Genomic DNA, 56,763 nt, shown 5'->3' with positions numbered 1-56,763 from the left:
TGCCGTCGTCGGCGATGACAGCCCGGGCCGTCGCGGCCTCGTCGAACGGGTACTCCGGGCTCATGGTCGCCACTCCATCGCGACTCCATCGCGCACACTGACGGTGAACAAGCGCGTCACTTCCGTCCCAGCCTAGTGCGTCCGGCGCCGCTGTGAACGGGAACGCGCGGCCCGGGGGCGTCACGGTCGCCGCGCGGCGGCGCACGGCCCGCCCGGCGCCGCCCCGTCGTACGACCCCCGTGCGCCCCCTGGCCCGATCGGCCGGGCAACCGGTCGCGTCCGGACCGTTGACGGCATGTCGTCCCGCCCACAACCATGGCCTCCGTCCGCAACTTGGGAGCGCTCCCATTCTTCCGGGGAGCGCCACCCGCACCTCCCGAGGAGCCCCCGACGTGAAACGACGCAGAACCGCGCTGCTGTCCCTGACAGCACTCCTGGGCGCGGCGCTCACCACCGTTCCCGCCCAGGCCGACGAGGTCGAACAGGTCAGGAACGGCACTTTCGACACCACCACCGATCCCTGGTGGACCACGAGCAACGTCACCGCGGGCCTGTCCGAGGGACGGCTGTGCGCGGACGTGCCGGGCGGCACCGCCAACCGCTGGGACGCCGCCGTCGGCCAGAACGACATCACCCTGGTGAAGGGCGAGTCGTACCGCGTCTCCTTCTACGCCGACGGCACCCCCGGCGACCACGTGGTCCGCGCCGTCGTCGGCCTCTCGGTGGCCCCGTACGACACCTGGTTCGAGGTGAGCCCGCAGCTCAGCGTCTCCGGCAACAGCTACTCGTACACCTTCACCTCGCCCGTCGACACCACCCAGGCCCAGGTCGGCTTCCAGGTCGGCGGCAGCGCCGACGCCTGGCGGTTCTGCATGGACGACGTCTCGCTGCTCGGCGGGGTGGCGCCCGAGCCGTACGAGCCGGACACCGGTCCGCGGGTGCGCGTCAACCAGGTCGCCTACCTGCCCGCCGGACCGAAGAACGCCACCCTCGTCACCGACGCCGTCGAGCGGCTGCCCTGGCAGCTGAAGAACGCCGGCGGCACGGTCGTCGCCCGCGGCTTCACCGTGCCGCGTGGGACCGACGCCTCCTCGGGGCAGAACGTGCACTCCGTCGACTTCGGCGCGTACAGGACCCGCGGCAAGGGCTTCACCCTGGTCGCCGACGGCGAGAGCAGCCGCCCCTTCGACATCGGCACCGGCGCCTACGACCGGCTGAGCACCGACGCCGCGAAGTTCTACTACACCCAGCGCAGCGGCCTCGCGATCAGCGGTGAACTGCGCCCGGGCTACGCCCGCCCGGCCGGCCACGTCGGCGTGGCGCCCAACCAGGGCGACACCGACGTGCCCTGCCAGCCCGGCGTGTGCGACCACCGGCTCGACGTCTCCGGCGGCTGGTACGACGCCGGCGACCACGGCAAGTACGTCGTCAACGGCGGTATCTCCGTGTGGGAGCTGCTGAGCACCTACGAGCGCGCGCTGCACGCCCGCACCGGCGAGGTCGAGCGGTTCCGCGACGGCACGCTGGCCATACCGGAGAGCGGCAACAAGGTGCCCGACCTGCTCGACGAGGTCCGCTGGGAACTGGACTTCCTGCTGAAGATGCAGGTCCCGGACGGGCAGCCGCTGGCCGGCATGGCCCATCACAAGATCCACGACGAGAACTGGACCGGCCTGCCGCTGCTGCCGAGCGACGACCCGCAGAAGCGCGAGCTGCACCCGCCGACCACCGCGGCCACCCTCAACCTGGCGGCCGCAGCCGCGCAGGCGGCCCGCCTGTACAAGGCGTACGACCCGCAGTTCGCCGCCGAGGCCCTGGCCGCCGCGCGCAAGGCGTGGGCCGCAGCCCAGGCGCACCCGGACATCTACGCCTCGGAGAGCGACGGCATCGGCGGCGGTGCCTACCCGGACCGCAGCGTCGACGACGAGTTCTACTGGGCGGCCGCCGAGCTGTACCTCACCACGGGGGAGCAGCGGTTCGCCGACCACATACTGAACTCGCCGGTCCACACCGCCGACATCTTCGGCCCGCTCGGCTTCGACTGGGCGCGCACCGGGGCGGCGGCCCGCCTGGATCTCGCCACCGTGCCGAACCGGCTGCCCGGCCGGGACAAGGTCCGCCAGTCCGTGGTCAAGGGCGCCGACCGCTACCTGGCGACCCTGAAGGCCCACCCGTACGGCATGCCGTACGCCCCCGAGGACAACACCTACGACTGGGGCTCCAGCCACCAGGTCCTCAACAACGCCGTCGTCCTGGCCACCGCCTACGACATCACCGGTTCCGCCAAGTACCGGGACGGCGCGGTCCAGAGCATGGACTACGTCCTGGGCCGCAACGCGCTGAACATCTCGTACGTCACCGGCTACGGGGACGTCAGCGCGCAGAACCAGCACAGCCGCTGGTACGCCCACCAGCTCGATGCGAAGCTGCCGAACCCGCCTGCCGGGTCGCTGTCCGGCGGTCCGAACAGCAGCATCCAGGACCCGCTGGCGCAGAGCAAACTCCAGGGCTGCGTGGGTCAGTTCTGCTACATCGACGACATCCAGTCCTGGTCGACCAACGAGATCACCATCAACTGGAACGCGGCGCTCGCGCGCATCGCGGCCTTCGTGGCGGACCAGGGGTGAGACCGGCGGGACGGGGAGCGCGGCCCGGCCTCCCCGTCCCGCCGCGGCGTGTCCGTCCGGTACCGTGCCGCCTCAGCTCTGAGCTGGGGTTATTTACGGTCGAGTACCCGCGCGGTACCGTGAGGGCATGCCTGCCCTCAACGTGGAGTTCAGTGAACGCGAGCTGGAGGACCTGCGGCAGATCGCCAAGGAACGGGGCACGTCGATGAAGGCCCTCGTCCGCGAGGCGGCCGCGGCCGACATCGCCCGGCACCGGGCGCTCCAGGAAGGCGCCGAGGCCTTCCGCCGGTTCTTCTCGGCCCACGCCGACGAGTTCGCGGCCGCCTTCCCCGACGACGAGCCGCCCGCCGGCGGCGAGGGACGGGCCGCCTGACCCATGGCACCCGTCCTCCATATCGACGTCCCGTGGCTGCTCCAGCGGCACGAAGAGGTCCTGCCGGACCAGCCGACGATCAACGACTTCTCCGCGCTGGTCGCCGCCGTCGCCCGGCACCGCGTCGACCCGCCCCGGCTCGGGGTCGACTCCGACCCGGCCTGGCGGGCCGCCGCGCTGCTGCACACCCTCGCCCTGCTGCGGCCGCTGCCCTCCGCCAACGCCCGGTTCGCCTGCGCGACCGCCGTGGCCTACATGTTCGTCAGCGGCGTCGGCATCGACCCGCCCTACGGCGCCCTCGTGGACCTCGCCCGCGACCTGATGGACGGCAGGACCGACGTCTACGGCGCGGCCGACCGGCTGCGCTCCTGGCAGATCTGACGGCGCCGCCCGCCTCCCGCGCCGCCTCTCGCGCAGGCGCGCGCGGTACGGCCGTCGCGTGCGCGCCATTCACCGAGGCGCGGAGAAAAGCGAATGGTAGTGGGCGCGGCGGAAGTTGGCATCGTATCTGACTTTATTTCAGTGGTGCGGATGTTCCCGACCGCCTTGTTGTGCACGACTCGGTTGTGCAAGGGTGATCCACCGGGAAATTCCGCTCCCGTTACCGCGCCACAAAGGTCCGCACCAAACCTGGCTTCCTTTCGGCGATCAGAACTCCCGGCTGTCCCATAAACGTGGGAAGGAAACCGCTCCGTGCTCACCCCCCACCCCCCGCACCCCGCTCGTCCACCGTCGCCCGGCGGTGTCGCGGGTCCCTCCGACGAGGCGCTGGCCGCCCGGCTCAGCGGCGTCCCGGACGCCGAGGCCTCCCGTGCCACGGCCCTGTTGCTGACCCGGCACTGGTCCTCCGCGCACGCCTACGCGGCCATCTGCCTAGCCTCGAACGCGCAAGTCGCCGCCATGGTGACCACGGCCGCGAGCCACCAGGTCCTCGACCGGCTGACCCTCGGCGACACCGGTGTCGCGCTGCGCCCGCGACTGCTCGTCGCGGTACGGGACACCGTGCGGCTCTGGTCCGCCGACGAAGGAATATCCGAGCGGCTTCCGCAGTTGCGGAAACCCGCCGGAGGACGCGGTATGCGGGCCGCGAAGTCCATGACACCGGAAAACCGCAAGCTCGCTGAACGCGCTTTCCACGAGCTGCCAGGACCGGCCCGCTGTCTGCTCTGGCACACCGAGGTCGAAGCCGAACCCCTGGACTTCCCCGCCCAGTTGCTCGGCATGGACATCGACACCGCCGCGGTCACCCTGGAACAGGCCCGGGAGAAATTCCGCGAAGGCTGCGTCCGCGCCCATCAGCAGCTCGCCCCCGGACCCGACTGCCGCTTCTACAACCGCCTCCTCGACGTCCCGATCCGGCGCGGCGGAGCCCTGCTGCCGGACGTCCAGGACCATCTGTCGCAGTGCCGGCACTGCCGGGACGCCGCCGACCAGCTGAGCCACTTCGAGACCGGACTGGGCGCGCTGCTCGCCGAGGCGGTGCTCGGCTGGGGCGCCCGCCGCTACTTCGACTCGCGCCCCGGCCGCAACCAGCACCGCACCCGCGCCCGGGGCGCCCGCCGCGCCGGACGCGCCCGCGTGCTGCCGAGGCTCCCCGCCGCCGTGGCCCGCTCCTCGCGGGTGCTGCGCACCGGTGTCGGCATCGCCTCCGCAGGCCTGCTCGCCACCGTCCTCGCCACCAGCCTGTCCTACGACGGCGACGCCGACCCCGCGGCCTCCGCCGGCGCGGCCGACCGCACCGGCTCGCCGGCCCCCGGCACCGCCACGGTCCCCCCGGACACCGCGCAACTGCCGGGCTCGCCGCGGCAGACCAGGATCCGCAACACGGCCACCGACCTGTGCCTGGACATCCAGGGCGAGCCGAGGGCCGGTGCCGGGATCGAGCCGGCGGCCTGCTCCACGGAGTGGACCCAGCAGTGGCAGTACGAGGACGACGGGCTGCTGCGCAGTGTGGCCGACCCCGGGCTGTGCCTCGACTCGCACGCGGACGCCGGGGTGGTCATCCTCGGCCCGTGCGCCGCCGCGGACGACGAACGCGGCGACGACGTGCGGTACGACCTCACGCTCCAGGGCGAGTTCCTGCCCCGCTGGGACGAGCAGCTCGCTCTCGCGCCCACCACCGGCGCCCCGGGCGCCGACATCGTCGTCGGGCTCCGCGACGGCTCCGCCGTCCAGCGCTGGGCCGCCGACCCGGCCACCGCCGGGACGGGTTCCCAGTCGGTCGCCGAGACACTGTCGGCCACGGCCCGCGCGGCCGGGCTGACCGGCGGCGGCAGCCCTTCACGCTGACGCGTCAGGACTCACGACGTCGCGTGGCGCCTCCCCGTCCAGGAACGCCGTCGCGTTGCCGACGGCGGCCGCGGAGATCCGGATCAGGGTTTCGCGGGTGACACCGGCGGCGTGCGGGGAGAGGACCACGTTCGGGGCCTTGAGCAGCCGCAGGGCCGGGGTGGGCGGCTCGGGGTCGAAGACGTCGAGGCCCGCCCCGGCCAGGGCGCCGCGCGCCAGCGCGTCCGCGAGGGCGTCCTGGTCGATCAGGGCGCCCCGCGCGGTGTTCACCACGAACGCCGTCGGCTTGAGCAGCGCCAGCCGTTCGGCGTTCAGGAGACGGCGGGTCGCGTCGGTCAGCGGGACGTGCAGGGTCACGTAGTCGCTGACGCGCAGCAGCTCGTCCAGCGGCAGCCGGCGGGCGCCGCCCAGCCTCGCCTCGGTCTCCGGCGCGGCCCGGCGCCGGCCGGTGTAGACGACGGTCATGTCGAACGCCGCCGCGCGCCGGGCGACCTGCTGCCCGATCTGTCCGAGCCCTACGACGCCGAGGGTCTTGCCGGACAGCTCGGTGAGGCTGCCGCGCAGGCGCGGCAGGGCCCAGTCGGCCTCCACGAGCGCGTTGTGCGCCGGCACCAGTTGCTTGGCGAGGGCGAGCATCAGGGCGAAGGTCTGCTCGGCCACGTTCTGCGCCTCGGCGCCGCTGGAGCCGATCGTGCACACCGTCACCCCGCGCTCCCGCGCGGCGGCCACGTCGACGTAGTCGTAACCATGGCTGGCGCACTGCACCAGCTCCAACCGCGGGGCCGAGGCCAGGTGTTCGGCGGTCACCGGGGCGAGCGCCGTCACGACGGCCCGCGCCTCGCGCAGCGCGGCCGGGTCCTCGTCGGCCGCCTCGACGGCGGTGACGTCCACCCCCTCGGCGAACAGCCGGGCGAGCCCCGCCGCGGCCCTGCGGCCGCCCACGTGCGGCGGGACGACCGCCAGCACGGTCCGCCGGGCGCTCACGCGCCCTCCTCGACGAGGTCGGCGGAGGTCACGGTGGCGGGCGTGGCGTGCCCCGACAGGGCGAGGGTGAGGTCGAGTTCGGCGAGCAGGCAGCGGATCACGTGCTCGACGCCCGGCTGCCCGTCGAGGGCGAGTCCATAGGCGTACGGCCGTCCGACGAGCACCGCCCGCGCGCCGAGCGCGAGCGCCTTGAACACGTCGTCGCCGGTGCGCACCCCGCTGTCGAAGAGCACCGTCAGCCGGTCGCCGACCGCCTCGACGACACCGGGCAGCGCGTCCGCGGCGCCGATGGAGCCCGCCACCTGGCGGCCGCCGTGGTTGGAGACGACCACGCCGTCCATCCCGGCGTCCGCCGCGAGCCGCGCGTCGTCCGGGTGCAGCACGCCCTTGAGGACGATCGGGCCGTCCCAGTTCTCTCTGAGGAACGCGAGGTCCGGCCAGGTCTTGCCGGGGTCGGCGAACATGCCGACGAAGTGCATGACGGCCGCGTTCGGATCCTCGTGCACCGGCTTGGCCAGTCCCGCCCGGAAGGCCGGGTCGGAGAAGTAGTTGGCGGTGCCGACGCCGTGCAGGAACGGCAGATAGGCCTGGTCGAGGTCGCGGGGCCGCCAGGCGAGCAGCGGGGTGTCGAGCGTGACCACCAGCACCCGGAAGCCGGCCGCCTTCGCCCGGGTCAGGAAACTCCGGGTCACCTCGCGGTCCTTGGCCCAGTACAGCTGGAACCAGCGCTCCGCGTCGCCCATGGCCTCGGCCACCTGCTCCAGCGGGGTGCTGGAGGCGGAGGACAGGATGTACGGCACACCGTGCGCGGCGGCGGCCCGGGCGGCGGCCGGCTCGGCCTCCGGATGCATGATCGACAGCACGCCGACCGGAGCGAGCGCCAGCGGGGCGGGCAGTGTGCCGCCCAGCACCTCGACCGTGAGGTCGCGCTCGTGGACGTCCCGCAGCATCCGCGGCACGATCCGGCGCCGCCGCAGGGCCTCCCGGTTGGCGCGGGCCGTGCTGCCGTCGCCCGCGCCGCCCGCGACGTAGCCGACCGGCCCGGGGCCGAGCCGCTGCTCGGTCAGCTCCTCCAGCCGGGTCAGATCGGTGGGCAGCCGGGGCACGGCGCCCGTCATCCCGTTCAGGTAGATCTCGTACTGGAAGTCCGCCCAGTGCTTGGCCATCCGTCCGCCCCTCGCCGTCGAGCCTGCGCCGACGCAGACCATACCGGCCGGTAGGCATGGACGGGATCGGTCGGTCGGCCGGGATCCCCGCAGGACGCGGGCATCCCGTCGGCTCGGTCGGCTGTGGCGGGTGGGAATCGGAATGTTTCAGGCCGATTAACCAGACCGTCGTTTCCAGCCATCAGGCCACTCGGAACGATCAAGATCCGCGTAGATTCGGCATTGGAACGTTCGAATTATGTGACTTCACGCCACTGTTTGAATACGCAATGTTACTGAAACCAGTGGGGTCGAGGTGTGTTTCCGCGACGGACTCGGCAGACTCGCGCTCGCCGGTCCGGCACCCACCGCGTGCGGTCCGGCACTCAACGCAATCAAGCGGAAGGATGCACACAATGCGGAACTTCGCGCGCCGGGCAGCGACCCTCGCCCTCGCAGCCACCGCGCTCACCGCGCCCCTGACCGGGACCGCCCAGGCGGCTCCCGACACGCTCTACGCCCCCTCCGCCCTGGTGCTCACCACCGGCCACGGCGAGAGTGCCGCCGCGGCCGCCCCGGAGCGCGCGGTCACGCTGAACTGCGCCCCGAGGCCGTCCGGCACCCATCCGGACCCGGCCGCGGCCTGCTCCGAACTGCGCCTGGTCGACGGCGACTTCACCGCGCTGGAGAGCGGCACCGACATCCTGTGCACCCGCGAGTACGACCCCGTGGTCGTCACCGTGGCGGGCGTCTGGCAGGGGCAGCGCGTCTCCTACGAGCGCACCTTCGCCAACGAGTGCATGAAGGACGCGGCAGGCACCAGCGTCTACGCGTTCTAGAGACCGGGGTCGCACGGCTCCCGTGAAGGCAGCAGGAGGCCCGCCGGTGGGGAGTGCGGGTTCCTGTCACGGAGACCGGAGCGGTCTCGCAGCAGGGCCGGCGGGCGGAGTGGGGCCGCCCGCCGGCCCTTGCACCTCACTTCTCGCGGGTACGGCCGCGATGGCTGGTGTCGCACCAGGGGAACCGGCGGCTGCGCCGGCAGGTGCACAGCGCCACCTCGAAGCGGTCGGAGGACACCGTCGTACCGTCCTCCAGTTCCACCTCCACCGGACCCTCGACGAGCATCGGGCCCTGACGCCGGACCCTGATCCGGCGGGGCGGGTCAGACGGGGAGTTCGGCACGGATCACCACCAGTTCCTCCCGCTCCTCGGCCGGGGCCAGCAGCCCCCGCTCGCGCAGCCAGCCGGCCCGGGAGCGCAGCACCGGGCCGAAGGGGATGTGCCGGCGCTGGGTCACGGCCGCCTTCAGGCCCGCCCCGCGCAGGTCGCCCACCGTCCGGTCGGGATCGCTGAGCGCCGAGTGGACCATCAGCAGCACCCCGCCGGGCCGCAGCAGGCCGGGCGCCTCACGGCAGATCCGGTCCACCACCAGCCGCCCGTCGTGGCCGCCGTCCCAGCTCCGGGCCGGGCCGCGCGGATCGGCGGCACCGTCCGGAGCGGGCACGTACGGCGGATTGGCCAGGATGAGGTCGAACGTCTGCCCGCGCACGGGGCCGAAGAGGTTGCCCTTGTGGATGCGCACCGGCAGCCCGGACAGCCGGGCGTTGAAGCGGGCGGTCCACACCGCCCGCCAGGACACGTCCACGGCCGTCACCCGGGCGCCGCGCCGGGCGGCCTCCAGGGCCAGGGCGCCGCTGCCGGTTCCGACGTCCAGGACGGACGCCTCGGCGGGCAACGGCTCGTCGGAGAGGGCCGCCGCCAGAAGTGCGGTGTCCTCCTGCGGCGGGTAGACGCCAGGTGGGATCAAGGGATTCACGATCTCCCCAGTACCCCGGCATTCAGGAAATATGGGGAATTTCGGAAGTGGCGCCGGGGCGCAGCGACGACCGGCCGGCCCGCCAGTCGGCGAGCAGCCGCTCCGCGAGCAGGTCCTCCACATGGCTCGTGGCGTCGATCCCGAAGGCCACGTCCGCCGCGAGATACGGCTCCTCGTCCAGCAGACCGCCGATCACATCGCGGCGCACCACCTGCTCGTGCACCGCGTCGGCCTCCACGTGCTCGTCGTAGAAGTGCTCGGCCGCCGGCCCGGCGCCGGTGCGGCGCATCGCCTCGGCCAGCCGCCGGGAACCGGGCGACGACGTGATCTCCACGGCGGCGAAATGCCCCACGAGCGCACCCCTGAGCGCCCGGTGCAGACCGAACAGGGACATCATGTTCACCGTGGTCAGCGCCTCCGCCGAGGCCACCTCCAGATAGTGGCCGTAGGTGGTGTCCAGACCCAGGTCCGCCATCAGGTCGGCGAACAGCTTGGCGTGCACCCGGTCGGGCCGCCCGCCGCCGAACTCGTCGAACTCCACCGCCGCCATCCCCGCCTTCGCCCGGCCCCACAGCCGCGGCAGCACCCAGGCGTGCGGGTCCGCCTCCTTCAGGTGGTACAGGGACCGCTGCGCCGCGTACTCGCGCAGCTGCCACAGTTCCCCCTCGTCCCGCAGATAGTGCGAGACCCCGGTGCCGTCCACCGGCTCCACCAGCAGATCGGCGATCGCGTCCTCGACGCTGTCGTGCGCCGTGGCGTCCTCCCGCAGCGCCGACAGGAACCGGTGCTCGAGCGCCGCGCGGGTGCGCAGCAGCTCCGGATCCCACTCACGCTCGGGCGGCACCCCGGCGAAGCCGCGGTAGTGCAGCTCGTAGCAGAGATAGAGGGCGAGCTGGAGGTCGTCCCCGTAGGGCGCCGCGGCCGCGATCGACTCCGCGTCCGGCGTCGGACCGCCGGCCCGCAGATAGTCGGCGACGGCCGCCGAGACCGGGCCGCGGGCCGTGGGCAAGGGCTGTCCTGCACGATCGTGTTCCATGCGGGTCGGGTACCCCGTACCGGCCCCGATGCCGCCTCACCTGCGCCGGACGGCTCACTTGTCCGGCTCGCCCCGCGACTCCTCCTGCGCCTCGGCGTTCGGAGTGATGGCCTCACCGGCCTCACCCCGGTGGCGCCCCTGCTCCTCGGTCTCCTCGGTGCGGCGCTCGGCGTCCAGTATCTCCTTCAGGACCTCCTCGAACGCGGTGCTGTTCGGCTCTTCCTCGGGGTGCTTCTCGTCGGCGGACACGGGACCTCTCCTTTCGGTTGCCGGGCTCAGCGGGTGGTGCTCGCGATGCGCAGCGGCACCGGTTCCCGGACGGGTTCGTCGTCGAGCCGGGAGACCTCCGCCCACCAGGACGGACCGTCCTCGACATGGCGCAGCAGGATGCCCTCGCGGATCGCCCACGGGCAGACGGTGACCGTCTTCAGGCCGGTCACCTTCATCGCCGTGTGCGCGACCAGCGCGCCGGCCAGGCTCTGGGCGGCGCGCGGCGCGGAGATGCCCGGCAGCGCGGCCCGCCGGCCGGACGGCAGCACGGCCAGCCGCTCCACCGCCGTCCGCAGCTCCCGCCGGCTCAGCTGCCGGTCCGCGAACGGTCCGAGCCGCCCCGGCGCCGCCCCGCACAACCGCCCCAGCTGCTGGAAGGTGCGGGAGGTGGCCACCGCCGTGCGCGGCCCCTCCCAGCGGATCCGGGCCCCGACGTCCCGCAGCTGGTGACGGACCTTGCGGCGCAGCGCCCGTACCTCGTCCGGGCGCGGCGGGTCCGCCGCGCCCGCGAAGAACTCGTGGGTGAGCCGGGCCGCGCCGAGCGGCAGCGAGGCCACGAAGTCCGGCAGCCGGCCGCGGCCGAAAGCCGCCTCCAGCGAGCCGCCGCCGATGTCCAGCAGCGCCAGTGGACCCGATCGCCAGCCCATCCAGCGCCGGGCGGCGAGGAACGTCAGCTCCGCCTCCACCTCACCGGGCAGCGTGCACAGCTGCACGCCGGTGCGCTCGCGCACCGCGCGCAGCACCTCCAGCCGGTTCGGCGCGGCCCGCACCACGGCGGTCGCGAAGGCCAGCGGCCCCGCCGCGTTCCACCGGGACGCGGTACGGGCGGCGTCGGCGACCGCCTCCACCAGCCGTTCCACCGCCTCCTCCGGGACCGGCCCGCCCGGCGTCACGTCCTCGCCGAGCCGCAGGCGCCACTTGGCGGTGTGGACCGGCAGCGGCACCTCACCCTCGGCGTCCACCACGACCAGCCGCACCGTCTTGGAGCCCACGTCGACCACACTGATCCGCATGCGCTCGTGGGTACCCGCAAACGGCCCTTCCTCACCGGCGGCATCCAGCCGTTCTCGCCCGGTCAGGCCAGCTGCCGCCGCACCAGCTCGTGCAGCCGCCCGCCGGTGTCCGCGAGAAGCCGCGCGGGCGGCCCCTGCTGGGCCACCTTGCCGTCCTCCATCACCACGACCCGGTCGGCGTCCAGCACGGTCGACAGGCGGTGCGCGATCACCACACGGGTGGCGTCCAGCGCTTTGGTGCTCTCGATGACCCGTCGCTGGGTCTCGTTGTCCAGCGCGCTGGTCGCCTCGTCGAAGAAGAGCACCCGCGGCCGGCGGATCAACGCCTGGGCGATCATCAGCCGCTGCCGCTGACCGCCCGAGATCGCGCCGTTGCCCGCGATGATGGTGTGCAGCCCCATCGGCATCCGCCTGATGTCCTCGGCCAGCCCGGCCATCTCGGCCGCCGCCATCACCTCCTCCGGGGTGTACGGCTCGGTGCCGCAGATGACGTCCATGATCGACCCGGTGAACGGCTGGGCGTGCTGGAGCACCACCCCGCACTGCCGCCGCACGGCCGACTGGTCGAGCGCCGCCAGGTCCTGGCCGTCGTAGAGCACACTGCCGGAGTCCGGGCGGTCGAAGCCGATGAGCAGGCGCAGCAGGGTCGACTTGCCGCAGCCGCTCGGGCCGACGATCGCCACGAACTCGCCCGGCCGGACGTCGAAGGACACGTCGTCGAGGACGAGCGGCCCGTCGTCGGAGTAGCGGAACGACAGCCGCCGCGCCTCGATCGCGCCGGACAGCCGGCCCGGCCGGGTGCTCGCCGTGCGCACCTCCGGCAGCTCCCGCAGCACCGGCTTGATCTGCTCGTACAGCGGCAGCGCCGCCACCAGCGACACGAACGCGCCGGTCAGCTGGGTGACCGAGGTGAGCAGCATGGTCACCGAGGTGTTGAACGCCAGGAAGTCGGCCGCCGACATCGCGCCCCGCGCCGGACCCGCCAGCAGCATGAACATCAGCAGCGAGCACAGCGGCAGATACACCGCCCCGAGCACCGCGCTCAAGTTCTTGATCCGGCCGAGCCGCTGCTGGAGCTCCCGGCTGCGCGCGAACTCGCCCGCCCAGGCGGCGTACGCGTAGTTCTCGGCGGCCGCCACCCGCAGCTTCGGCAGGCCCCGCAGGGTCTGGAACGCCTGGTTGTTCAGCTTGTTGGAGAGCACGGTCAGCCGCCGCTGCCACCGCACCTGCCAGAGCCCGAGGCCCAGGAACACCGCGCTGATCACCACCAGCATGCCCAGCGCCGCCAGCGCCATCGGCACGCTGAACCACAGCAGCAGCCCCAGGTTCATCGCACCGATCGTCACCGACTGGGCGACCGTGGGCCCGACCCCCGCCAGGAGGCGGCGGATCGCGCTGATGCCCATCGCCGCCCCGGCCAGCTCACCGGTCGAACGCCCGGTGAAGAACGTGGTCGGCAGCCGCAGCAGCCGGTCCCACACGGCCGGTTGCAGCGTCGCCTCGATCCGGCCCTCCAGCCGCAGGATGGTCAGGTTCTGCAACAGCATGAACGCCGCCGCGACCACGCTCGCGACCAGCACCGCCAGGCACACCTGTGTGATCGGCCCGGCCTGCGCCCTCGGCACGTACTCGCCGAGCACCTTGCCGGTGGCGATCGGCACCAGCGCCCCGATCGCCACCGTCACCAGCCCGCTGAGCAGCAGCCCGGTCAGATCACGGCGAGTGCCGCGCATACAGAACCGCAACAGGCCCAGCGGGCCCAGCGGACGGTCCGGCAGCGGCCGGTAGAACATCACCGCGCGCGGCTCGAACTCGGCCGCGTTGGCCTTCTCGACCGGCGTCTCCCGCCCGGTCGCCGGATGCACCGCCACGTAGCCGCCGCGCCGCCACAGCAGCGCGACCGGCGCCCCGGACAGCGCCCGCCGCCCGACCAGCGGACCCACGTCGTCGCGCCACCAGCCACCGTCCAGCCGCACCGCCCGGGTGCGCACCCGCGAGGCGAGCGCGATCCGCTCGACCGGGTCGAGCCGGTCGCTCTCGGTGCCGCCGTGCCCGGGGTCGGCGAGCGTGATCCCCGCCGCGCGCGCCACCAGCCGGCAGGCGGCGTACGTCGCGTCCGCGTCGGCGGCCGTGGTGCGCCGCTGCGAGGACCGGCCGATGGCCGCCAGCAGCGTCCGGTCGGCCTGGGCGCGCACCTGCTCGCCGGCCTTGATACCGGCCGCGGTGCGCGTCTCGTGGCTGCGCTCCAGCTGCTCGATCCAGCGGTCCAGAGTGGTCAGCAGGCGGTACTGCTGGTCCACCATGCCCTGCCACACCGCCGGGTCCATCAGCAGATCGGCGGCGGCCTCCGCGCCGTACAGCGAGCCGTACTGCACACTGCCCGGCGGCACCTGCATCCAGAACACGTCGTCGTCCGCGACCTCCGCGACCTCACCGGCCCCCGCGGACGCCATCGGCGCCTGGAAGAGCACGGACAGGCCACGGCCGACGCCCAGCGCCAGGGCGTACTCCAGCGGGCTCGTCGTCGGCGGCACGTACCGCGGGTTGCCGTGGTCGTCGTACGACCAGGTCTGGGTGGCCGCCGGCTGATACAGCTCGCGCAGGCCGATCCGGCGCACCACACAGTCCCTGACCGGCCGGGCCACCAGCGTGTGCTGGGGCCCCGCGACCGGTCCGAGCAGCAGCGTGCCCGCCTCCAGCCGGCCCAGGTGGTGCCAGTGCCCCTGCTGGGCGGCGTCCACCGCGAACAGGTCCAGCGCGCCGGCCGCGACCAGCCACAGCACCTGCGGCCCCTCCAGCTCCAGCCGGGTCAGGGCCGAGCCGTCGACCGGCGTGCCCAGCGCGCCCAGCGCGCCCAGGACCAGGTCGCCCTCGTGCGGGGTCGTCATCTCACCGCTCCCTGACCAGCGCCGCGTACGCGCCGCCGCGCGCCACCAGCTCCTCGTGCCGTCCGCGTTCGACGACCGTGCCGTGCTGGAGGACCACGATCTCGTCGCTGTCCCGCACGGTGCTGAGCCGGTGGGCGATCACCACGCACGCGCAGCCGCGCCGCCGCAGGTTGTCCATGACGACCAGCTCCGTCTCGGCGTCCAGCGCGCTGGTCACCTCGTCGAGCACCAGGACGCTCGGCCGGCGCACCAGCGCCCGGGCGATCTCCAGACGCTGGCGCTGGCCGCCGGAGAAGTTCCGCCCGTCCTGCTCCACCCGGCTGCGGATCCCGCCCGGCCGGCGCATCACCATGTCGTACAGGGCCGCGTCCCGCAGTGCCTCCACGACGGCGTCGTCCGGGACCGAGGGGTCCCACAGCGCCACGTTGTCGCGCACCGTGCCCTCGAACAGGAACACGTCCTGGTCGACGAAGGAGACGGAGGCCGCGAGCGCGCCGCGCGGAATGTCCTCCAGGCGCTGCCCGTCGATCCGGATGACGCCCTCCCAGGGCGTGTACAGACCGGCGATCAGCCGCGACACGGTCGACTTGCCGCTGCCGGAACCACCGACCAGCGCCACCTGCCGGCCCGGCCCCACCGTCAGGTCGAAGCCGGTCAGCAGCGGCTTGTCGAGCGGGCTGTAGCCGAAGGTGACGTTCTCCAGCTCGACATGGCCGCGCAGCCGCCGGGTCGACTCGCCGCCCGCCCGGCTGTACAGCGGGTCCGCGCGGAAGTTCTCCACGTCCTTCAGCCGGGCCACGTCCGCCGCGAAGTCCTGGATGCGGCCCGCGACCCCGTTGAGCCGGGTCAGCGGCGCGGTGAACCGGGTCACCAGCGCCTGGAACGCCACCAGCAGGCCCACCGACAGATGGCCCTCGATCGCGCGCATACCGCCGATCCACAGGATCAGCGCGCTGTTCAGCGTCGCCAGCGTCGGCGCCACCACACCCAGCCAGGCGCTCGGCACCCCGAGCCGCTGCTGCTCCTCCAGTGTGGTCGCGTGCTGTCCCGCCCACTTGCGGAAGTAGCCGTCCTCGCCACCGGTCGCCTTCATCGTCTCGATCAGCTGCAGACCGCTGTACGCGGTGGTGGTCAGCCGCGCGTTGTCCGCGCGCAGCTTCGCCGTGCGGGTCGCCCGCAGCCGGATCACCACCCGCATGGCGACGAGGTTCAGCAGCGCCACACCGACGCCGACGAACGTCAGCTGCGGGTCGTAGGTGTACAGCAGCACCGCGTAGAGGACGACGACCACCGCGTCGACGCCCGCCGCCGCGAGGTCACGGGCCAGTGTCTCGGCGACCGCGTCGTTCGACTGGAGGCGCTGCACCAGGTCGGCCGGGCTGCGCTGGGCGAAGAAGGTGACCGGCAGCCGCAGCAGATGGCGCAGGAAGCGGGCGCTGGACAGGGTCGAGGAGATGATCCGGCCGTGGTGCAGATTCGCCTGTTGCAGCCAGGTGAGCACCAGCGTGAGCAGCACGCACGCGCCCATGGCGGTGAACAGCACGTCCAGCAGCGAGGTCTGCCCGCCGATCAGGAACAGGTCGATGTAGGTCCGGCTGAGCGCCGGCAGCGCCGCGCCGACCAGCACCAGCAGCAGGCTCGCCAGCACCGCCGCCGGCAGCGTCCCGGCGGTGCCGCGCAGCCGGGCGGGCATGGCGCCCCACACGCCGGGCCTGCGCCCGCCCTTGGTGAAGTCCTCGCCGGGCTCCATCACCAGCACCACACCGGTGAAGCTGCCGTCGAAGTCCTCCATCGGCACGAAACGGCGGCCCTTGCCGGGGTCGTTGACGTATACCCCGCGGCGGCCGAGGCGGCGGCCCATGCCGTCGTAGACGACGTAGTGGTTGAACTCCCAGAACAGCACGGCCGGCGCCGGCACCTCGGCGAGCGCGGCCAGGTCCATCTGCATGCCCTTGGCCGTCAGCCCGTAACTCCGCGCGGCCTTCAGCAGGTTGCCGGCGCGCGAGCCGTCGCGCGAGACGCCGCAGGCGATGCGCAGCTCCTCCAGCGGCACGTGCTTGCCGTAGTGGCCGAGCACCATCGCCAGGGAGGCGGCGCCGCACTCGACGGCCTCCATCTGGAGCACGGTGGGGGTGCGGACCGGTCTGCGGCGGCTCTTGGGAACCGTGCGCCGGGGCGGGGCCGCCCGGCGCCGGCCCCGGGTCTGCGGAGCGGTGGTGGTCACGGCAGCAGCCAATCGAGGGGACGCTGATCGGCCAGCCGGATCGAGCCGGAGGCCATGGTCATCGAGGTCAGGGTGTGCGGGGGGCCGTCCGTGGTGGACCAGGCGTAGCCACTGTCGGTGGCCGCGGACTCGTCCAGGCGGACCAGTACGGCGACCGGCCGGCCGTCCTCGGTGAACTGCTCGCCGAGCTGGCTGTCGCCGAGGAAGGCGGCGATCTGCTGGGCGGACTGCGGGGAGCGGTCGACGGACTTCACATGGCCGCGCAGCACGCCGTACTCCTGGGAGGGGACCGTCTGGACGGTGAGGTCGACGGCGGCGTTCGCGGGGATGGCCGAGGCGTTGTCGGCGGGGACGTACACCGTGGCGTAGAGCGGCGCGTCGGGATCGGCGACCTTCTCCACGGCGGCCACGTTCGCGCCGGTGGAGACGATCTGGCCGATGGTCGCGGCGAGCGCGGTCAGCCGGCCCGCGGCGAGAGTGCGGACCACGGTCTCGCCCTCGGCGGTACGGACCTTCAGCAAGGGCGTGCCGGCGGGCAGCCGTTCGCCCTGCTTCGCCAGGACCGCGGTGACCTGGCCCGCGACGGGGCTCTGCAGGACATAGCTGCCCTGGCCGTGGGTGAGGATCGCGGGCGCGCTCACCGTGGACGACACCTGACCGGTGACCGCCCACACCGAGGCGGCGGCCATCGCGACCACCGTCACGGACAGCACGAGCCAGCCCTGCGGGCGGGCGAGCCGCACCGGAAGGTCCAGGTCCTCCGGCGACTGGAGCCTGGCGAGGGCCTGTTGGCGGAACTGCACGGAATTTCCCTCACCGGGTGGACTGCGTGACGACATCCGAAGAGTCCCGGAGCCGGGTGACGGCTCCGGGACTCGGCGGGGCACCCTGAGGTGCGATCAGAGACCGGCGACCAGGTTGGTGACCGGGGCGGTGTTCAGGCCGGTGACACCCTCGACGGTGCCGACGACCGTGTCGACCAGGCCGGAGACCGGGGCGATGCCGTCCACCAGGCCGGTGACGGTGCCCAGGGCGTTCACCGCGAGGCCGCCGGAGACGTTGTCGAGCTCGGCGTCGGAGATCTCGACGGTCTCAACCTGGGGGGTGGAGTTCATGATGGAACTTCCCTTCATATGGATATCTCACAAGGGGGGAGCGGCCCCCTCTGGGGACAGACGGACGGCCGCGACCGCAGGCGCCGGACGCCCTGTGCAGGGCGCCCTCGGCGGCTCCCGCGGTGCGATGGATCAAAGCACGCGGCGACCTTCGTCCTCCACTCAACCACCGCCCCCACCTGGGCGTTTGCGCCGCACCCGTGCCCAAGCGTGCAGGCGCGGGCACGCCTTGTCGGCGACTTCTTCACATGCCGCACGGCATCGGCGCACCCCGCCCCTTGCCCCCGTCATGGCGAATCCGGCACTCCGGTCCCAAAGGCGTGAGCGGCGGCGCGCGGGTGTGCAGATCCGCCGCTCACGGTGAGCCCGCTGGGCAGTCGGTGTGCAGATTCCCTGAAGCCCTCGTTCCGCCACCCGGCCGGAACACAAGGTCACCGGCCGGTCGCTTTCCGTGTCAGCCCAGCAGCGCGTAGACCGTGCTCGCGTGGGCCGCGAGGTCGCCCGTCGCCTCCGCCGTCATCGTGATGTCGGCGAACGCCATCCGGCGGCCCAGCTTGGTGAGCACCGCCGTGATCAGGACGTCCGAACCGGTCACCGCCCGCTGGAAGGACGTGGACTGCTGAACCGTCGTCATCGGCACGAAGGCCCTGCGGGCCGCCGAGACGGCCAGCACGGTCGCGGTGTCGGCGGCGGCCATCAGCGCCTGCCCGGACAGCGCGCCGCCCTCCCGGGCCAGCCGGTTGGACCAGGGCAGCCGCAGGACGGCGCGGTCGTCGCCCAACGCCTCCACGGTCAGGCCCAGTTCCTGGACCCAGGGAGCGAAGTTCGCGGAGAGGATCTTGTCGCCTTCGGCGGTGGTCATCGTCATGGGATGACCCTTCCCCCCGGGCCGGACTCCCCACCGCCGCCCCGCCGGTCCGCACACCCGATTGAACGCCCCGCGCACCCCGCCCGTACCACTGGCCATCCAGGCGCCCCCCAACAGCCGCCGCTCGGCGGCCCGGACCCCGGTCCCCCCAGGAGGTCGAGAAGTCTTGAGTCACAAGCGAATTCCGAAGCGCAAGGCCGTGCTGGCCGCAGGCGGTGTGGCGGCGCTCGGAGCGGCGGCCCTCCTGCTTCCGCACGCCAACGCGTCCCAGGACGGCGCCCCGGAAGCCAGGTCCGCCCCCAGCACCCTGAAGTCCGCGGACGCCTCGGATCTCGCCGCCCAGCTCGCCGGGCTGCTCGGCGACGCCTTCGCCGGGTCGTACTACGACGCCGGCCGGCAGCAGCTCGTCGTCAACGTGGTCGGTGACGACAACCAGCTCATCGTCCAGGCGAAGAAGGCGGGCGCGGCGGTACGCCGGGTCGACAACAGCACGTCCGAACTGGAGGCCGCCGCCCGCACCCTGCGGACCGAGGCGACCATCCCCGGCACCGCCTGGGCCGTCGACCCCAGAACCAACAAGATCCTCGTCACCGCCGACAGCACCGTCACCGGCGCCGAGTGGGACACGCTGGAGTCCACCGTGCGGGACCTCGGCTCCGGCATGGCGACCGTCCGCAAGTCCGCCGGCACCTTCAAGACCTTCGCCTCCGGCGGCGACGCCATCTTCGGCGGCGGTGCCCGCTGTTCGCTCGGCTTCAACGTCACCGCGGGCGACGGCACCCCGGCCTTCCTGACCGCCGGTCACTGCGGGGTCGCGGCGGCCGAGTGGTCCGACGCCCAGGGCGGAGCCCCCATCGGCACCGTCGACCAGGCCGTCTTCCCCGGCGAGGGCGACTTCGCGCTGGTGAAGTACGACGACCCGGCCACCGAGGCGCCCAGCGAGGTGAACGCCGAGGGCCAGACCGTCCCGATCCTCCAGGCGGCGGAGGCGACCGTCGGCCAGCAGGTCTTCCGGATGGGCAGCACCACCGGTCTCGCCGACGGCACGGTCACCGGGCTCGACGCCACCGTCAACTACCCCGAGGGCACGGTCACCGGCCTCATCCAGACGAACGTGTGCGCCGAACCCGGTGACAGCGGCGGCTCGATGTTCACCCAGGACGGTCTCGCCCTCGGTCTGACCTCCGGCGGCAGCGGTGACTGCACGGCCGGCGGTGAGACGTTCTTCCAGCCGGTGACCACCGCCCTGGAGGCGGTCGGCGCGACGCTCGGAGCGGGCGGCGCGGCCGGCGCCGGCGGCGCGGAGGACGGCGCCGGCGCGGGGGCCGGTGAGGAGGCCGGCGGCGAGGAACAAGGCGTCGGTGAGGAGCAGGGCGTCGGTGAGGAGCAGGGCGTCGGTGAGGAGCAAGGTGTGGGCGACGAGCAGGGCGTCGGTCAGGAAGCCGGCGCCGGTGAGGAGGCCGGCGCCGGTGAGGAAGCCGTTGGCGGTGGGGAAGCCGGTGACGGCCTCGGCGAGTCCGAGCTGACGCCGGGCCACTGACCCGCCTCCACCACAGCGGGCCCGTGCGGGTGGTCCGGCCCTTCGGCGGAAGGGCCGGACCACCTCGTCACCCGCCTCACCCCTCGGTGCGCGCCCGCAGCAGCAGCAACGCCACGTCGTCGGCCCGCTCCTGCGCCGCCGCCTCCTGCCCGACGAGCAGATCGGCCAGCTCGTCCAGCGGCAGCTCCCCGGCCTCGCCCAGCCGCTGCCCGAGACCGGCCAGCGCCTCCTCGATGTCGACGCCGGGGGATTCGATCAGGCCGTCGGTGTACAGCACCAGCACGGCACCGGGCGCCAGTTCGACCTCCGTCGACGGATAGCTCGCCGACGCGTCGATGCCCAGCAGCGGGCCGCCCGCCAGATCGAGCACCCGGACCCGCCCGTCCGGCCGTCTCAGCAGCGGCGGCGGATGCCCGGCCCGCGCCATCACCGCCCGCCCGTGCGCCGGATCGAGCCGCAGATACAGACAGCTGGCGAACAGATCGGAGCCGAGGTCGATCAGCAGCCGGTTGGTGCTGCGCATGACCTCGTGCGGCGCCTGGCCGACGGTGGTGTACGCCCGGACGGCCGTGCGGATCTGCCCCATCAGCCCGGCCGCGGTCACGTTGTGGCCCTGCACGTCCCCGATCACCGCCGCCGCCATGCCCTGGGTCGGCACCGCGTCGTAGAAGTCGCCGCCGATGTCCATGCCCCGGGTGCTCGGCAGATAGCGCGCCGCCGTGTCGATGCCCGGCAGCCGCGGCAGTGACGGCGGCAGCAGCGCCGCCTGGAGGCCGTGCGCCAGCTGGTGCTTGGCGTCGTACAGCAGCGCCCGCTCCAGGGCGAGCGCGATCAGTCCGGCGACGCTGGTCAGCACCGCCCGCTCGTCCGCGGGGAAGGGATGCGGCTCGGGGTAGGCGAGCACGCAGGTGCCCACCGGGCGTCCGGAGGCGATCAGCGGCAGATACGCCCAGGCCTCGCACCCGTCGCGCAGCGCGGCCCGCGCCGGATACAGCCGCTCCAGCTCCTCACGGGTCTCGAAGAAGGCGGGCACCCCGGTCATCAGCGCGCGCGCACCCGGCGTCGCCGCGCCCAGCGGCGTGCCGTCGAACCGCTCCACGACGTGCGGGTCGGCGTAGCCGCGATGCCCCAGCACCCGCAGCCGGCCGGCCCGGGTGCCGAGCACCACCAGGGCCGTGCTGCCCACCACCGGCGCGAGCTCGTCGGCGACCAGCTGCACCACGTCCTGCACGCCCACCGCCTCGGTCAGCGCGCCGGCGAGCGACAGCACCTGGGAGATGTTGACCAGCCGGGAGGGCGCGTCGGCGGACCTTGCCTCGACCCGGCCCATCCGCGACACGGCCCGCGCCCGGGTGATCCGCACGCTCAGTCCGGTCGTGCTCGGGTACAGCCGGAAGGACAGCCACTCGCCCGGCGGCCGCAGCGCCACGAACGAGGTGGCCTGCTGGCTGAACAGAGCGGCGCGGTAACGGTCCTCGTACACCGGGTCGTTGAGCCACGGCACCGTCGCCCACAGCTGATGGCCCACCAGCCGCGTGACGCGCTCGCCGATCAGCTCGGCCGCGGCCGGGTTGGCGTAGGTGACCCGGCCGTGCAGGTCCAGCGAGCACAGCCCGTACGGCAGCCGGGACACCATCCGGGCCGCCTCGACCGCCCCGATGGAGCCGGACATGCCGCCGACCAGCGGCGCGGCGAGCAGATCCGGCTCGGGCAGCACCGGGCGGCTCTCCCGGGCCGCCCGCTCCAGCCGCAGCGCCAGCCGGTCGCACGCCGACGTCAGGTGCTCCCGCTCCCGGTCCGACAGCTCGGGGGAGTGGGCGCCGGGCCAGGTGACGAAGACCGCGCCGTACACATGGCCCCGGGCGATCACCGGGAGGGCGGCGAGGGCGAAGGGGTAGGGCAGCACCACGGCGACCCGCGGATAGCGGCGGGCCATCTCCTCCTCGCCGCTCACCCAGACCAGCCGCCGTTCGCGCACCGCGTCGGAGACGGGGACCGGCGCGCTCACCGCGACCCGCTCCCAGGGCGCCGCGAAGGCCCGCGGCAGGCCCGCCATCACCGCCATCTCCAGGACCTGCTCGTCGGCGCCCAGCAGGTACACGGCGCCGGAGTGGGCGTGCACGCCGTCGATCATCGCGGCCAGCGCCAGCGACAGCAGCGGAGCGCCCACCGGGTGCCGGCCGGCCGCCGGTGCCTGCGTGTGCTGCTGCCCGTCGGACACGCCGACCACCTCCTCGCGGCGCCGCGACGGTCCTCGGCATCAAATCTCTCTCGTCCCGGGCCGCGGCGCACGGCGAACGCCCGCCGCGCCGTACCCCGAGTCGCGCCGGCCATGCCTCCCCGGCGGAAGCGTGGGCGGGAGCATGGGAGCGGTCCGTGCGCCCCCGCGCACCGCGTTGGCCGATTCTGCCCGACCAGCCGGGAGCGGCGGCACCAAGAATGGGGCACGCGCTCAACATTCCCCACTGCAACGGTGAATCGAAGGGACAGCGGTGATCCGGGTACTTCTGGTGCACGACGCGTGTCTGGTGCGATCGGTCCTGGCGGAGTGGCTGCGCCGGGAGCCCGACCTGGGGGTCTACGACGCCCCCTGGCGGGCCGCGCCCGCCCAGGTGCGGTCCTTACGGCCCGACGTCTGCGCCGCGGACCTGGAGTACGGCGGCCGGCACGGCATCCCGCCGCTCGGCGAGGTGAGCGGCCGCGCGGGCAGAGCGCCCCGCCTGCTGGTGCTGGCCGGCGCGGACCGGCCGGGGCTGCTGAGACGTGCCGCCGAGGCGGGCGCGCTCGGCTACGTCGACAAGGCCGGCTCGCCGGAGCGGCTGGTGCGCGGGATCCGGGCCGTCGCGGAAGGTGAACGTTTCGTCGACGACTCGCTCGGCTTCGGCTTCCTCAAGGCCTCCCAGATGCCGCTGACCCGGCGGGAGCTGAGCGTGCTGACGCTGGCCGCCGAGGGCGCGTCCATCGCGGAGATCGCCGGCAGCCTGCACCTCTCCCACGGCACCGTGCGCAACTACATGGCGGCCATCACCCGCAAGACCGGCGCCCGCAACCGCATCGACGCGATCCGGATCTCCCGCGGGGAGGGCTGGCTCTAGGGGGCGAGACGCCCCCTAGAGGGCCCCAGCGCACGGCAAGGCCCCGGGCGGCAGCCGCCCGGGGCCTCGGTGTCACATGCCGGTCAGAGACAGAGCAGAACGCTCGCGGCGCTGATGCAGGAGAGCAGGCTCACCGTGCTCGCACCGCCACCGCCGGTGTTCTCGTCGGCTTCCATCGTCTGCAGGTCCAGAAGGGCCATCGTGGGTTCCTTTCCGTGATTACGTGACAACGGACTGCGTCCCGTGGGGACGGGTTGCGTCACGACTCCGCCGGATCGCGGAGCCGCGTCATGAGGGCCGCCCGGTGGGCGGCGGGAGGAACGGCAGGGCGGCGGGCGCGTCGCCGAGCGCGGCGCCGAGCGCCAGCAGACAGCCGGCCGTTCCGGTGGCGAGGTCCATGGAGAGCCGCATCATCTGGTGCCCGGGGAAGGCCAGCAGGCCCTGGTACGGCATGGCCAGCCAGCCGAGACCGTCGATCTGGGCGGCCAGCCGGTCCGGGTCCGCGCCGGGCGCGGTGGTGCGGCTCAGGTGCAGAATCATTCCGGCGCGGCCCTGGAAGAGCCCGGGCTGCGCGTAGAAACGGCAGGTCGCGGCGGTCAGCACGCCCGCGCGGGCCCGCTCGAACTCCCTGCTGCCGTCCGTGCCGTGGGCGAGGTAGTCGTCGAGCACCATGCCGAGGCCCGCACTGCCGTCGCCGAGATACGGCAGCGTCCGCCAGCCCTCGTCGACCTCCAGTGCCCCGCCCTCGCGCACCACACAGCCCGCCAGGTCCTGCCGCAGCGCCCGCTCGGCCGCCGCCAGCAGTTCCCGGTCACCGGTCGCCTCGTAACGCCGCAGCAGGAACAGCGCCGGCCCGCTCGCCCCGCGCAGCAGGCCGACCCGGCGCCGCGGCTTCTCGGGACGCGGCTCCGCCAGCCGCCGTACGACGATGTCCGCGGCCTCCGCGGCGCTCGCCCGCAGCTCCGGCTCACCGGTGGCGTCCGCCAGCTGCCCCAGCACCAGGCCCAGCCCGGCGAGCCCGCCCTGGAGGTCCGAGGAGAGGTGCTGCCAGCGCTCGCGCAGGATGCCGCCGACGAGGTCCAGGGCGCGCTGCCGGTGGCCGAGCCGGTCCAGGACCAGGGCGACGCCGGCGAGACCGTCGTACAGGCCCAGCGGGGTGCCCGCCGGCGGCCGGGCCGTGCGGTCCAGCAGCCACCGCTCGCCCTCCTCGTACCGGTCCGCGCCGACCTCCGCGAGGGCGTGCAGCACTCCGGCCGCGCCGTGCGCGAGCCCGAGTCCGCCGCCGTCGGAGAACTGGGCGATGTCGCCGGGGAAGAGCCGGTCGGTGCGCTCCGGGGTGGCCGAGGCGAGGATCGCCTTGACCATCGAGTCCCGGCTGTGCGGCCAGTCGCCCGGCTCCACCGGCCTGACTGGCGCGGGACGGGCGGCCCCGGACACGCTCCGGGTGATCTCCGCGACCGCCTCGTCCAGGAACGCCCGCGGCACGTCCGGGAACTGCCCGGCGATCACCTCGGCCAGATGCGCCGCCTTGCCCCGGTCGATCACGAACAGCGTGGTCACCGGCAGGAACATGGCGAGCCGCAGACAGGCCAGCGCATAGCGGTCGACGTCGGCGCCCCGGCGGTCGGGCGGGGCGAAGAAACCCGGGTGGGCGACGACCTGGCGGCCGTTCTCGCCGACCGGCGCGGCCGCCTCGAAGTCGATCAGGGACACCGACTCCTCGTCGGGCGACACCATGATGTTGAAGACGTGCAGGTCGTTGAAGACGATCCCGCGCGCGTGCACCGCCTCCACGGCCCGCTCCACCGCCCGGTGGATGCGCAGCGCCCACGCCGTGTAGTCGGCGACGGCCCGCGGATCCGGCTTGGGCAGCAGCAGCGGGTGCCGTTCGGCGAAGAAGGAGTTCAGCGGCCGGCCCTCGACGAAGTCCATCACCAGGAACTGGTGCTCGCCCAGCGTGAACCAGTCACGCACCTCGGGCACCACCCCGGTCCCGGCCGCCCGCTCCAGGGCCTGCTTCTCCCGCTCCAGCCGGGCGATCGCGTCCGCGCCGTCGGCCGCCAGCCCCGCGTGCGGCCGGCCCTCCTTCAGCACCACCCGGCGCCCGTCCCGGGTGTCGGTGCCCGTGTACACCCCGCCGCCGTTGGAGAAGTGCAGCGCCTTCTCGATGCGGTACGGCAGGTCACCGACCGTGGTGGCGTTGCGCGCGGCCAGCTGCGGCGCCAGGAAGTCCGGCAGCGTCACCCACTCCGGCACCCGGAAGGACGGGTCCCGGCGGTCCGGCACCAGCCGGCCCTCCCCGTCGCGCACGGCGGGCACCAGCGAACCGCGCTCGTCGACCACGTAGGAGCGCGCGAAGGCGCCGTAGCGGACATGCAGCGGTCCGTCGTCCCAGCGCAGATCGGTCAGGACGTACGGCCCCTCGAAGCCCTTCAGCAGCGCGCCCAGCTCGGTCAGCACGGTGTGCAGCTGCGCCTCGTCGGCGGGGTAGACGGTGACGAACTTGCCGCTGCCCTCGCGCGGCGCGTACTTGGCGTTGCGCAGGTGCAGCAGATGCGGGGCCGGGACGAACTTGAACGGGACGCGGCGCGGCACGCAGTACTCCCAGACGATCTCCGCCATCCGCTCGGCGTTCGCCCGGGTGGCCGAGGCGTGGATCTTCCAGCCCTGCTCCGGCCCCGGATGCGGCTCGCCGTCCGCGCCGAGCGGGGTCAGCGTCAGCCAGTCGCCGATGCGGGCGGCGCGCCAGCCCTCGGGCACCTCGCGCCGGGCCGCCGCGTACTGCGGCGCGGCACCGGCCCCCTCACCCGTCAGCCGGTCCGGAGTGTCGTAGAAGTGCCCGTCCGAGAGCGCGTACACCTCGTACCGCTTGTCCATGCGTCCCCCTCCGTCACGGCCACCGAGCCTGTCAGCCGGGGAGCGGTCGCGGACAGTCACGCCTGTCACGAGGTCGGTGTGCGGAACGCACGCGTCAACACATGTTCGGTCACTTTCGGTGTCTTTCGAGCAGACCCCGAACGCTCACAGGGGCTGCGCGGGCGCCTCATTAGCGCTGTAATACGGACGTGGTCACTGAGGGCGCTGCGGGACGCGGAACGCGAACGCCGCGTGCCGAAATCGCCCTGCGAGCGCTGCTGGGTGACCGGGACGCACCCGAACGGCTGCGCCGCGTCCTCGAACAGGCGCTGGTCTTCGCCGGGGCGACGTTCGCCGCCGTCTACGTCCCCGACGAGGACGGCGACGTGCTCTGCCTGCTGGAGGCGGCGGGCGTACCCCGGACGATGTACGGGCTGCGCGACAGCTACCCGCTCTCCGGGCGCTCCCCGGCCGCCGAGGCCCACCGCACCGGACGGCCGGTCTGGCTGGGCCCGGACGAGCTGGCCGCCCGCTCCGAGTCACGGCGCACCCCCGCCGGCGAGTTCTTCGTGGCCGCGCTGCCCGCGCACCGGGACGCCGACGCCGGCTGTCTGCTCGCCGTCAGCGAGGACCCGCACGGCTTCGACACCGAACAGCGCGTCTCCCTGGAGCTGATCGCCGACGCCGTCACCTATCCGGTCCTGCCCGCCCACGCCGAGGGCGGCGACCTCCCGCCGCACGCGTTCACCCTCGCCATGGACAGCGGCCGCGTCGAGGTCGGCGACGACCTCCTCGACCTGTTCGGCCTCACCCGCGACGACTTCGACGGCAAGGTCGAGACCCTGCTCGGGCTCACCGTCCCCGAGGACCTGCCCTCACTGATGTCCGTCGTCGAGGCCGACCACATGTCCCTCGGCGAGCGCGAACTGGAGTTCCGCGTGCTCCGGCCCGCCGGACCGCCCCGCTGGCTGCGGCTGCGCGGCCGGCTGCTGCCCGGCGGCGAGGGGCAGCCGGCCCGGCTCGTCGGCACCGTCGTCGACGCCGCCCAGAACCGCTCCGACGTCACCGACGTCGCCCGGGTGCAGCGGCTGGCCGCCGCCCTCGCCACCGCCGGCACCGTCCGCGACGTCAGCCAGGCCGTGGTCGCCGCGCTGCGCCGCCCGCTGCGCGCCGACCGCATCGCCCTCGCCGAACTGGAACACGACCGGCTCGTCGTCACCGTCCTCGACCCGCCCGACCCCGAGTCCTGGCCCGAGCTGTGGCAGCTGGAGTGGCGCACCGAGTGGCCCGACGCGCCGGTCCGCGCCATGCCCACCCTCGCCGCCGCCCTGCGCGACGGCCGCGCCCAGATCTGGCCCGCCGGCACCGCCCTGGAGCCCGCCCTCGCCGACGTCGGCCCCGGCGGCCTCGCCGTGCTGCCGCTGCCCGCCGGCGGCCGGATGGCCGGCGCCTGCCTGATCGGCTGGGACAGCCCGCACGACTTCGGCCCCGACGAGCGCGCCCTGCTCACCGCCTCCGCCGGGCTCGCCGGACAGGCCCTGATGCGCGCCCACGCCTTCGACGCCGAACACGAGCTGGTCGCGATGCTCCAGCGCACGCTGCTGCCCCGCCGGCTGCCGAAACTCCCCGGCGCGGTCGCCGTGGCCCGCTACCTGCCCGCCACCGCCGGGCTGGAGGTCGGCGGCGACTGGTACGACGTGATCCCGCTGCCCGACCACCACGTCGCCCTCGTCATCGGCGACGTCCAGGGCCACAGCGCGGCCGCCGCCACCCTGATGGGCCAGATGCGCACCGCGCTGCGCGCCTACGCCGTCGAGGGCCATCCGCCCGACGTGGTGGTCTCGCACGCCAACCGGCTCCTCACCGACATGGAGACCGACCTCTTCGCCACCTGCGTCTACGTCGACGTCGACATGGAGGAGGGCATGGCCTGGTGCGTCCGCGCCGGCCATCTGCCGCCCGTGCTGCGTCACCCGGACGGCTCCACCGTGGTCGTCGAGGCGGAAGGCGGCCCACCGCTCGGCGTGGTCGCCCAGGCCGACTTCCCGATGACCCCGCTGCGCCTCCAGCCGGGCACCCTGCTCGCCCTCACCACCGACGGACTCGTGGAGTCGCCCGCCACCGACATCGACGAGGGGATGGACCGCTTCGCCCACCAGCTCGCCCAGTCCGACCCCGCCCACCTCGGCCTGGTCGCCGACGCGCTGCTCGGCAACGCCCGGCGCAGCGACGACGTCGCCCTGCTGCTGATCCGCTACGACGGCATGGCCGTCCGGCCGCGCCGCGAGAGCTGGTCCATCTGGCGGGTCCCGGAGGCCGTCCGGCACTCCCGCCGTTTCACCAGCCGCACCCTGCGCGCCTGGGGCCTCGCCGAGCACACGGACGCCGTCCTCCTGATCGTCTCCGAACTGGTCACCAACGCGCTGGTGCACACCGACGGCAAGATCCGCCTCGACATCACCCTGGTCGGCAACCGGCTGCGGATCGCCGTCGCCGACTCCTCGCCCCGCACCCCCGTCCGGCCCACCAACATCGGCTGGGAGGCCACCGGCGGCCGCGGCCTGCTGCTCGTCGAGGCCATGTCGGCGGCCTGGGGCACGGTGCCGGTCAGCGGCGGCAAGCAGGTCTGGAGCGAAATCGCGCTGGACGCCTGAGCGAGGACCGCCTGCGAGGGGTACCCGGAGGCCGGAACGAGCGAAGAGGGAGGTACGTCATGACTCAGCACGTCCGCGACATCATGACCGCCGACCCGGTGACCGTCGAGCCGCAGAGTTCGGTCGCGGCGGTCGCCAGGATCATGCGCGACGAGGACATCGGCGCCGTCCTGGTGACCGACGGCGACACCCTGCGCGGTCTGGTCACCGACCGCGACCTGGTGGTCCGGTCGATCTGCGAGGGCGGCGACCCCGAGCAGACCACGGTCGCCGGGGCGTGCAGCGAGGATCTGTTCACGCTGGAGCCCGACGAGGACCTGGACCGCGCCGTCGAGCTGATGCGCGAGCACGCCGTACGCCGCGTCCCGGTCGTCGACCACGGCCACCCGGTGGGCATCATCTCGCTCGCCGACCTGGCGATGGAACGGGACCCGGACTCGGCCCTGGGCGACATCAGCGTGGCCCGGCCGAACACGTAGGCACACGGAGACCCCGAGGCGAGCCTGAGCCGGCCTCGCGGCGGATGGGCGGGCCGGGCCGACGCCCGGCCCGGCCGACTCGGCTGCCGCCCGGCCGGCTCGTGCGTACACGCAGGCAGGCGAGGCGGGCTTGCGGCGGCGGGGCGGCCCTGGGCCGAGGCTCGACCCGTCCGGCCCGCGCCGCCGCCGAGCCGGCTCACATCCACACATAGGCACGAGGCGAAATCCGGAGCGGGCCCGAAGCAGGCCCGCCCGGCTCGCGCCTTCGTCGCCCACCCGCCGGTGCTTGGCTCGTGCTGCCCGCCGGTGCTTGGCTCGTGCTGCCCGCCGGTGCTTGGCTCGTGCTGCCCGTTGGTGCCTGGCTCGCGCTGTCCGCCGTGGCTGCCCGGCCTGTGCCGCCGCCGGTGCTTGGCTCGTGCTGCCCGTCGGTGCCTGGCTCGTGCCGCCCGCTGTGGCCGCCCGGCCCGCGCCGCCGCCGGTGCCTGGCTCGTGCCGTCCGCCGTGGCCGCCCGGCCCGCGTCGTCGTCGCCCACCCGCCGTGGCCGCCCGGCCCGCCGCTGCCCGCCGGTGCACGCCGCTGCCGGTCGGCCGGCCCGTGCTGCCGCCCGGCCCGCCCGGCTCGTGCCGTCGTCACCCGCCCGGCGTCGCCGCCGCCCGGCCCGTGCCGTCGCCGACCGGTGCACGCCTCGTGGCGGCGGGCCCGCGCTGCCGACCGGTGCGCGCGGCCGGTCCGTGCTGCCACCGGCCGGTCCGTGTCGCCGGCCGCGCGGGCACCACACCGCAGCTCCCCGAGCGCCCCGGCCAGGAAGGTACTCATTCACCCGGCGGCAGGGGGTACCCGACGTCCATGAACACAAGCGCCTACGTCACCGCCGCCTCGGAATCCGCGCCCGGTATGGCCATCATCCTCGTCGCGGGCATCGTCATCACCGCCCTCCTGATCTGGGCCGTGCTGTTCGGGATCCGGGCGCGGCGTCGCGAAGCCCGTCCGCCGCGTCCCGAGGAGCAGCCGAGGCTGCCCGAGTCCGGCCCGGTGCACGAGACGCGGGAGCAGCGCGAGCCGCACGAGATGACCGAGGGCGAACGGCTCACCCCGCACCAGCTGAGGCCCACCGGCGGCGCCCCCAGCGAGGACCAGCAGCGGCCCCGCTGGGACCAGGGCTCCAGCGGCTCCTTCGGAGGTGGCGGCACCGGCGGCAGCTGACGGGCCGCCGGGTTTGCCCGGAATCCCGCCGGGGACCCGGACGGCAGCAGTGAAGGGAGCACGCCGTGACCACGCCGACCACCGAGAAACCCCTCACCCGGCGCACCGAGACCGGATGGTCCAGGGCCCGTCGGCTGAAGGAGAAACCGGCCCTGCGCACCTGCCTGTCGGCCGTGGAGGACCGGGAAGGGCCGCAGACATCGCACACCGCGGCGGAGTGGAACATCGTCAGGGGCGAGGACTGAGCACGAGTCGGCACACCTGCCGAGCCGAGGATCACCACCGGCGTCGCCGAGCACCGCACGGCGGCGCCGCCGCTCTGCCCCGGCCCGGCGCGGCCCGTACGCTGAGGCCGTGCGCCTGCTGCTGATGAGCGACACCCACCTCCCCAAGCGCGCCCGGGAGCTGCCCGCGCCGCTGCTGGCCGAACTGCCCCGCGCCGACGTGGTGTTCCACGCCGGGGACTGGGTCGACACCGCCACCCTCGACCTGCTGGAGCGGCGCTGCCACCGGCTCGTCGCCGTGTACGGCAACAACGACGGCCCCGACCTGCGCGCCCGGCTCCCCGAAGTGGCCCACGTCGAGCTGGACGGCCTGCGCTTCGGCGCCGTCCACGAGACCGGGCCCGCCCAGGGCCGCGAGGCGCGCTGCGCCGCCCGCTACCCCGACCTCGACGTGCTGGTCTTCGGCCACAGCCACATCCCCTGGGACACCACCGCCCCGTCCGGACTGCGCCTGCTCAACCCCGGCTCGCCGACCGACCGCCGCCGGCAGCCGCACTGCACCTACATGACCGCGACCGTGGCCGACGGCCGTCTCACCGACGTCACCCTGCACCGGCTGCCTCCCCGCTGACCCCGGATCGGACGGGATCGGATTGGACCGCCGTTAAGTCCGTTCAGTCCGTTCAGCTCCCCGACTCCGGAGGATGCACCGCCCCCGTCGTCCCCGTCAGCGGCGCCCCGCTGCCGCCCCAGCGCGACGCGACGATCTCCGCGGCCACCGACACCGCGACCTCCTCCGGCGTCCGCGCACCGAGGTCCAGGCCGATCGGGGAGCGCAGCCGGGCCAGTTCGGCCGGCTCGACACCCGCCTCCACGAGCCTGCGCGCCCGCTCCTCGTGGGTACGGCGGCTGCCCATCGCCCCGATGTACGCGGCGGGACGGCGCAGTGCCTCCGTCAGCAGGGGCACGTCGAACTTGGGGTCGTGGGTCAGCACGCAGAGCACCGTGCGGTCGTCGGTGCCGGTGGCCCGCAGATACCGGTCCGGCCAGTCGACGACGACCTCCACACCGGGCGGGAAGCGCTTCGGCGTCGCGAAGACCGGGCGGGCGTCGCAGACGGTGACCCGGTAGCCGAGGAAGGCGCCGATGCGGGCCACGGCCGCCGCGTAGTCGATGGCGCCGAAGACCAGCATCCGCGGCGGCGGCGCGAACGAGTGCAGGAACACCGAGACCTCGTCCGCCCGCCGCTCCCCGTGCGGCCCGTAGTGCCGTACGGCGGTGGCGCCGAGGGCGAGTTCGCCGCGCGCGTCGGCGGTCACCGCAGCGTCCAGGCCACTCGCGCCCAGCGTGCCGGAGACCTGCTCACGCCACACGGCGAGCGTGGCGCCGCGAGGTGCGGGACCGTCCGTCACCGTCGCCACCGTCACCGGTCGGCCCTCGGCCACCGACGAGGCGACCGCGCCGAACGACGGATCGAGGCCCGGGCTCACCGGCCGCACCAGCACGGTGATCTCACCACCGCAGCTCAGCCCGACCGCGAACGCGTCCTCGTCGCTGTACCCGAAGGTCTCCAGCCGTGCCCGCCCGCTCGCCACCACCTCCCGCGCCAGATCGAACACCGCGCCCTCGACACAGCCGCCGGACACACTGCCCACGACCTCGTCGCCCGGCCCGACCGCCATCGCCGCGCCGGGGTCGCGCGGCGCGCTGCGGCTGACCGCGACCACCGTGGCCAGACCGAAGGGTTCCGCGGCCGCGTACCAGCCGCCCAGCACCGGAAGGATGTCCCGCACGCTCCGCCCTCCGCTCCCTGCGTTAATCCGTTGCCGCCGGGGCCGTGCCTCTGCTGCACTGCATCCCGTCCGTCGTCGCACCAAGAGGAGCGAGCAATGCGCACTGCGTCCATGTCCACCCCGCAGACAACGGCTCCCCACCTCAAGGACATGACGCCTCGTGCACTTGCTCAACCTCGGCATCCTCGCGCACGTCGACGCGGGTAAGACCAGTCTGACCGAACGGCTGCTGCACCGCGCGGGCGTGATCGACGAGATCGGCAGCGTCGACGCCGGCAGCACCCGCACCGACACCCTCGCGCTGGAGCGGCAGCGCGGCATCACCATCAAGTCCGCCGTCGTCTCCTTCCCGCTGGGCGACGTCACCGTCAACCTCATCGACACCCCAGGTCACCCGGACTTCATCGCCGAGGTGGAACGGGTGCTCGGTGTGCTGGACGGCGCCGTACTGGTCGTCTCGGCCGTCGAGGGCGTTCAGGCGCAGACCCGCGTGCTGATGCGGACCCTGCGCCAGCTGCGCATCCCGACCCTGCTCTTCGTCAACAAGATCGACCGCCGCGGCGCGGCCTACGAGGACGTGCTGCGCGCCGCCGCCGACCGGCTCGCGTCGCCCGTAGTCCCCATGGGCACCGCCACGGACCTCGGCACCCCGCGGGCCCGCTTCACCCCGGGCCCCGTCCCGGCCGCGCTGGACGTCCTCGCCGACCACGACGACGACCTGCTCGCCGCCTACGTCGACGGCGCCGTCCCGGACGTCTTGCTGCGCAAAGCCCTCGCCGAGCAGACCCGGCGGGGCCTGGTCCACCCGGCGTACGCGGGCTCCGCGATCACCGGGGCGGGCGTGGACGCGCTCGCCGACGGCATCAGGCGGCTGCTGCCCACCGCCGCCGGCGACCCCGACGGGCCGGTCTCCGGCACCGTCTTCAAGGTCGAGCGGGGCCAGGCGGGGGAGAAGGTGGCGTACGCGCGTCTCTTCGGCGGCACCCTGCGCACCCGCGACCGGATCCGTTTCGGCACCGCGGGCCGGGAGGGCCGGGTGACCGCCGTCCACGTCTTCGACCAGGGCGCCGACACCCGCCAGGACGCGGTCGGCGCCGGCCGGATCGCCCGGCTGTGGGGCCTCACGGAGGTGCGGATCGGCGACTGGATCGGCGTACCGCGCACCACCGACCGCCGCCTCTTCGCCCCGCCGTCCCTGGAGACCGTCGTCGAACCGGTCCGGGCGGCGGACCGGGGGGCGCTGCACACGGCACTCACCCAGCTGGCCGAACAGGACCCGCTGATCGGTCTGCGCCACGACGAGGTGCGCCAGGAGACCTCGATCTCCCTCTACGGGGAGGTCCAGAAGGAGGTCGTCCAGGCGACCCTCGCCGACGACCACGGCCTGGACGTCACCTTCCGCGAGACGACACCGCTGTGCGTCGAGCGCCTGGCGGGCACGGGCGCGGCGGTCGCGTTCAACAAGAAGGACGACAACCCCTTCCTCGCCACCGTCGGCCTGCGGGTCGAGCCGGCCCCGGCCGGCGCGGGCACGGACTTCCGGCTGGAGGTGGAGCTGGGCTCGATGCCGTACGCCTTCTTCAAGGCCGTCGAGGACACCGTGCGCGAGACCCTGGGCCAGGGCCCGCACGGCTGGCAGGTGCCCGACTGCACGGTCACCATGACCCACTCCGGCTACTCACCGCGCCAGAGCCACGCCCACCAGGGCTTCGACAAGAGCATGTCCAGCACCGGAGCCGACTTCCGGGGCCTGACCCCGCTGGTCCTGATGGAGGCGCTGCTGCGGGCCGGGACACGGGTGCACGAGCCGATGCACCGGTTCCGGCTGGAGGCACCGGCCGACACCCTGGGCGCCCTGCTGCCGGTGCTGGCCGCGCTGCGGGCGGTGCCGCGGACCACCGAGACCCGCGGGACGCGCTGCGTCCTGGACGGCACGGTCCCGGCGGCCCGCGTGCACGCCCTGGAACAGCGGCTGCCGGGACTCACCCGGGGCGAGGGCGAACTGGACAGCGCCTTCGACCACTACGCGCCGGTGGCCCGGGGCGTCGCCCCGCCCGAGCGCCCGCGCACCGACCACAACCCGCTGAACCGGAAGGAGTACCTGCTCAACGTGACCCGCAGGACCGGCGGTTGAGCCCCTTCACCACTGTCTCCGCTGTTGCCGCTGTCTCCGCCGTCACCACTGTCACCCGGCGGCGGAGGTCAACCGGTCAAGGGACCGGACCAGTTCGCGGGGACCCGGGCCTGCCTGACCCGCTGCGGGTGGTCGCCGACCGGTACCGACACCGTCTTCTCGCCGGTGGCGAAGTCGATGGCGGTGACCCGGTCGGCGCCGCTCTCGGAGATCACGCAGGACTTGCCGTCGCCGCTGACGGTGGCCCAGTAGGGCTTGGCGGCGGGCACCAGCGGGCCCTCCTGGAGGGTCGTACGGTCGACGACGGTCGCGTAGTCGTCCATGGTGCCCGCGACGCACAGCTTGTCGCCGCCGGGCTGCATCGTGATGCCGTGGTGGCGGGAGTCGTTGACCCAGGTGGTGCGGTCCTCGCTGGTGGCGGGGTTCTTCGGGAGGGTCTTCGTCCGGGTGATGCGATCGCTCGCGACGTCGTACTCGAAGAAGCCGTTGAAGAACGACACCTGGAAGTACAGCTTCGACTCGTCCGGGCTGAACGCGGCCGGGCGCACCGCGTCCGAGTAGTCCTTCAGCCCGATCGCGTCCAGGCGCTCGCGCATGTCGATCACCTTGACCTGCCGGAAGGTGGCCGCGTCGACGACCGTGATCCGCCGGTTGCCCTTCGTCCAGTCCAGCCACGGGGCGTCGAGCGCGGTGTTCACCTCGCCGATGGACATGTTCCAGATGTAGCGGCCGTCCCGGGTGAAGACGTTCTCGTGCGGCTTGTCTCCGGTGGCGAACGAGCCGACCTGCCTGCCGGTCTCGATGTCCAGCACGTGCACGGTGTTGGAGGTGGAGGCGGAGACGGCGACCCGGGTGCCGTCGGGGGAGACGGCCATGTGGTCGGCGCGGTAACCCGACACCGGGAAGCGCCACTTGACGGCGCCGGTGGTCAGGTCGAGGGAGACCACGTCGGCGAAGCTCGGCCGGGAGACGACCATCGCCGTGCCGTCGGGGGTGGCGTACATGTCGTCGACGAACTGGTCGTGCCCCTCGCCGACGCTGTTGCGGACGCCCATGAAGTAGATCCACTTGATGGGGTCGGCCTTGATCTCCGCCATCCGCTGGTCCTTGTCCGGGACCACGTCGATCCGTGCGATCCGCGCGAAGTCGCCGCGGGACTCGATGACGTCGGCGGTGCCGTCCCAGTTGTTGCCGACGAACAGCACCTCCCGCAGGGCGGTGGGGGTGTCCGGGGCGGCCGAGGCGGCGGTCGCCGGAGCGGTGAGGGCGAGGACGAACGCGGCGGCGACGGAACCAAGCCGTCTTGAGCCGAGGGCAGGCATGAGTGCTCCCTCCGGGAGTCGGGAGTGGGTGGGGGGTGCTGCGATCTGAACACGGCTGCTTTCAGAGTGGCTTACTGGAAAGTAAGGATCGGACGCGCTTCTCCACAAGACTGCGTACACGACAAAATTGGCCGACGGCGGAGTACGGCGGAGTACGGCGGAGTGCGGCGGAGGACGGAGGCACGTGGCAGGCAGGCTCAGAGCGCCCACCGGGCGGTACGGCGGCCGTTCGGCCGAGGAACGGCAGGCCGAGCGCCGCCGCCGCTTCCTCGACGCCGCGCTCCGGCTCTTCGGCGACCGGCCGGGCTACCGGGCCACGACCGTCGCCGCGCTCAGCGAGGCCGCCGGCCTCTCCACCCGGCAGTTCTACGAGGAGTTCCGCACCCTGGAGGACGTCCTCGCCGCGCTCCACCTCCAGGTCAACGACTGGGCCGACGAGGCCGTCCGGGCCGCCGCGGCCGGCGCCGCGGCGCTCCCGCTGGTCGACCGCGTCACCGCGATCTTCCACGCCTACGCCGAGAACGTCACCGCCGACCCGCGCCGCGTCCGCATCACCTTCGTCGAGATCGTCGGCGTCAGCCCCCGCCTGGAGGAGCAGCGACTGGCCCGCCGCGCCCGCTGGGTCGACCTCATCTGCGCCGAGGCCCAGGCTGCCGTGGCCCGCGGCGAGGCCGCGCCCCGCGACTACCGGCTCCCCGCCACCGCGTTCATCGGCAGCGTCAACGGCCTGCTCCACGACTGGAGCGCCGGCTGGGTCGACGCCGCCCTCGACGAGGTGGTCGCCGAACTGGTCCGCCAACTCCTCGCCATCCTGCGGCCGGTGGAGTGGGAGAGCGACACCTGACGAGGCCTCCGTCGACGCGGCCGGTGCCCGCTGCCGCACCCGGCCCGGCGACGGTGTCAGCGGCCGAGGCGGTCCAGGGTCTCCACGACGGCGGCCGTCCCGTCCTCCGCGCGCACCCGCGCCGCCAGCGCCCGCGCGTTCTCCCGGAAGGCGGGGTCCCGGATCGCGCGGACGAGCGCCGAGGCCATCGCGTCGGCGGTCAGACGCCGGAGCGGCAGGGCGCGCGGGGCGACTCCCAGGGCGACCAGGCGGGCGGCCCAGAAACCCGCGTCGAACTGGATGGGCACGGGCACGGCGGGCACCCCGGCACGCACCCCGGCGGCCGTCGTGCCCGCGCCGGCGTGGTGGACCACGGCCGCCACCCGGGGGAAGAGCACGGAGTGCGGCACCTCCCCGACGGTCAGCATGTCGTCCCCCGAGGCCGCGAGGCCGCCCCAGCCCCGCTGGAACACCCCGCGCAGTCCCGCCCGGCGCAGCGCGCGCACCAGCTCGGCGCTGAGCCGCGCGGCATCCGGCACGGTCGCGCTGCCCAGGCCGACGAAGACCGGCGGCGGACCGGCGTCGAGAAAGGCGAGCAGCTCCGCCGGGAGCCGGGGTTCACGGTCGTACGGCCACCAGTACCCGGCGATGCCGAGACCCGGCCGCCAGTCGCGCGGCCGGGGGACGACGAGCGGGCTGAAGCCGTGCAGCACCGGCCAGTCACGCGCCTCCCGGGTCCGGCGCGCGGCGCCCGGGGTCGTGGCGGGCAGCCCCAGCCGGGCGCGCACCTCCGGCACGGCCGCCGAGAACACCCGCTCCACGGCCAGCTCGACCCCGTGCCCGGCGAGCAGGTTGCCGGCCGCTCCCCAGGAACCAGCGCCGAGCACCGAGGGCGCGAACTCCCGTGTCGGGGCCAGCGGTTGGAGGTACACCCCCGCGCTCGGCAGGCCCAGCCCCTCCGCGATGGCGTGCCCGAGGGGCGCGAGCGAACTCGACAGCAGCAGCACATCACCGGACCGGGCCGCCGCGAGCAGGTCGTCGGTCATCCGCCCGACCAGCGCCCGCGCCATCGTCACCACCCGCACCAGCTTGCCGACCCCGCCCGCACTGCGGTGCAGCGCCCGCCCCCGCGGCGACTCCAGCTCCGCCCGCGGATCCACCGGCAGCGCGTGGAAGCCCAGCCCCGATCCGGCCACCAGCGGCTCGAAACGCCCGTGGGTCACCAGGGTCACCTGGTGACCGGCCCGCAGCAGCGCATGGCCGAGCCCGGTGTAGGGGGCCACGTCACCGCGGGAACCCGCCGTCATGATCACCACTCGCACGCGGGCCAGTATGCCGCCGGGACGGCCCGGCCGGGGCGGTACCGGGCCGGGCGCACCCGATCGTCACACCCCGAGCTGCCGTGCCGCCGCGTCGACGGTCTGCTCCAGCAGCGTCGCGATGGTCATCGGACCGACACCGCCCGGCACCGGAGTGATCAGGGAGGCCCGCTCCACGGCCGAGTCGAAGTCGACGTCGCCCACGTTGCCCTCGTTGTACCCGGCGTCGATCACGACCGCGCCCGGCTTGACGTCCTGGCCGCGGATCAGCCGGGGCCGCCCGACCGCGGCGACCACGATGTCCGCCTCCCGCACCGCCGCCGACAGGTCACGGGTGCGCGAGTGGCAGTAGGTGACGGTCGCGTCCCGGGCGAGCAGCAGCATCCCGGCCGGCTTGCCGAGGATCGCGCTGCGGCCGACCACCACGGCCCGCTTCCCGGCCGGGTCGACGCCGTACTCGTCCAGCAGCCGCATGATGCCGCCGGGCGTGCAGGAGACGAAGCCGGGCAGACCGAAGCTCATGGTGGCGAAGGAGGCGAAGGTGACGCCGTCGACGTCCTTCTCCGGCGCGATCGCCTCGAAGGCGGCCCGCTCGTCGATGTGGTGGCCCATCGGGTGCTGGAGCAGGATGCCGTGCACCTGCGGATCGGCGGACAGCCCGCGCAGGGTGCCGACCAGTTCCTCGGTGGTCGTGGCGGCGGGCAGGGCCACATGACGGGAGGCGATACCGGCCTTGCGGCAGCGGTTCTGCTTCATCCTGACGTAGGTGACGGACGCCGGGTCCTCGCCCACCAGCACCGTCGCCAGACACGGGACCGTGCCCGTGCGGTCGGTGAGGTCGGCGGCCCGCTTCGCGGTCTCCTCGACGATGCGGCGGGCGAGCGCGGTGCCGTCCATGAGCCGGGCCTGAGACATGATCCACTCCTGGGTCGATCGATGGGATCGCCCAGGCGCGCGGCATCGACTCGACGGGAGCCGCTCCCCGGTGGTACTCCACCTCAGCGCCAGTCACGGCCCCGGACAGCGTAACCGAGGCCGTGTGCCGTCCCGGCCGCGGCCCGGCTACTCGTCCCAGGCCTGGATCATGGTCTGCTCGACGATCTTGCCGTCCCGCAGCGTGATCATCGACACGGCCAGCACCCGGACGCCGTCCGCGTACTCGCAGGACTCGCTGAACGCGGCGCGGTCGCCCTGGATCACGCAGTCCTCCAGCTTGTGCGTCATGTCGCGGCCGTAGACGTCGTCGAGCAGTTCGCCGATCTCCTGCCGGCCGGTCAGCGTCCGCGGGTGGCTGGGCTGGGTGTTGTGGTCGACCACACGCAGTCGCGCGTCGTCCGCGTAGAGCGACAGCAGCGTCGAGGCGTTCTGTCCCTCGATGCCCCGGCGCAGCGTCTCGGTGTCGAAACCGGGGGTGGCGGTGGTGCCCATCGTGACCTCCTCGAAAGGGGTGCGGCCCGGCACGGCCACGGGCCGCGGGGCCCCTCCTACGAGGCTCCCCCGCCCCGCGGGGGTCGGCAAGCGCAGCGGCGCGCTCCGCCTGACGGGTGAGTGCGACGGGGCGGCCGTGTCCGTCCCCGGGCGGCCGGCGTTGCTGAAGACATGATCTCAACACGTCGTATCGTCGCCGCCGTTGGTCTCGCCGCCGGGGTCACGGGGCTCGCCGCACCACTGGCGAACGCGGCCGTGGCGGACGCCCCGGCCAACCAGATCAACCCGATCGCCACGCTCGACTCGCTCGCCGTCGGCGACCTGCCCGCCGAGCACAAGGACGCCCTCCCGCGGCCCTCCGCCCAGCTGGCCCAGCTGAACAAGGTCAACGAGCTGAACCGGCTCGAAGAGCTGCACCAGGTCACCGACCTGGTCGCGCCGGTGACCGGGCTCGTGCCCGCCGTCGCGTACTGAGTCCGCTCAGCCGGCCGAGGCGAGGAACTGCGTGGCCGCCAGCTCCGCGTACAGCGGGTCGGCGGCCACGAGTTCGCGGTGGGTGCCCACCGCACGGACCCGGCCCGCGTCCATCACCACGATCCGGTCCGCCATCGTCACCGTCGACAGCCGGTGCGCGACCACCAGCACGGTGGTCGTCCGGGCCACATCGGCGACCGTGTCCCGCAGCGCAGCCTCGTTCACCGCGTCCAGCTGCGAGGTCGCCTCGTCCAGGAGCAGCAGCCGGGGGCGCCGCAGCAGCGCCCGGGCGATCGCGACCCGCTGACGCTCCCCGCCGGACAGCTTGGTGCCGCGGTGCCCGACCAGTGTGTCCAGCCCGTCGGGCAGCCGGGCGACCAGCCCGTCGAGGCGGGTCGTCTTCACCACCCGGGTGAGCGTGTCCTCGTCCGCCCCCGGATTGCCCAGCAGCAGGTTGTCGCGCAGTGAGCCCGACAGCACCGGCGCGTCCTGCTCCACGTAGCCGATCGCGGACCGCAGCCGGGGCAGCTCCCACGCGGTGAGCTCCCGCCCGTCGAGCGTGATCACGCCGGACTCGGGGTCGTAGAACCGCTCGATCAGCGAGAACACGGTGGTCTTGCCCGCGCCGGACGGGCCGACGAACGCGGTCATCCCGCGCGGCGGCACGGCGAACGTCACCCCGTGGTGGACGTACGGCAGGTCGTCGGCGTAGCGGAAGCGGACGTCGGTGAAGGCGAGCGCGGCCGGCTCGGCGTCGGCCGCCGGCAGCGGCGCCGCCGGCGCCTGCGGCTCGGCGGGCAGCCGCAGCGCCTCCTCGACCCGGGTCAGCGCCGCGGAACCGGTCTGGTACTGGGTGATCGCGCCGACGACCTGCTGGATCGGCGACATCAGATAGAACACGTACAGCAGGAACGCCACCAGCGTGCCGATGTCGATCGCGCCGGTCGCCACCCGCGCCCCGCCCACCGCGAGCACCGTGATGAACGCGATCTGCATCGACAGCCCGGCGGTGTTGCCCGCGGCCGCCGTCCACTTGGCGGCCCGCACGCTCTGGCGCCACGACTCCTCGGCGGCGGTGTGCAGGGCCTGCTCCTCCCGGTGCTCGGCGCCCGACGCCTTCACCGTGCGCAGCGCGCCCAGCACCCGCTCCAGCGAGGCGCCCATCACCCCGACCGCGTCCTGCGCCTGCCGGCTCGCCCGGTTGATGCGCGGCACGATCACCCCGAGCACCGCGCCCGCGCCGAACACCACGGCCAGCGTGACGCCGAGCAGCACCGGGTCGACCAGGCCCATCATCACCACGGTCGCCGCCAGGGTGAGCCCGCCGGTGCCCAGACCGACCATGGAGTCGGTGGTGACCTCGCGCAGCAGGGTGGTGTCGGAGGTGATCCTGGCCATCAGATCACCCGGTTCGCTGCGGTCCACGGCGGCGATCCGCAGCCGCAGCAGATACGACGACAGCGCCCGCCGGGCCCCCAGCACCACCGACTCGGCGGTGCGCCGCAGCACGTACGAACCGAGCGCCCCCAGCGCCGCGTTGGCCAGCACCAGCGCCGACATCAGCAGCAACGCGCCCGTGATGGTGCGGTCGTGCGCCAGGTCGTCGATCAACTCCCGGGCCACCAGCGGCAGCAGCAGCCCGGTGGCGCCGGTGACCAGGGAGAGCACCGCGCCCGCCAGCAGGGCCCAGCGGTGTGGTCGGACGTAACCGAGCAGCAGCCGCCACGGGGGCGTTCCTACGGGGGTGTCTGCGATGCTCACAGTGCTCCTTCGCCGGTCGCGGGCCAGTGGCAACAGAGCGTCAAGGCTACGTCGGTCCGCGCGTGCCGGGCGCCCACTTTTCACGTCGGACTGATGACCGTCCGGCGGGCCGTGAACACGCCCCGCGGATGCCCGCGTGCCCGTCCCCGTTCGGCCCACGCACCCTGGCGATCACCCGGTCGACGTGGCCGGAAAACGGCCCGGGCGCTTGTCCGTCGTGTCCTACCGATCAGTCGCGCGTAGGGTCGGCAGCGGGACGGAAACCCACCGAGGAAAGGGATCAGGACCATGGCGCAGGAAGTGCGCGGCGTGATCGCGCCGGGCAAGGACGAGCCGGTGCGGATCGAGACGATCGTGGTGCCCGATCCGGGGCCGGGCGAGGCCGTGGTGCGCGTCCAGGCCTGCGGGGTCTGCCACACCGACCTGCACTACAAGCAGGGCGGCATCACCGACGAGTTCCCCTTCCTGCTCGGCCACGAGGCCGCCGGGGTGGTCGAGGCGGTCGGCGACGACGTCACCGAGGTGGCGCCCGGCGACTTCGTCGTCCTCAACTGGCGTGCCGTGTGCGGCCGGTGCCGGGCCTGTCTGCGGGGCCGCCCCTGGTACTGCTTCGACACCCACAACGCCGGGCAGAGGATGACCCTCGCGGCCACCGGGCAGGAGCTGTCCCCGGCCCTCGGGATCGGCGCCTTCGCCGAGAAGACGCTGGTGGCCGCCGGACAGTGCACCAAGGTCGACCCGGCCGTCGCCCCGGCGGTGGCCGGACTGCTGGGCTGCGGGGTGATGGCCGGCATCGGGGCCGCGATCAACACCGGCAACGTGGGCCGCGGCGACACGGTCGCCGTCATCGGCTGCGGCGGCGTCGGCGACGCGGCGATCGCCGGGTCCCGGCTGGCCGGCGCGGCGAAGATCATCGCCGTCGACATCGACGACCGCAAGCTCGCCACCGCCCGCACCATGGGCGCCACCGACACCGTGAACTCCCAGGAGACCGACCCGGTCGCCGCGATCCGCGAGCTGACCGGCGGCTTCGGCGCCGACGTCGTCATCGAGGCGGTCGGCCGCCCCGAGACGTACACCCAGGCGTTCTACGCCCGCGACCTGGCCGGCACGGTCGTCCTCGTCGGCGTCCCCACCCCCGAGATGAAGCTGGAACTCCCGCTCCTGGACGTCTTCGGCCGCGGCGGCGCGCTGAAGTCCTCCTGGTACGGCGACTGCCTGCCCTCCCGGGACTTCCCCATGCTCATCGACCTGCACCTCCAGGGGCGCCTCGACCTCGGGGCGTTCGTCACCGAGACGATCGCGCTGGACGAGGTGGAGAAGGCGTTCGAGCGGATGCACCACGGGGACGTGCTGCGCTCGGTGGTGGTGCTGTGATGACCGCCCGCATCGAACGCCTCGTCACCTCCGGGCAGTTCAGCCTCGACGGCGGCACCTGGGACGTCGAGAACAACGTGTGGCTCGTCGGCGACGACCACGAGGTCGTCGTCATCGACGCCGCCCACGACGCCGACGCCATTGCCGAGGCCGTCGGCGACCGCCGGCTCACCGCCATCGTGTGCACCCACGCCCACAACGACCACATCGGTGCCGCCCCGGCGCTCGCCGACCGCACCGGTGCCGTCATCTGGCTGCACCGTGACGACCTGCCGCTGTGGCACCAGACCCACCCCGACCGCGAACCCGACGCCTGGCTGCGCGACGGCCTGGTGATCGAGGCCGCCGGCGCCGACCTGACCGTGCTGCACACCCCGGGCCACGCCTTCGGCGCGGTCTGCCTGCACGACCCCGGCCTCGGGGTGGTCTTCACCGGGGACACGCTCTTCCAGGGCGGCCCCGGCGCCACCGGCCGCTCCTACTCCCACTTCCCGACCATCATCGACTCGATCCGCGACCGGCTGCTCACCCTGCCGCCCGAGACGAAGGTCCTCACCGGCCACGGCGACGCGACCACCATCGGCGCCGAGGCCCCGCATCTGGAGGAATGGATCGCCCGCGGCCACTGAGCCGCCCGCCGCGGGCGCCGACCGGGTGATCCCGCGCGGCGCGCGCAAAAGGCGACAGAAGGTGTCCGGCTTCCCCGGCACCCTCGACAGGACGTCACCACCAGACGTCATCGAGACACGGGAGGCCGGACATGGCACAGCCCCTGGAGGGCAAGGTCGCACTCGTCGCGGGAGCCACGCGCGGGGCGGGACGCGGGATCGCCGTCGAACTGGGCGCGGCGGGCGCGACCGTCTACGTGACCGGGCGCACCACCCGCGCCCGGCGCTCCGAGTACGACCGCCCCGAGACCATCGAGGACACCGCCGACCTGGTCACCGCGGCCGGCGGCCGGGGCATCGCCGTCCCCACCGACCACCTCGACCCGGCACAGGTCGAGGCACTGGTGAACCGCATCGCCGCCGAACAGGACCGCCTCGACGTCCTCGTCAACGACATCTGGGGCGGCGAGACCCTGTTCCAGTGGGACACCCCGGTCTGGGAGCACGACCTCGACAACGGACTGCGGCTGCTCCGCCTGGCGGTCGAGACCCACCTCGTCACCAGCCACCACGCCCTTCCGCTGCTGCTGCGCCGGCCCGGTGGCCTGGTCGTCGAGGTGACCGACGGAACTGCCGAGTACAACCGCGACACCTACCGCGTGAACCTCTTCTACGACCTCGCCAAGGCCTCCGTGCTGAGGATGGCCTTCGCACTCGGCCATGAACTCGGCCCGCGCGGCGCCACCGCCGTCGCCCTGACCCCGGGCTGGCTGCGCTCCGAGATCATGCTGGAGCAGTTCGGGGTGCGCGAGGAGAACTGGCGCGACGCCCTCGGCAAGGTCCCGCACTTCGCCATCTCCGAGACCCCGCACTACGTCGGCCGGGCCGTCGCCGCCCTCGCCGCCGACCCCGGCGTCGCCCGCCACAACGGGGCCTCGCTGTCCAGCGGCGGCCTGGCGCGCGAGTACGGCTTCACCGACCTCGACGGCAGCCGACCCGACGCCTGGCGCTATCTCGTCGAGGTCCAGGACCCCGGCCGGCCGGCCGACACCACCGGCTATCGCTGAGCTCCGTCCGCCGCCGGTGTCCTGCGTGAGCTGTGTCACCTCGTTGGCACTGGTGGTGATGGTGAGGACACCGTGTGCCCGCTCGGTGCATGAGACACGCCACAACATCCCGAATCCGTACAACTCATGGGGCCCGGCAGTCGTCCAATAGGGAAGAGCGCGGCAGACCCCGCGCCGTTTCGACCTGAAGGGCAAGACCTATGGGGGACACCCGCAGACGGGCCACCGTCGTCCTCGGCGCCACCGCACTGGTGGCGCCGCTCACGCTCGCGCTGGGCGCCGGTCCGGCGCAGGCGGCGCCGAGCTGCACCTCGCAGACCGGGCCGTACCAGAAGCAGGTGGAGAAGTTCCTGGGCCGGCCGGTCGACGGCGTCCAGTCCTCCGCCGACTGCAAGGCGATCCAGGCCTTCCAGACCAAGCACGGCATCCAGCCGAACGCCGGCTACGCCGGGTCCATCACCTGGGGCGTGATGAACCTCATGCAGAAGCAGAAGGCGGTGGGCAGCAAGCCCAACAAGGACGGCAAGTGCCCGGTGAACAAGGGCCGCATCGCCTGTGTGAACCTCACCCTCCAGCTCAGCTGGATCCAGGACGGCAGCAAGCTGGTCTACGGCCCCGTCCCGGTCCGCACCGGCCGCGACGGCTACGAGACCCGCACCGGCCTGAAGAAGATCTACTGGCGCAACATCGACCACGTCTCGTCCATCTACGACGTGCCGATGCCGTACGCGCAGTTCTTCGACGGCGGTCAGGCCTTCCACTCGGTCGGCGTCAGCATGTGGAACCCGCCGGGCTCGCACGGCTGCGTCAACATGACCAAGACCGACGCGAAGAAGTACTGGTCGCTGCTGAAGAACGGCGACGACGTCTACGTGTACGGCCGCAAGCCGGGCACCTGACCGTCCCTGTGAACTGCCGCACAGGGCCGCGGACATGGAGTGATCAGTAACACGGTCCGGTATGTCCGATTTACTCCTCTTGACTCACACGGTCTTCACGTCGCTCACCGTATGCTTCACAGCATGTCCACCACTGTTGAAACCGCCTCCGAGCGATCGGCCGCGGAGGTCAACGAGGAGATCCGGGCCCTGTGGCGCCGGTCGGGCGGGACACTGAACACCGAGCAGCGCGAGGAGTACCAGCGGCTCGTCATGGAGTGGGCCGACCGAGCCTCGGCCTGACCCACCCCGCATCCTCGGTCAGCCCCACGTCGCCGAGTACTGGCGCTGGTAGGCCCTGCGGTCCTGCTCCGAGCGGATCCACCGCGTGGCCACCAGCGCGACCAGGCTGCCCGCGATGATCAGCAGTCCCGGCCCCGTGTTCCTCGGGTCCGCGAGCCGCGCGTACAGCGACGGCGCCTGTCCACCACCCGCCGCCGTGGCGCCGCCCGGCGCGACGGCGCTCTGTGTCCCCGACGCCGACGGCCCCGGCGTCCCGGCCGCTCCGGGCGCGGTGATCAGCCGTACCCCGAGCGCGCTCATCGCCTTCGTCACCGGCTGGAAGAAGGTCGTGCCGCCCCTCCGGCAGTCCCCGCTGCCGCCCGAGGTCACGCCCAGCGCGACACCCTCGGCGAACAGCGGTCCGCCGCTGTCCCCGGGTTCGGCGCACACATCCGTCTCGATCAGCCCGGTGACCGTGCCCTCGGGGTAGTTCACCGTCGCGTCCAGCGCCGTCACCCGCCCGTCCCGCAGCCCGCTGGTGCTGCCGCTGCGGAACACCCGCTGACCCACGGCCGGATCGGCCGCACCGGTGATCCGCACACCCTTGCCGCCGCCGAGCGACACCACGTCGGCGCCCTCACCCGCCCGGTCGCCCGCGTACCGCACCAGGGAGTAGTCGCCGCCCGGAAAACTTCCGGCGACCGTCCGGCCCACCTCCCGCGCACCCCGCTGATCGGCGAACCACACCGACCCGGTGGGCCCGCAGTGCCCGGCCGTGAGGATGAACTCGCGCCGCCCGTCGGTGACGTTGAACCCCGCCGAGCAGCGGCCGCCCGTCGACAGGATGGGCAGCGCCCCGTTCAAACGGGTGGTGAAGGTGCCCGGGGAGCGCTCCATGCGGACGAAACCGCCGATGTCCTCGGCGAGCCCGGTGAGCCGGTCCCAGTCGGCGGCGGAGACGGTGCGGTCGGCCCGGACCACCACCTCGTTGGACCGGTAGTCGACCGCCCACGCCGTGCCGGCCACCCGCGGCGCCGCGCCCAGGGTCGCGGTCGCCGACCTCAGCTCCCGCAGACTGTGCCGGACCACCTTCGCGGTGGCACCCGCCCGGCGCACCTCGGCGGCCGCGTCCCGGTCGGTGACCGCGACGACCGGCCGCCCGTCGGCGCCGACCCAGCTGCCCGCCGTACGCTCACCGCCGAGCCGGTCCACGAGGTCCGCGGCGCCGGCCCGCCCGGGGTCCGGTGGCGGGCTCGCCACCGCCTGGGTGACCATCGTCGCCCCGAGCAGCAGGCCGCCGACGGCCGCCAGCCGGGTGACGCGCCGGACGATCCGTCGTCGTACGTGCCTCATGCATGGCTCCCGAACCCCGAACGCGCGGTGGTGACACCGCGGGGGCCTCGGGCAGTCGAGCGCCCTCCTCGCATACGTGCCGGGAGCCCGGCCCGTTCACCCCGGCCCGCCGACCCGGCCCGACGGCTCGTCCGAGGGGCCGGGCCCGGCTCACTTCTTCCGCGCCACCCCGCCGAACATGGCGACCTCCTCCGGCTCGGACCCGTCGGCCGCCGCCGGACGCCAGCGCGAGCAGGACACCACACCCGGCTCCAGCAGCTCCAGACCGTCGAAGAAGCCGGTCACCGCCTCGGGCGTGCGCTGGGTCAGCTTCGGGGTGCCGTGCTGGTTCCAGAACTTCACGGCCTCGTCCACGTCGGGCATCGACGGCGAGGTGATGGTGTGCGACAGCACCAGGTGGCTGCCCGAGGGCAGCCGGTCGACCAGCCGCCGCACCAGGCCGTACGGGTCCTCGTCGTCGCCGATGAAGATGACCACGCCCAGCAGGATCAGCGCCACCGGCCGGCTGAAGTCCAGTGTCTTGGAGGCGTGTTCGATGATCGCGTCGACGTTGCGCAGGTCCTCGTCGAGGTAGTCGGTACGGCCCTCCGGCGTGCTGGTGAGCAGCGCGCGGGCGTGGGCGAGGACCAGCGGGTCGTTGTCGACGTAGACGATCCGCGCGTCCGGGGCCAGGCGCTGGGCGACCTCGTGGGTGTTGTCGGCGGTCGGCAGCCCGGTGCCGATGTCCAGGAACTGGCGGATCCCGGCCTCGGTGACGAGATGGTGCACGGCGCGGCCCAGGAAGAGCCGGTCGGCGCGCGCGTACTCGCCTATGCCCGGGTGGAGCCGGCGGATCTGGTCACCGGCCGCGCGGTCCACCTCGTAGTTGTCCTTGCCGCCCAGCCAGTAGTTCCAGATCCGGGCCGTGTGCGGCTGGGAGGTGTTGATGCGCTCGCGCAGGGAGTCGGCCACGCCGTCCGTGGTGGGCGGGTTCTCGGTCACGGGATCAGCTCCTGGGAATGCCGGAAAGCGGTGAGGTGTCAAGGAGCAATCTAGACCGATGAGTTGATCTTTGCCGACCCTAGGGTGCTTTCCGTTCCCCGCCCCCCGCAGGGCGTCCGGGCGGACGTGCGGCCACCCTCTAGACTCCCGGCATGAGCGAGACGCCGACGGCCCGGCTCGGTGCGGGCAAGTATCTGCTGATCACCAGCTACCGCAGGAACGGCCAGGGGGTGCCCACCCCGGTGTGGGTGGTGGGCGACGGGGACGCGCTCGGCGCCTGGACGGTCGCCGACTCCTGGAAGGTCAAGCGGATCCGCAACAACAGCGCGGTCGAGGTCGCCCCCTGTGACCTGCGCGGCAACCGCACCGGCGAGGCGTTCCGGGGCACCGCCGAGATCTGTGACGCGGCCACCACGGCCCGCTACCGCAAGCTCATCGCCCGCAAGTACGGCGTCGTCGGCCGTCTCACCCTGCTCGGCAGCCGGCTGCGGCGCGGTACGACGGGCACGGTCGGCATCCGGATCACGCTGGACCCGGCGTGAGGCCGCCGGCCGGCGGCGCCGCCTGAGCCGGTGTCAGCTCCAGGCGCGGTAGGGCTCGTCGACCAGCTGGAAGACGGGCTCGCCGCGCACCGGGTCCTTGGCCGTGGACAGCCGTACCCGGTCGCCGCTGTGGATGCCGATGGGCGGGCCCATGACCCTGCCCCGGACCACGAACCCCTCCGCCATCTCTATGAGCGACACATTGCGCGCGGCCGGGGTGTTGCGGTGCACCACCGTGCAGTGGCGGACCGTGCCCAGGCCCTCGCTGCGCTCGGTGCGCAGATCGCTGCCCTGGCACACCGGACACAGCAGCCGGTGGTACATCGCCGTGCCGCACCAGGTGCAGCGCTGGAAGAGGATGGACTCGTCGTCCGCCGACCGGTGGTCGACCCTGACGTCGAGGACGCCCGCCGCGGCGCCGGCCGCCTGCTGAGTGGCGCTTCCTGAGTGGTGGTACACGCTGGTCAACTCCCTGCACTGGGCCGGAATGCCGCGTGCGCGGCTCACCGTGCACGCCTGTGCCCGGTCCGTCGTGCCACCGTGCACGCCGACAGGTTATGGCACTCAGTGCCACTCGTAAAGGCACTCCGTACCCCGAATTTCGGCCGCCCTCAGCCCCGGCCCAGCGTGGTCTCGATCTCCTGCACGACCCGCCACAGCGGTGCTCCGCGCCGGGAGACCACCACGACCACGTCCTTGGGTCCCTCGGGGGCCGGCGGGGGAGGAGCGACGCCGAAGGCCGCCTGCACATGGCCGAGCGCGCGGTCCACGGTCGCGCTCGCGTCGTCCCGGCCGTCCGAGCGCAGCCAGGAGCGCAGCGCGTTGTTGTGCGCCGCGACCACGGCCGCCGCGATCACATCGGCCCGCAGCGTGCCGTCGCGCAGGTCCGTGAAGCGCTCGCGGAGGTAGTGCGCGAGGGCCCGCTCGTAGTGCCAGACCACCGACAGCTCGTAGGCGCGCAGTCCGGGCACCTTCTTGGTGAGCCGGTAGCGCTGCACGGAGAAGGCGGGGTTCTCGGCGTACATCCGCAGCACCAGCCGGGCCGCGTCACAGACCCGCCGCACCGGCTCGTCGTCCTCGTCCCCGGCCGCCAGGAAGGCCTGCATGTCGGCCAGGCAGCGCTCGTGGTCGGGGAAGACCACGTCCTCCTTGGACGGGAAGTAGCGGAAGAAGGACCGCCGGCCGACCCCGGCGAGCGCCACGATGTCGTCGACGGTGGTCTGTTCGTACCCCCGCTCCAGGAACAGCCGGAAGGCCGCCGCGATCAGGGCCTCCCGCATGGGCGGCTTCGCCGCCGACCGCGCCTTACCGCCGCCCTCGGGCGCCGCACCGCTGGAGCTCATGGACGGGAACGTAGCACGCGCGATGGCACTCAGTGCTGCGCGAAGGGGGAACTGAGTTCCCCGCCCGACCGGCCACGTACCCTTGCCGCACTTCAGCGCCGCCCGGACCGAGGAGCCCCGTCGCCATGCCCCACGCCCGTCCCCGCATCCTGTACGTGACCGACCTGGCCTACCAGGCACGCGGGCGGCGCTACTGCGACGAGGACATCCGGCTGACCGCCCGGCTGCGCGAGGAGTTCGACCTCGCCCTGTGCCACCCGCGGGACGCGGTCGCGCTGATGGACGCCTTCGACGCCGTCGTGGTCCGCAACAGCGGGCCGGTCCTCGCCCACCAGGACGCCTACGACGCCTTCCGCGCCCACGCGCTGCGCACCGGGGCACGGGTGTACAACCAGCTCACCGGCCGGGCCGACATGGCCGGCAAGCAGTATCTGCTCGACCTGAGCGCGGACGGCTTCCCCGTGATCCCGACCGTGGACCGCGCGGCCGATCTGGAGCGGCTGCCGCGGGCCGACCGCTATGTGGTCAAGCCCAAGCTCGGCGCCGACTCCATAGGCCTGGAGGTGGTCACCGCCGATCGCCTGCCGGACCTCGCCGACGGCACGGTCCTCGTCCAGCCGCACGTCGACTTCGCGTACGAGGTCTCCTTCTACTTCGTCGACGACGACTTCCAGTACGCCCTGTACGCCCCCGACCCGGCCCGGCGCTGGGACCTCCGGCCGTACGAGCCCACCGCCGCGGACCTCGGGTTCGCCCGGCGCTTCATCGACTGGAACGCCGTCGAGCACGGCATCCAGCGGGTCGACGCCTGCCGGGCGCCGGACGGCGAACTGCTGCTGGTCGAGCTGGAGGACCTGAACCCCTACCTCTCCCTGGACGCCCTTGCCGAGGACCGGCGGGACGCGTTCGTCACCGCGCTGAAGGCCTCCCTGCACCGGTTCCTCGCCGCTTCCTGACCGCCCGGTCGCCGGCGCCGCTCAGTCGGTCCCGTCGTCCTCCCCGCCGGTGGCCAGCCGGGCCACCGCGGCGGCCACCTCCCGGCGCAGCGGCTCGGGCAGCGTGGCGCCCTGGACGGCGTCGAGCAGCTCGTCGGCGAGCCGGTACAGCTTGGTGTTGGTCCGCTGCGACACCTCCACCAGCACCTCCCACGCGTCCTGCGGGCTCAGTCCGAACGAGGCCATCAGCACCCCGCGGGCCAGATCGATGGTCGGCCTGGTCCGCATCGCCCGGCGCAGCTGGACGACCTCCACGCCCAGCTCCCGACCGATCTCGCCGCCGCCCCTCTCGTCGTCGCCGCCGTCCCTCTCGTCGTCACCGGCGTCGGAGTCGTCGCCGGCGACGCCGTAGGCCGGTGCGAACAGCGACCGGGTGCCGGTGAGGAAGAGGAGCCGCTCCACCACCGTGGAGACGGCGCGGACCCGGACGGCCTTGCCCTCGCCGAGGGCCTGCTCGCGCAGGGCCAGCAAGGTGTTCAGGCCCGAGCAGTCGCAGAAGGCGACCTCGCTCAGATCCAGGTCCACGCCCTCGTCGGCGTCGGCGAGGGCGGTGCGCAGACCGCCGCGCAGCGCCTCGTCGGCCTCCAGACCGAGCTCACCGGACACCGCCACGAGCACACGACCGCCGTCGCGGTGCGCGTCCAACGTCAGACCAGGGCTCCCGACCGCCGCGTACGGACGGTCCTCAGGCTCCGGCATGGCCGACTCTCCCTAGCGATTCCTGCCTGCCCTCGCCAACAATCTGGCCCCGTCGGCGTCATACGTCAAGAGATACATGAAATCTGTTTCGTGTCTTGGTGTACGGGAACAAGCGCGCCTATGATGGGCGGCATGGTTGGAGTGCCTGAGCCGCATACCGGATGGACGTTTCTCACCAATCACGCCCGCGTGCTGGCCGCCATCGCCGACGACCACAGCGCCCGCATCCGCGACATCGCCGCACACTGCCGGCTCACCGAGCGCGCCGTGCAGAAGATCATCGCGGATCTGGAGCAGGGCGGTTACCTGTCCCACAGCAGGGAAGGGCGCGGCAACACGTATCGGATCGAGCCCGGCAAGGTGCTGCGGCACCCGGCCGAGGCCGGGCTGACCGTGGCGTCCCTGCTGTCCGTGCTCGCCCGCGACGAGGCGCACCGCGCGCACGACACCGCGGACACCCAGGTGTCCGTGAGCGACGGCCGCTGACCCTCAGCCCGCCCGCGGCGCAGTCATCGGCACCCGGATGTCCAGCACACACACGTCGTCGCGCCGCTCGCCCTCCAGCAGCGCCGCGAGCAACGGCTCCAGCGAGCCCGCCGCACCGTCCTGACCGGCCACGACAGCCGCCGCCAGCCGCTCCAGACCCCGGTCGACACCCTCTCCGGGACGCTCGACCAGCCCGTCGGTGTACAGCAGCAGCCGGTCGCCCGGCCGCAGCACGCACTCCGCCTCCTCGTACGCCGGACGGGTGCTCGCGCCGAGCAGCATCCCGTGCGGGCGGTCCAGGAACCGCGCCTTGCCGTCGCGCAGCAGCAGCGGCGGCGGATGACCGGCCTGCGCCCACACCAGACGCTGCTCGCGGGCCTGGTAGCGGGCCAGCACCATGGTCGCCGTGCCGTGGGAGTCGTGGGAGTGCAGCAGCAGGGTGTTGAGGCGGCCCAGCGCGCCGGTCAGCGAGGAGCCGGTGATGACCATGCCCTTGGCGGTGAACCGCAGCTGGGCCATGGTGGCGACCGCGCCCACGCCGTGCCCCGCGACGTCGCCCACCACGAACAGCGCGGCCTTGTCGTTCAGTTCGATGGCGCTGAACCAGTCGCCGCCGACCTGCACACCCGACTGGGCGGGCAGATAGGCGACCTCCACCCGGAGCCCGGCCAGGCGCAGCGGCTTGTCCGGCAGCGGCAGCAGCGCGTGCTGCAACCGCCCGGCCAGGGCCCGCTCGGCCTGGAGCGCCCCGTGCTGCGTCAGCACCGCCCGCTCGCTGGCGACCAGGGCCAGCTCGGCCCGCCGCTGCGCGGTGAGGTCCTGGAGGAAGCCGTGCACCTCGACCGGTTCGCCGTGCAGATCGGCGACCGCCTCGGCGACGATCCGCAGATGCCGCACCCCGGCCCCGGTCCGGACCCGGAACGGCAGGTCGACGGAGTGTCCCTCGCCGAGCAGCCGCTCCAGCGCCCGGGCCAGGACCGGCGCGTCGTCGGGCACGGCCAGGCCGGGCAGCTCGGCCAGCCGGGCCGGACCGTGGCCGGGGTCGCGGTCGAGGACGGCGAAGACCTGGGCGGACCAGGCGACCTCACCGGTGAGCAGGTTCCAGTTCGCCCAGCCCAGCTTGCCCAGCCGCTGCACGTCCGCCAGGCGCTGCTCCTGCCGGTCCGAGGGGTCGTAGCGCAGCCAGCTCACCACCAGCCCGCCGCCCAGCCGCGCCACCCGCACCCGGTAGGTGGACAGCTCCGCGATCCCGGCCACCATCTGCCGCTGCCCGAAGGGCTCGCCCTCGTACGGCACCCCGGTGGCGAGGGTGTCCAGGCAGGCCTGCCAGAGCCCTTCGTCCGCCACCGGCGGCCAGCACTCCAGGATCCGCCGGCCCACCAGTTCCCGGCTGCCGCGCCCGGCCACGTCGACCGCCTCACGGGTCGCCGCGTCGATGCGGTAGTCCTCGATCCCGCCGGTGGGCGCCCGCAGCGGGGTGAGCAGCATCGAGGCGCCGGGCAGCGTGTCGAACACGGCCTGTACGGCGTCGGCGGCGTCGTCGGCCTCCGGCTCCGGACGGGCGTCGAACGCCCGCAGCCGGCCCGCGCAGAGCCGCACGACGGCCCGCAGCAGCTCCCGGATCCGGGGCAGGAACGGCCCCGGGTCGCCGCGCAGCACCCCGATGGCGACCTCGGCGGTGCCGCCGCTCACCACGGGCAGCCAGGCGCGCGACCGCCAGCGCTCGGGCGGATCGCCGATCAGCAGATGCCGCCTGCTGTCCGCCTCGATGTCCTCCAGCCAGCACGGCTCCAGGGTGGCCAGGGCGCGCAGCGGGGCGACGCCCGCCAGCGGTGGCACCCGGCGCCACTGCGCGGCCAGGGTGTCGTCGATGCCGGCGTGCCCGATCAGCTCCAGTCCGCCGACCGGCAGCCGCGTGTAGATCATGACGGCGTCGGCGCCCACGCCCGGCCGGAGGTGGTCCAGCAGACAGCCGGCGAGCCCCTGCGGCGAATCCACCCGGACGAGTGCCGCGCCGAGCCGGGCGAGAAGGATGGCCTCCTCCTCGGCGCTCACGGGTTCGCGGCGGCGGGACACGGGGACTGCGGGGCCGGTGGGGACGGCGTGGCCGGGGGAGAGCGCGGCTTCGGTGTCGGCGGCGGGGGAGTCGGACAGCTGTTCCGGTGTGCTGCCGGTGAGGTTCCCGAGTGCCAGCCAGCACTCCTCGATGAGGGTGCGGTTGCCCGCTCGCGCGCGTTTGTGCAGCTCCTCGTGGGCGGCCTGCGGGGAGCATCCGGTGAGGGCCATCAACGCGCCCTTGGCCCGTTCCAGGACCGCCGAAGCCGCCGCCAGTTCCCGCAGCCGGTCCATCTCGGCGCGCTGTCCGGCCAGCGGTACGGCAGGTCCGGGCAGATCGGGTCCGGCGCCGGGCCCGGGCGGTCCGGCTGACTCGCTCGTCACGCGACGAGCATGGCACAGACGCGGGGGTTCGAGCGCGGCCTTGTCGGCATGGATGACGATCGCACCGCGGACCGCGCGGTCAGCGGTTCCCGGCCTGTTCGGCGAGGGCCTGACTGACGGCCCGGACGCTGCGGGCGATGTGCTGGAGCTGGAGCACCTCGGCGGCGTACAGCTTGATCGTGTGCTCGATGACCGACTCCGGGATGCCGAGGCGGGGCAGGTCGGCGCGGGCGGTCTGGAGGGCGGTGCGGGCGACGCGGATCTCCTGCTCGACCTGGATCCGGGCGTGCCGGGCGAGCAGCACGGGGTGGCGGATCAGCGCCGGGTAGCTTGCGTACCGCGACGGCACCAGTTCGCGCAGCCACTTGGCCGCCGAGCGCTCCCAGTCGTAGCTGCCTGGGGTCTTGACCTGGCACGGCCAGTCCGGGCTGATGCGCGTGGTCGTCAGGGGCATGAGCATCGCTTCCAATGTGCTGCGTCGCTGCGGATGGGACGACGGATGCGGGCGGGCCCCCGGTCTAGGGGATGACCGGGGGCCCGCCCGGTGGGCGCGCGCGGTGCGACGCCCGGCCGAACGCCCTGGGGCGACGGGGGTAGGTTCGTCGGCTCCGGGGGTTCGGGGGTGCGGGATCCGCGAGCAGTATTTATATATGCCGTCCCGTTTGCAAGACGTATGAAAACATTCATGCGGGATTTAGGATGGATCGTCCCCTTGTTCGCCTGTCCGCAAGCCCTTGTGGCGGCGGCCGGGACGTCAGTCGCGCAGGAAGAACTGGTGCTGGTCCGAGACCTGCTCGTACGACTCCAGCCGGGCCTGGGTGCGCTCGGGGTCGGCGTCGGTCATGGCCTGGAGGAGCGCGGCGGCCATCACCCCGGGCGCCGCGTACGAGTCGAACACCAGCCGGGAGCCGGTGCCGGTGGCGAAGGTGACGTCGGCCTCGTCGGCCAGCGGGCCGAGCGCCAGATCGGTGATCAGGACGACCCGCAGTCCGGCGCCGCGCGCCACCCGCACCGCGGTCAGCGTCTCCTGCGCGTGCCGGGGCAGCGAGAAGGCCAGCACCCAGGTGCCGCCCGCCTCGCGGGACTGGAGCAGGGCGTCGTAGGCGACGGTGCCGCCGCGGGTCACCAGCCGCACATCCGGGTGGATGCGCCGCGCGGCGTACGCGAAGTACTCGGCCAGCGAGCCGGAGATGCGCAGCCCCAGCACGGTCAGCGGGGTCGACTCGGACAGCCGGCGGCCGATCTCGATGACCTGGTCCGGGTCGGCGAAGTCGCGCCGCAGGTTCTCCAGGTTCTCGATCTCCGCGTCCACCGCCGCCTGGAGCTCGTTGGCCTGGTCCTCCTCGGGCGGCCCGCCGGCCAGCGTGCCCAGCGCGATCGACTGGAGCTTCTCGCGCAGCGCCGGATAGCCGCTGAACCCCACGGCCGCCGCGAACCGCGTCACCGACGGCTGGCTCACCCCGACCCGCTCGGCGAGATCGGTGATCGACAGGAACGCCGCCTCGGTGATGTGCTCGATCAGGTACTGGGCGATGCGCCGCTGCCCCGGCGACAGCCGCGGCCGGTCGAAGAGCGTCCTGAGCTGGGAAGCCGGAGCCGCCTCCGCCTCCGGTGCGCTCTTTCCCGAGGTGATCGCGGACGCCTGCGCGCGTGCCTGCTGCGGCGATGGCACCGGTGCGCCTCCTTTGCTTCCCACGGAGTTTCAACATAGCTCACGACCCGCGCCGCCCAGGGCCGCGCGGACCGCCGTCACCTGCGACGGAGCGCGCGGACACGGTCGCCGGCGACGAGCCGCCGCCCGGGGCCGCCGCCTGGATCCTCGGCTCGGGCCTGCCGTCCGGGCCTGCCGCTCGGGCCTGCCGTCCGGGCCTGCCGTCCGGGCCTGCCGTCCGGGCCTGCCGCTCGGGCCTGCCGTCCGGGCCTGCCGTCCGGGCCTGCCGCTCGGGCCTGCCGTCCGGG

53 protein-coding genes, 1 pseudogene and 1 riboswitch (1 of these 55 only partly in view) are annotated in these 56,763 nt (G+C 73.6%); of the genes and pseudogenes, 23 read left to right on the top strand and 31 right to left on the bottom strand.

The features are described 5' to 3' along the window. A protein-coding gene (locus ABT232_RS20950) for a SpoIIE family protein phosphatase (RefSeq protein WP_351842013.1) crosses the window boundary here: on the bottom strand, positions 1-64 show its 5' portion. Its footprint begins 2,336 nt before the window's first position; only the first 64 of its 2,400 coding nucleotides appear in the window; the start codon lies at positions 62-64; its stop codon lies beyond the left edge, outside the window. Positions 65-392: 328 nt separating this feature from the next. On the opposite strand from ABT232_RS20950, the gene ABT232_RS20945 reads away from it, so the two are divergent. The 4 genes from ABT232_RS20945 (at position 393) to ABT232_RS20930 (ending at position 5,289) form a co-directional block, all read left to right on the top strand. Next, a complete protein-coding gene (locus tag ABT232_RS20945; RefSeq protein WP_351842011.1) occupies positions 393-2,627 on the top strand; it encodes a glycoside hydrolase family 9 protein in 2,235 nt (744 codons plus the stop codon). Positions 2,628-2,754: 127 nt separating this feature from the next. Further along, entirely contained in the window at positions 2,755-3,000 is a 246-nt protein-coding gene (locus ABT232_RS20940) for a hypothetical protein (RefSeq protein ID WP_073939881.1), read from the top strand. Between the two features lie 3 nt (positions 3,001-3,003). Continuing rightward, positions 3,004-3,381, top strand: coding sequence for a toxin Doc (locus ABT232_RS20935; protein WP_166004147.1), 378 nt, complete (start codon positions 3,004-3,006; stop codon positions 3,379-3,381). Between the two features lie 312 nt (positions 3,382-3,693). Then, on the top strand, positions 3,694-5,289 hold the full coding sequence (locus ABT232_RS20930; protein ID WP_351842008.1) for an RICIN domain-containing protein: 1,596 nt from the start codon (positions 3,694-3,696) through the stop codon (positions 5,287-5,289). On the opposite strand, the gene ABT232_RS20925 is transcribed toward ABT232_RS20930, so the two are convergent. Both ABT232_RS20925 and ABT232_RS20920 read right to left on the bottom strand, forming a co-directional pair. Beyond that, positions 5,281-6,273 (bottom strand): 2-hydroxyacid dehydrogenase, encoded by a 993-nt coding sequence (locus ABT232_RS20925; RefSeq protein WP_351842006.1) that lies wholly within the window; start codon positions 6,271-6,273, stop codon positions 5,281-5,283. The two genes, ABT232_RS20930 and ABT232_RS20925, sit on opposite strands and share 9 nt — an antisense overlap. Then, positions 6,270-7,439, bottom strand: coding sequence for a lactate 2-monooxygenase (locus ABT232_RS20920; protein WP_351842004.1), 1,170 nt, complete (start codon positions 7,437-7,439; stop codon positions 6,270-6,272). Before ABT232_RS20920 ends, ABT232_RS20925 begins: the two co-directional genes overlap by 4 nt. Positions 7,440-7,834: 395 nt before the next feature. Between ABT232_RS20920 and ABT232_RS20915 the strand changes: the two genes are divergently transcribed. Next, positions 7,835-8,257, top strand: coding sequence for a subtilase-type protease inhibitor (locus ABT232_RS20915; RefSeq protein ID WP_351842003.1), 423 nt, complete (start codon positions 7,835-7,837; stop codon positions 8,255-8,257). A gap of 136 nt (positions 8,258-8,393) precedes the next feature. Here the strand turns inward: ABT232_RS20915 and ABT232_RS20910 are convergent, their stop codons facing one another. The 10 genes from ABT232_RS20910 to ABT232_RS20865 all read right to left on the bottom strand — a co-directional run bounded on the left by ABT232_RS20910 (position 8,394) and on the right by ABT232_RS20865 (position 18,648). Next, entirely contained in the window at positions 8,394-8,600 is a 207-nt protein-coding gene (locus tag ABT232_RS20910; RefSeq protein WP_351842001.1) for a CDGSH iron-sulfur domain-containing protein, read from the bottom strand. Further along, positions 8,581-9,234 (bottom strand): HemK2/MTQ2 family protein methyltransferase, encoded by a 654-nt coding sequence (locus tag ABT232_RS20905; protein ID WP_351841999.1) that lies wholly within the window; start codon positions 9,232-9,234, stop codon positions 8,581-8,583. The genes ABT232_RS20910 and ABT232_RS20905 overlap by 20 nt, the downstream gene beginning before the upstream one ends. Positions 9,235-9,256: 22 nt before the next feature. Further along, positions 9,257-10,270 (bottom strand): iron-containing redox enzyme family protein, encoded by a 1,014-nt coding sequence (locus ABT232_RS20900; protein WP_351841997.1) that lies wholly within the window; start codon positions 10,268-10,270, stop codon positions 9,257-9,259. 54 nt (positions 10,271-10,324) lie between these two features. Then, entirely contained in the window at positions 10,325-10,519 is a 195-nt protein-coding gene (locus ABT232_RS20895) for a hypothetical protein (protein ID WP_351841995.1), read from the bottom strand. A gap of 26 nt (positions 10,520-10,545) precedes the next feature. After that, a complete protein-coding gene (locus ABT232_RS20890) occupies positions 10,546-11,553 on the bottom strand; it encodes a Ppx/GppA family phosphatase (protein ID WP_351841993.1) in 1,008 nt (335 codons plus the stop codon). A 62-nt stretch (positions 11,554-11,615) separates the two neighbouring features. Further along, positions 11,616-14,441, bottom strand: coding sequence for an NHLP bacteriocin export ABC transporter permease/ATPase subunit (locus ABT232_RS20885; RefSeq protein WP_351841991.1), 2,826 nt, complete (start codon positions 14,439-14,441; stop codon positions 11,616-11,618). A gap of 1 nt (position 14,442) precedes the next feature. Then, positions 14,443-16,665 carry an NHLP family bacteriocin export ABC transporter peptidase/permease/ATPase subunit gene (locus ABT232_RS20880; protein WP_351841990.1) on the bottom strand — a complete coding sequence of 741 codons (2,223 nt, stop codon included), beginning with the start codon at positions 16,663-16,665 and terminating at the stop codon, positions 14,443-14,445. Further along, a complete protein-coding gene (locus ABT232_RS20875; protein WP_351841988.1) occupies positions 16,662-17,468 on the bottom strand; it encodes an HlyD family efflux transporter periplasmic adaptor subunit in 807 nt (268 codons plus the stop codon). Before ABT232_RS20875 ends, ABT232_RS20880 begins: the two co-directional genes overlap by 4 nt. Before the next feature lie 96 nt (positions 17,469-17,564). Then, positions 17,565-17,780 (bottom strand): type A2 lantipeptide, encoded by a 216-nt coding sequence (locus ABT232_RS20870; protein WP_351841986.1) that lies wholly within the window; start codon positions 17,778-17,780, stop codon positions 17,565-17,567. 454 nt (positions 17,781-18,234) lie between these two features. Next, positions 18,235-18,648 (bottom strand): PaaI family thioesterase, encoded by a 414-nt coding sequence (locus tag ABT232_RS20865; protein ID WP_351841984.1) that lies wholly within the window; start codon positions 18,646-18,648, stop codon positions 18,235-18,237. Positions 18,649-18,814: 166 nt separating this feature from the next. Here ABT232_RS20865 and ABT232_RS20860 point away from each other — a divergent pair, with 166 nt between their 5' ends. Then, positions 18,815-20,188 carry a S1 family peptidase gene (locus ABT232_RS20860; protein ID WP_351841982.1) on the top strand — a complete coding sequence of 458 codons (1,374 nt, stop codon included), beginning with the start codon at positions 18,815-18,817 and terminating at the stop codon, positions 20,186-20,188. Between the two features lie 76 nt (positions 20,189-20,264). On the opposite strand, the gene ABT232_RS20855 is transcribed toward ABT232_RS20860, so the two are convergent. Continuing rightward, the gene (locus ABT232_RS20855; protein ID WP_351841980.1) at positions 20,265-22,418 is read right to left on the bottom strand and encodes a SpoIIE family protein phosphatase; all 2,154 of its coding nucleotides are present in this window, start codon (positions 22,416-22,418) and stop codon (positions 20,265-20,267) included. A gap of 262 nt (positions 22,419-22,680) precedes the next feature. Here ABT232_RS20855 and ABT232_RS20850 point away from each other — a divergent pair, with 262 nt between their 5' ends. Beyond that, on the top strand, positions 22,681-23,283 hold the full coding sequence (locus tag ABT232_RS20850) for a LuxR C-terminal-related transcriptional regulator (RefSeq protein WP_351841978.1): 603 nt from the start codon (positions 22,681-22,683) through the stop codon (positions 23,281-23,283). An 83-nt stretch (positions 23,284-23,366) separates the two neighbouring features. Here the strand turns inward: ABT232_RS20850 and ABT232_RS20845 are convergent, their stop codons facing one another. Further along, on the bottom strand, positions 23,367-23,483 hold the full coding sequence (locus tag ABT232_RS20845) for a SapB/AmfS family lanthipeptide (RefSeq protein WP_351841976.1): 117 nt from the start codon (positions 23,481-23,483) through the stop codon (positions 23,367-23,369). An 88-nt stretch (positions 23,484-23,571) separates the two neighbouring features. Further along, positions 23,572-26,160, bottom strand: a complete 2,589-nt coding sequence (gene lanKC / locus ABT232_RS20840; protein ID WP_351841974.1) for a class III lanthionine synthetase LanKC — start codon at positions 26,158-26,160, stop codon at positions 23,572-23,574. 188 nt (positions 26,161-26,348) lie between these two features. On the opposite strand from lanKC, the gene ABT232_RS20835 reads away from it, so the two are divergent. The 5 genes from ABT232_RS20835 to ABT232_RS20815 all read left to right on the top strand — a co-directional run bounded on the left by ABT232_RS20835 (position 26,349) and on the right by ABT232_RS20815 (position 31,331). Further along, positions 26,349-28,793: a SpoIIE family protein phosphatase gene (locus ABT232_RS20835; RefSeq protein ID WP_351841972.1), complete on the top strand. Its 2,445-nt coding sequence runs from the start codon at positions 26,349-26,351 to the stop codon at positions 28,791-28,793. Positions 28,794-28,852: 59 nt separating this feature from the next. Further along, entirely contained in the window at positions 28,853-29,272 is a 420-nt protein-coding gene (locus ABT232_RS20830; protein ID WP_351841970.1) for a CBS domain-containing protein, read from the top strand. Positions 29,273-30,119: 847 nt separating this feature from the next. Beyond that, positions 30,120-30,476, top strand: coding sequence for a DUF6479 family protein (locus ABT232_RS20825; protein ID WP_351841968.1), 357 nt, complete (start codon positions 30,120-30,122; stop codon positions 30,474-30,476). Between the two features lie 65 nt (positions 30,477-30,541). Continuing rightward, positions 30,542-30,721, top strand: a complete 180-nt coding sequence (locus ABT232_RS20820; RefSeq protein WP_351841966.1) for a hypothetical protein — start codon at positions 30,542-30,544, stop codon at positions 30,719-30,721. A gap of 109 nt (positions 30,722-30,830) precedes the next feature. Beyond that, a complete protein-coding gene (locus ABT232_RS20815; protein ID WP_351841964.1) occupies positions 30,831-31,331 on the top strand; it encodes a metallophosphoesterase family protein in 501 nt (166 codons plus the stop codon). A gap of 52 nt (positions 31,332-31,383) precedes the next feature. Here ABT232_RS20815 and ABT232_RS20810 read toward each other — a convergent pair whose 3' ends face one another. Continuing rightward, complete coding sequence (locus tag ABT232_RS20810; protein WP_351841962.1) at positions 31,384-32,493, bottom strand: XdhC family protein; 1,110 nt, start codon at positions 32,491-32,493, stop codon at positions 31,384-31,386. A 160-nt stretch (positions 32,494-32,653) separates the two neighbouring features. Here ABT232_RS20810 and ABT232_RS20805 point away from each other — a divergent pair, with 160 nt between their 5' ends. After that, the gene (locus ABT232_RS20805; RefSeq protein WP_351841960.1) at positions 32,654-34,627 is read left to right on the top strand and encodes a GTP-binding protein; all 1,974 of its coding nucleotides are present in this window, start codon (positions 32,654-32,656) and stop codon (positions 34,625-34,627) included. A gap of 68 nt (positions 34,628-34,695) precedes the next feature. On the opposite strand, the gene ABT232_RS20800 is transcribed toward ABT232_RS20805, so the two are convergent. After that, positions 34,696-35,949 (bottom strand): YncE family protein, encoded by a 1,254-nt coding sequence (locus ABT232_RS20800; protein WP_351841958.1) that lies wholly within the window; start codon positions 35,947-35,949, stop codon positions 34,696-34,698. A 184-nt stretch (positions 35,950-36,133) separates the two neighbouring features. Here ABT232_RS20800 and ABT232_RS20795 point away from each other — a divergent pair, with 184 nt between their 5' ends. Next, positions 36,134-36,793, top strand: a complete 660-nt coding sequence (locus ABT232_RS20795) for a TetR/AcrR family transcriptional regulator (protein ID WP_351841956.1) — start codon at positions 36,134-36,136, stop codon at positions 36,791-36,793. Positions 36,794-36,849: 56 nt separating this feature from the next. Here the strand turns inward: ABT232_RS20795 and ABT232_RS20790 are convergent, their stop codons facing one another. The 3 genes from ABT232_RS20790 to ABT232_RS20780 all read right to left on the bottom strand — a co-directional run bounded on the left by ABT232_RS20790 (position 36,850) and on the right by ABT232_RS20780 (position 39,519). Further along, entirely contained in the window at positions 36,850-38,079 is a 1,230-nt protein-coding gene (locus ABT232_RS20790; protein WP_351842153.1) for a glycosyltransferase, read from the bottom strand. Between the two features lie 78 nt (positions 38,080-38,157). Next, positions 38,158-39,006, bottom strand: coding sequence for a bifunctional 5,10-methylenetetrahydrofolate dehydrogenase/5,10-methenyltetrahydrofolate cyclohydrolase (locus ABT232_RS20785; RefSeq protein WP_351841954.1), 849 nt, complete (start codon positions 39,004-39,006; stop codon positions 38,158-38,160). Between the two features lie 22 nt (positions 39,007-39,028). Continuing rightward, positions 39,029-39,113, bottom strand: a riboswitch (ZMP/ZTP riboswitch). Between the two features lie 40 nt (positions 39,114-39,153). After that, positions 39,154-39,519 carry a nuclear transport factor 2 family protein gene (locus ABT232_RS20780; protein ID WP_351841952.1) on the bottom strand — a complete coding sequence of 122 codons (366 nt, stop codon included), beginning with the start codon at positions 39,517-39,519 and terminating at the stop codon, positions 39,154-39,156. A gap of 171 nt (positions 39,520-39,690) precedes the next feature. Between ABT232_RS20780 and ABT232_RS20775 the strand changes: the two genes are divergently transcribed. After that, positions 39,691-39,993, top strand: coding sequence for a hypothetical protein (locus ABT232_RS20775; protein WP_351841950.1), 303 nt, complete (start codon positions 39,691-39,693; stop codon positions 39,991-39,993). Between the two features lie 6 nt (positions 39,994-39,999). Here ABT232_RS20775 and ABT232_RS20770 read toward each other — a convergent pair whose 3' ends face one another. Next, the gene (locus ABT232_RS20770) at positions 40,000-41,754 is read right to left on the bottom strand and encodes an ABC transporter ATP-binding protein (protein WP_351841948.1); all 1,755 of its coding nucleotides are present in this window, start codon (positions 41,752-41,754) and stop codon (positions 40,000-40,002) included. 288 nt (positions 41,755-42,042) lie between these two features. Here ABT232_RS20770 and ABT232_RS20765 point away from each other — a divergent pair, with 288 nt between their 5' ends. From ABT232_RS20765 to ABT232_RS20745, 5 genes are all read left to right on the top strand, one after another. Beyond that, positions 42,043-43,131 carry an S-(hydroxymethyl)mycothiol dehydrogenase gene (locus ABT232_RS20765; RefSeq protein ID WP_351841946.1) on the top strand — a complete coding sequence of 363 codons (1,089 nt, stop codon included), beginning with the start codon at positions 42,043-42,045 and terminating at the stop codon, positions 43,129-43,131. Next, complete coding sequence (locus ABT232_RS20760) at positions 43,131-43,760, top strand: MBL fold metallo-hydrolase (RefSeq protein ID WP_351841944.1); 630 nt, start codon at positions 43,131-43,133, stop codon at positions 43,758-43,760. Before ABT232_RS20765 ends, ABT232_RS20760 begins: the two co-directional genes overlap by 1 nt. Before the next feature lie 131 nt (positions 43,761-43,891). Continuing rightward, the gene (locus tag ABT232_RS20755) at positions 43,892-44,806 is read left to right on the top strand and encodes an SDR family oxidoreductase (protein ID WP_351841942.1); all 915 of its coding nucleotides are present in this window, start codon (positions 43,892-43,894) and stop codon (positions 44,804-44,806) included. 200 nt (positions 44,807-45,006) lie between these two features. Continuing rightward, on the top strand, positions 45,007-45,705 hold the full coding sequence (locus ABT232_RS20750) for a L,D-transpeptidase family protein (RefSeq protein ID WP_351841940.1): 699 nt from the start codon (positions 45,007-45,009) through the stop codon (positions 45,703-45,705). A gap of 123 nt (positions 45,706-45,828) precedes the next feature. Continuing rightward, complete coding sequence (locus tag ABT232_RS20745) at positions 45,829-45,987, top strand: hypothetical protein (protein ID WP_351842165.1); 159 nt, start codon at positions 45,829-45,831, stop codon at positions 45,985-45,987. 18 nt (positions 45,988-46,005) lie between these two features. Here ABT232_RS20745 and ABT232_RS20740 read toward each other — a convergent pair whose 3' ends face one another. Together ABT232_RS20740 and ABT232_RS20735 are read right to left on the bottom strand one after the other, a co-directional pair. Next, the gene (locus tag ABT232_RS20740; protein WP_351841938.1) at positions 46,006-47,319 is read right to left on the bottom strand and encodes a S1 family peptidase; all 1,314 of its coding nucleotides are present in this window, start codon (positions 47,317-47,319) and stop codon (positions 46,006-46,008) included. A gap of 150 nt (positions 47,320-47,469) precedes the next feature. Continuing rightward, positions 47,470-48,300, bottom strand: coding sequence for an SAM-dependent methyltransferase (locus tag ABT232_RS20735; protein ID WP_351841936.1), 831 nt, complete (start codon positions 48,298-48,300; stop codon positions 47,470-47,472). A gap of 152 nt (positions 48,301-48,452) precedes the next feature. Between ABT232_RS20735 and ABT232_RS20730 the strand changes: the two genes are divergently transcribed. Then, positions 48,453-48,842: a PPOX class F420-dependent oxidoreductase gene (locus ABT232_RS20730; RefSeq protein ID WP_351841934.1), complete on the top strand. Its 390-nt coding sequence runs from the start codon at positions 48,453-48,455 to the stop codon at positions 48,840-48,842. A gap of 33 nt (positions 48,843-48,875) precedes the next feature. Here the strand turns inward: ABT232_RS20730 and ABT232_RS20725 are convergent, their stop codons facing one another. Then, complete coding sequence (locus ABT232_RS20725) at positions 48,876-49,301, bottom strand: Zn-ribbon domain-containing OB-fold protein (protein WP_351841932.1); 426 nt, start codon at positions 49,299-49,301, stop codon at positions 48,876-48,878. Positions 49,302-49,453: 152 nt separating this feature from the next. Further along, on the bottom strand, positions 49,454-50,185 hold the full coding sequence (locus ABT232_RS20720; RefSeq protein WP_351841930.1) for a TetR family transcriptional regulator: 732 nt from the start codon (positions 50,183-50,185) through the stop codon (positions 49,454-49,456). 125 nt (positions 50,186-50,310) lie between these two features. On the opposite strand from ABT232_RS20720, the gene ABT232_RS20715 reads away from it, so the two are divergent. After that, a complete protein-coding gene (locus tag ABT232_RS20715) occupies positions 50,311-51,141 on the top strand; it encodes an ATP-grasp domain-containing protein (protein WP_351841928.1) in 831 nt (276 codons plus the stop codon). A gap of 21 nt (positions 51,142-51,162) precedes the next feature. On the opposite strand, the gene ABT232_RS20710 is transcribed toward ABT232_RS20715, so the two are convergent. Then, a complete protein-coding gene (locus ABT232_RS20710) occupies positions 51,163-51,879 on the bottom strand; it encodes an ANTAR domain-containing protein (RefSeq protein ID WP_351841926.1) in 717 nt (238 codons plus the stop codon). Between the two features lie 132 nt (positions 51,880-52,011). Between ABT232_RS20710 and ABT232_RS20705 the strand changes: the two genes are divergently transcribed. After that, positions 52,012-52,365, top strand: coding sequence for a helix-turn-helix domain-containing protein (locus tag ABT232_RS20705; protein WP_351841924.1), 354 nt, complete (start codon positions 52,012-52,014; stop codon positions 52,363-52,365). 3 nt (positions 52,366-52,368) lie between these two features. On the opposite strand, the gene ABT232_RS20700 is transcribed toward ABT232_RS20705, so the two are convergent. The 4 genes and pseudogenes from ABT232_RS20700 to ABT232_RS20685 all read right to left on the bottom strand — a co-directional run. After that, a complete protein-coding gene (locus tag ABT232_RS20700) occupies positions 52,369-54,714 on the bottom strand; it encodes a SpoIIE family protein phosphatase (protein WP_351842151.1) in 2,346 nt (781 codons plus the stop codon). Positions 54,715-54,883: 169 nt separating this feature from the next. Next, positions 54,884-55,264, bottom strand: coding sequence for a hypothetical protein (locus ABT232_RS20695; RefSeq protein WP_351841922.1), 381 nt, complete (start codon positions 55,262-55,264; stop codon positions 54,884-54,886). Between the two features lie 294 nt (positions 55,265-55,558). After that, complete coding sequence (locus ABT232_RS20690; RefSeq protein ID WP_351841920.1) at positions 55,559-56,476, bottom strand: MurR/RpiR family transcriptional regulator; 918 nt, start codon at positions 56,474-56,476, stop codon at positions 55,559-55,561. Positions 56,477-56,516: 40 nt separating this feature from the next. Further along, positions 56,517-56,763: pseudogene (locus ABT232_RS20685) on the bottom strand (hypothetical protein); the annotation flags it as partial.

Origin of the sequence: Streptomyces sp. NPDC001532 (assembly GCF_040298625.1) — a bacterium.
In the GTDB taxonomy this organism is placed as follows: Bacteria; Actinomycetota; Actinomycetes; order Streptomycetales; family Streptomycetaceae; genus Streptomyces.
The sequence above is the reverse complement of the archived record's forward strand: the minus strand, read 5'-3'. Positions and strand labels throughout refer to the sequence as shown.

Coding starts and splice junctions, on each gene's coding strand:
- ABT232_RS20940 (WP_073939881.1), top strand. CDS start 2,755: ATGCCTGCCCTCAACGTGGAGTTCAGTGAACGCGAGCTGGAGGACCTG.
- ABT232_RS20935 (WP_166004147.1), top strand. CDS start 3,004: ATGGCACCCGTCCTCCATATCGACGTCCCGTGGCTGCTCCAGCGGCAC.
- ABT232_RS20920 (WP_351842004.1), bottom strand. CDS start 7,439: ATGGCCAAGCACTGGGCGGACTTCCAGTACGAGATCTACCTGAACGGG.
- ABT232_RS20915 (WP_351842003.1), top strand. CDS start 7,835: ATGCGGAACTTCGCGCGCCGGGCAGCGACCCTCGCCCTCGCAGCCACC.
- ABT232_RS20900 (WP_351841997.1), bottom strand. CDS start 10,270: ATGGAACACGATCGTGCAGGACAGCCCTTGCCCACGGCCCGCGGCCCG.
- ABT232_RS20890 (WP_351841993.1), bottom strand. CDS start 11,553: ATGCGGATCAGTGTGGTCGACGTGGGCTCCAAGACGGTGCGGCTGGTC.
- ABT232_RS20885 (WP_351841991.1), bottom strand. CDS start 14,441: ATGACGACCCCGCACGAGGGCGACCTGGTCCTGGGCGCGCTGGGCGCG.
- ABT232_RS20870 (WP_351841986.1), bottom strand. CDS start 17,780: ATGAACTCCACCCCCCAGGTTGAGACCGTCGAGATCTCCGACGCCGAG.
- ABT232_RS20865 (WP_351841984.1), bottom strand. CDS start 18,648: ATGACGATGACCACCGCCGAAGGCGACAAGATCCTCTCCGCGAACTTC.
- ABT232_RS20845 (WP_351841976.1), bottom strand. CDS start 23,483: ATGGCCCTTCTGGACCTGCAGACGATGGAAGCCGACGAGAACACCGGC.
- lanKC (WP_351841974.1), bottom strand. CDS start 26,160: ATGGACAAGCGGTACGAGGTGTACGCGCTCTCGGACGGGCACTTCTAC.
- ABT232_RS20830 (WP_351841970.1), top strand. CDS start 28,853: ATGACTCAGCACGTCCGCGACATCATGACCGCCGACCCGGTGACCGTC.
- ABT232_RS20825 (WP_351841968.1), top strand. CDS start 30,120: ATGAACACAAGCGCCTACGTCACCGCCGCCTCGGAATCCGCGCCCGGT.
- ABT232_RS20800 (WP_351841958.1), bottom strand. CDS start 35,949: ATGCCTGCCCTCGGCTCAAGACGGCTTGGTTCCGTCGCCGCCGCGTTC.
- ABT232_RS20790 (WP_351842153.1), bottom strand. CDS start 38,079: ATGACGGCGGGTTCCCGCGGTGACGTGGCCCCCTACACCGGGCTCGGC.
- ABT232_RS20785 (WP_351841954.1), bottom strand. CDS start 39,006: ATGTCTCAGGCCCGGCTCATGGACGGCACCGCGCTCGCCCGCCGCATC.
- ABT232_RS20780 (WP_351841952.1), bottom strand. CDS start 39,519: ATGGGCACCACCGCCACCCCCGGTTTCGACACCGAGACGCTGCGCCGG.
- ABT232_RS20775 (WP_351841950.1), top strand. CDS start 39,691: ATGATCTCAACACGTCGTATCGTCGCCGCCGTTGGTCTCGCCGCCGGG.
- ABT232_RS20765 (WP_351841946.1), top strand. CDS start 42,043: ATGGCGCAGGAAGTGCGCGGCGTGATCGCGCCGGGCAAGGACGAGCCG.
- ABT232_RS20760 (WP_351841944.1), top strand. CDS start 43,131: ATGACCGCCCGCATCGAACGCCTCGTCACCTCCGGGCAGTTCAGCCTC.
- ABT232_RS20755 (WP_351841942.1), top strand. CDS start 43,892: ATGGCACAGCCCCTGGAGGGCAAGGTCGCACTCGTCGCGGGAGCCACG.
- ABT232_RS20750 (WP_351841940.1), top strand. CDS start 45,007: ATGGGGGACACCCGCAGACGGGCCACCGTCGTCCTCGGCGCCACCGCA.
- ABT232_RS20745 (WP_351842165.1), top strand. CDS start 45,829: ATGTCCACCACTGTTGAAACCGCCTCCGAGCGATCGGCCGCGGAGGTC.
- ABT232_RS20740 (WP_351841938.1), bottom strand. CDS start 47,319: ATGAGGCACGTACGACGACGGATCGTCCGGCGCGTCACCCGGCTGGCG.
- ABT232_RS20730 (WP_351841934.1), top strand. CDS start 48,453: ATGAGCGAGACGCCGACGGCCCGGCTCGGTGCGGGCAAGTATCTGCTG.
- ABT232_RS20720 (WP_351841930.1), bottom strand. CDS start 50,185: ATGAGCTCCAGCGGTGCGGCGCCCGAGGGCGGCGGTAAGGCGCGGTCG.
- ABT232_RS20715 (WP_351841928.1), top strand. CDS start 50,311: ATGCCCCACGCCCGTCCCCGCATCCTGTACGTGACCGACCTGGCCTAC.
- ABT232_RS20710 (WP_351841926.1), bottom strand. CDS start 51,879: ATGCCGGAGCCTGAGGACCGTCCGTACGCGGCGGTCGGGAGCCCTGGT.
- ABT232_RS20705 (WP_351841924.1), top strand. CDS start 52,012: ATGGTTGGAGTGCCTGAGCCGCATACCGGATGGACGTTTCTCACCAAT.
- ABT232_RS20700 (WP_351842151.1), bottom strand. CDS start 54,714: ATGGACCGGCTGCGGGAACTGGCGGCGGCTTCGGCGGTCCTGGAACGG.
- ABT232_RS20695 (WP_351841922.1), bottom strand. CDS start 55,264: ATGCTCATGCCCCTGACGACCACGCGCATCAGCCCGGACTGGCCGTGC.